The sequence below is a fragment of the Catalinimonas locisalis genome, assembly GCF_038039535.1.
Classification (GTDB): Bacteria; Bacteroidota; Bacteroidia; order Cytophagales; family Cyclobacteriaceae; genus Catalinimonas.
Window position 1 is genome coordinate 1 of record NZ_JBBPHP010000038.1, and the last position, 57,671, is coordinate 57,671.

At 41.1% G+C, this 57,671-nt stretch carries 47 protein-coding genes and 1 pseudogene (1 of these 48 running past the window's edge); 28 read left to right on the forward strand and 20 right to left on the reverse strand.

The genetic code is table 11. The features are described 5' to 3' along the window. A partial coding sequence (locus WJR50_RS27240) for a GAF domain-containing protein (protein ID WP_341296479.1) occupies nucleotides 1-893 on the reverse strand: 893 nt, incomplete at its 3' end. 191 nt (nucleotides 894-1,084) lie between these two features. Here WJR50_RS27240 and WJR50_RS27245 point away from each other — a divergent pair. From WJR50_RS27245 to WJR50_RS27255, 3 genes and pseudogenes are all read left to right on the forward strand, one after another. Continuing rightward, nucleotides 1,085-1,441 carry a SpoIIAA family protein gene (locus WJR50_RS27245; RefSeq protein WP_341296480.1) on the forward strand — a complete coding sequence of 119 codons (357 nt, stop codon included), beginning with the start codon at nucleotides 1,085-1,087 and terminating at the stop codon, nucleotides 1,439-1,441. 309 nt (nucleotides 1,442-1,750) lie between these two features. Further along, a pseudogene (locus tag WJR50_RS27250) lies at nucleotides 1,751-2,926 on the forward strand (sulfite oxidase). Nucleotides 2,927-2,938: 12 nt separating this feature from the next. Beyond that, on the forward strand, nucleotides 2,939-3,457 hold the full coding sequence (locus WJR50_RS27255) for a hypothetical protein (protein ID WP_341296481.1): 519 nt from the start codon (nucleotides 2,939-2,941) through the stop codon (nucleotides 3,455-3,457). Nucleotides 3,458-3,496: 39 nt separating this feature from the next. Here WJR50_RS27255 and WJR50_RS27260 read toward each other — a convergent pair whose 3' ends face one another. Continuing rightward, on the reverse strand, nucleotides 3,497-4,249 hold the full coding sequence (locus WJR50_RS27260; RefSeq protein ID WP_341296482.1) for a phosphatase PAP2 family protein: 753 nt from the start codon (nucleotides 4,247-4,249) through the stop codon (nucleotides 3,497-3,499). A 396-nt stretch (nucleotides 4,250-4,645) separates the two neighbouring features. Between WJR50_RS27260 and WJR50_RS27265 the strand changes: the two genes are divergently transcribed. The 3 genes from WJR50_RS27265 to WJR50_RS27275 all read left to right on the forward strand — a co-directional run bounded on the left by WJR50_RS27265 (nucleotide 4,646) and on the right by WJR50_RS27275 (nucleotide 7,308). Beyond that, complete coding sequence (locus tag WJR50_RS27265) at nucleotides 4,646-5,413, forward strand: glucose 1-dehydrogenase (RefSeq protein WP_341296483.1); 768 nt, start codon at nucleotides 4,646-4,648, stop codon at nucleotides 5,411-5,413. Nucleotides 5,414-5,423: 10 nt separating this feature from the next. Further along, nucleotides 5,424-6,758 carry a serine hydrolase domain-containing protein gene (locus WJR50_RS27270; protein WP_341296484.1) on the forward strand — a complete coding sequence of 445 codons (1,335 nt, stop codon included), beginning with the start codon at nucleotides 5,424-5,426 and terminating at the stop codon, nucleotides 6,756-6,758. Nucleotides 6,759-6,822: 64 nt separating this feature from the next. Further along, nucleotides 6,823-7,308 (forward strand): hypothetical protein, encoded by a 486-nt coding sequence (locus tag WJR50_RS27275; protein WP_341296485.1) that lies wholly within the window; start codon nucleotides 6,823-6,825, stop codon nucleotides 7,306-7,308. A 709-nt stretch (nucleotides 7,309-8,017) separates the two neighbouring features. On the opposite strand, the gene WJR50_RS27280 is transcribed toward WJR50_RS27275, so the two are convergent. From WJR50_RS27280 to WJR50_RS27295, 4 genes are all read right to left on the reverse strand, one after another. Continuing rightward, nucleotides 8,018-9,232, reverse strand: a complete 1,215-nt coding sequence (locus WJR50_RS27280) for an OprO/OprP family phosphate-selective porin (protein WP_341296486.1) — start codon at nucleotides 9,230-9,232, stop codon at nucleotides 8,018-8,020. 181 nt (nucleotides 9,233-9,413) lie between these two features. Continuing rightward, entirely contained in the window at nucleotides 9,414-9,860 is a 447-nt protein-coding gene (locus WJR50_RS27285) for a PepSY-like domain-containing protein (protein WP_341296487.1), read from the reverse strand. Nucleotides 9,861-9,962: 102 nt separating this feature from the next. Then, on the reverse strand, nucleotides 9,963-11,228 hold the full coding sequence (locus WJR50_RS27290) for a sensor histidine kinase (RefSeq protein WP_341296488.1): 1,266 nt from the start codon (nucleotides 11,226-11,228) through the stop codon (nucleotides 9,963-9,965). Then, on the reverse strand, nucleotides 11,225-11,902 hold the full coding sequence (locus WJR50_RS27295; RefSeq protein ID WP_341296489.1) for a response regulator transcription factor: 678 nt from the start codon (nucleotides 11,900-11,902) through the stop codon (nucleotides 11,225-11,227). Before WJR50_RS27295 ends, WJR50_RS27290 begins: the two co-directional genes overlap by 4 nt. Nucleotides 11,903-12,088: 186 nt before the next feature. On the opposite strand from WJR50_RS27295, the gene WJR50_RS27300 reads away from it, so the two are divergent. The 3 genes from WJR50_RS27300 to WJR50_RS27310 all read left to right on the forward strand — a co-directional run bounded on the left by WJR50_RS27300 (nucleotide 12,089) and on the right by WJR50_RS27310 (nucleotide 14,181). Next, nucleotides 12,089-12,232, forward strand: coding sequence for a hypothetical protein (locus WJR50_RS27300; protein WP_341296490.1), 144 nt, complete (start codon nucleotides 12,089-12,091; stop codon nucleotides 12,230-12,232). Nucleotides 12,233-12,405: 173 nt separating this feature from the next. After that, nucleotides 12,406-13,635, forward strand: a complete 1,230-nt coding sequence (hmpA, locus tag WJR50_RS27305; protein WP_341296491.1) for an NO-inducible flavohemoprotein — start codon at nucleotides 12,406-12,408, stop codon at nucleotides 13,633-13,635. A 147-nt stretch (nucleotides 13,636-13,782) separates the two neighbouring features. Continuing rightward, nucleotides 13,783-14,181 carry a cupin domain-containing protein gene (locus tag WJR50_RS27310; RefSeq protein ID WP_341296492.1) on the forward strand — a complete coding sequence of 133 codons (399 nt, stop codon included), beginning with the start codon at nucleotides 13,783-13,785 and terminating at the stop codon, nucleotides 14,179-14,181. A gap of 59 nt (nucleotides 14,182-14,240) precedes the next feature. On the opposite strand, the gene WJR50_RS27315 is transcribed toward WJR50_RS27310, so the two are convergent. From WJR50_RS27315 to WJR50_RS27335, 5 genes are read right to left on the reverse strand one after another with little or no spacing between them, the layout of a single operon-like run. Next, nucleotides 14,241-14,522: a DUF6755 family protein gene (locus WJR50_RS27315; RefSeq protein WP_341296493.1), complete on the reverse strand. Its 282-nt coding sequence runs from the start codon at nucleotides 14,520-14,522 to the stop codon at nucleotides 14,241-14,243. Between the two features lie 8 nt (nucleotides 14,523-14,530). After that, the gene (locus WJR50_RS27320; protein ID WP_341296494.1) at nucleotides 14,531-15,049 is read right to left on the reverse strand and encodes a QcrA and Rieske domain-containing protein; all 519 of its coding nucleotides are present in this window, start codon (nucleotides 15,047-15,049) and stop codon (nucleotides 14,531-14,533) included. Nucleotides 15,050-15,061: 12 nt separating this feature from the next. Further along, complete coding sequence (locus WJR50_RS27325) at nucleotides 15,062-15,637, reverse strand: 4Fe-4S dicluster domain-containing protein (RefSeq protein ID WP_341296495.1); 576 nt, start codon at nucleotides 15,635-15,637, stop codon at nucleotides 15,062-15,064. A 30-nt stretch (nucleotides 15,638-15,667) separates the two neighbouring features. Next, nucleotides 15,668-17,884 (reverse strand): molybdopterin oxidoreductase family protein, encoded by a 2,217-nt coding sequence (locus WJR50_RS27330; RefSeq protein WP_341296496.1) that lies wholly within the window; start codon nucleotides 17,882-17,884, stop codon nucleotides 15,668-15,670. Between the two features lie 20 nt (nucleotides 17,885-17,904). Further along, nucleotides 17,905-18,960, reverse strand: coding sequence for an MFS transporter (locus WJR50_RS27335; RefSeq protein WP_341296497.1), 1,056 nt, complete (start codon nucleotides 18,958-18,960; stop codon nucleotides 17,905-17,907). Nucleotides 18,961-19,299: 339 nt separating this feature from the next. Between WJR50_RS27335 and WJR50_RS27340 the strand changes: the two genes are divergently transcribed. Continuing rightward, nucleotides 19,300-20,349 carry a tellurite resistance/C4-dicarboxylate transporter family protein gene (locus tag WJR50_RS27340; protein WP_341296498.1) on the forward strand — a complete coding sequence of 350 codons (1,050 nt, stop codon included), beginning with the start codon at nucleotides 19,300-19,302 and terminating at the stop codon, nucleotides 20,347-20,349. Between the two features lie 153 nt (nucleotides 20,350-20,502). On the opposite strand, the gene WJR50_RS27345 is transcribed toward WJR50_RS27340, so the two are convergent. Beyond that, nucleotides 20,503-21,777, reverse strand: a complete 1,275-nt coding sequence (locus tag WJR50_RS27345; RefSeq protein ID WP_341296499.1) for a chloride channel protein — start codon at nucleotides 21,775-21,777, stop codon at nucleotides 20,503-20,505. Between the two features lie 223 nt (nucleotides 21,778-22,000). Between WJR50_RS27345 and ric the strand changes: the two genes are divergently transcribed. From ric to trhA, 5 genes are all read left to right on the forward strand, one after another. Then, on the forward strand, nucleotides 22,001-22,738 hold the full coding sequence (gene ric, locus WJR50_RS27350) for an iron-sulfur cluster repair di-iron protein (protein ID WP_341296500.1): 738 nt from the start codon (nucleotides 22,001-22,003) through the stop codon (nucleotides 22,736-22,738). Nucleotides 22,739-22,933: 195 nt separating this feature from the next. Then, nucleotides 22,934-23,461 carry a hypothetical protein gene (locus tag WJR50_RS27355; RefSeq protein ID WP_341296501.1) on the forward strand — a complete coding sequence of 176 codons (528 nt, stop codon included), beginning with the start codon at nucleotides 22,934-22,936 and terminating at the stop codon, nucleotides 23,459-23,461. Nucleotides 23,462-23,479: 18 nt separating this feature from the next. Further along, on the forward strand, nucleotides 23,480-26,038 hold the full coding sequence (locus WJR50_RS27360; RefSeq protein ID WP_341296502.1) for an adenosylcobalamin-dependent ribonucleoside-diphosphate reductase: 2,559 nt from the start codon (nucleotides 23,480-23,482) through the stop codon (nucleotides 26,036-26,038). A gap of 34 nt (nucleotides 26,039-26,072) precedes the next feature. Next, nucleotides 26,073-27,869 carry a hypothetical protein gene (locus tag WJR50_RS27365; RefSeq protein WP_341296503.1) on the forward strand — a complete coding sequence of 599 codons (1,797 nt, stop codon included), beginning with the start codon at nucleotides 26,073-26,075 and terminating at the stop codon, nucleotides 27,867-27,869. Nucleotides 27,870-27,907: 38 nt separating this feature from the next. Further along, the gene (gene trhA / locus WJR50_RS27370) at nucleotides 27,908-28,558 is read left to right on the forward strand and encodes a PAQR family membrane homeostasis protein TrhA (RefSeq protein WP_341296504.1); all 651 of its coding nucleotides are present in this window, start codon (nucleotides 27,908-27,910) and stop codon (nucleotides 28,556-28,558) included. A gap of 502 nt (nucleotides 28,559-29,060) precedes the next feature. On the opposite strand, the gene WJR50_RS27375 is transcribed toward trhA, so the two are convergent. The 4 genes from WJR50_RS27375 to WJR50_RS27390 form a co-directional block, all read right to left on the reverse strand. Beyond that, on the reverse strand, nucleotides 29,061-31,319 hold the full coding sequence (locus WJR50_RS27375; protein WP_341296505.1) for a xanthine dehydrogenase family protein molybdopterin-binding subunit: 2,259 nt from the start codon (nucleotides 31,317-31,319) through the stop codon (nucleotides 29,061-29,063). A gap of 21 nt (nucleotides 31,320-31,340) precedes the next feature. Continuing rightward, nucleotides 31,341-31,796, reverse strand: a complete 456-nt coding sequence (locus WJR50_RS27380; RefSeq protein ID WP_341296506.1) for a (2Fe-2S)-binding protein — start codon at nucleotides 31,794-31,796, stop codon at nucleotides 31,341-31,343. A gap of 148 nt (nucleotides 31,797-31,944) precedes the next feature. Next, nucleotides 31,945-33,099, reverse strand: a complete 1,155-nt coding sequence (locus tag WJR50_RS27385) for an XdhC family protein (RefSeq protein WP_341296507.1) — start codon at nucleotides 33,097-33,099, stop codon at nucleotides 31,945-31,947. Between the two features lie 90 nt (nucleotides 33,100-33,189). Next, on the reverse strand, nucleotides 33,190-34,089 hold the full coding sequence (locus WJR50_RS27390; RefSeq protein WP_341296508.1) for a helix-turn-helix domain-containing protein: 900 nt from the start codon (nucleotides 34,087-34,089) through the stop codon (nucleotides 33,190-33,192). 155 nt (nucleotides 34,090-34,244) lie between these two features. Between WJR50_RS27390 and WJR50_RS27395 the strand changes: the two genes are divergently transcribed. The 8 genes from WJR50_RS27395 to WJR50_RS27430 all read left to right on the forward strand — a co-directional run bounded on the left by WJR50_RS27395 (nucleotide 34,245) and on the right by WJR50_RS27430 (nucleotide 41,026). After that, entirely contained in the window at nucleotides 34,245-35,243 is a 999-nt protein-coding gene (locus WJR50_RS27395) for an aldo/keto reductase (RefSeq protein ID WP_341296534.1), read from the forward strand. Between the two features lie 118 nt (nucleotides 35,244-35,361). Beyond that, nucleotides 35,362-35,814 carry a nuclear transport factor 2 family protein gene (locus WJR50_RS27400; protein WP_341296509.1) on the forward strand — a complete coding sequence of 151 codons (453 nt, stop codon included), beginning with the start codon at nucleotides 35,362-35,364 and terminating at the stop codon, nucleotides 35,812-35,814. A 122-nt stretch (nucleotides 35,815-35,936) separates the two neighbouring features. Further along, nucleotides 35,937-36,383 carry a nuclear transport factor 2 family protein gene (locus tag WJR50_RS27405; RefSeq protein WP_341296510.1) on the forward strand — a complete coding sequence of 149 codons (447 nt, stop codon included), beginning with the start codon at nucleotides 35,937-35,939 and terminating at the stop codon, nucleotides 36,381-36,383. 22 nt (nucleotides 36,384-36,405) lie between these two features. Beyond that, complete coding sequence (locus tag WJR50_RS27410; protein WP_341296511.1) at nucleotides 36,406-37,020, forward strand: flavodoxin family protein; 615 nt, start codon at nucleotides 36,406-36,408, stop codon at nucleotides 37,018-37,020. A gap of 20 nt (nucleotides 37,021-37,040) precedes the next feature. Then, nucleotides 37,041-37,499, forward strand: coding sequence for a putative quinol monooxygenase (locus WJR50_RS27415; RefSeq protein WP_341296512.1), 459 nt, complete (start codon nucleotides 37,041-37,043; stop codon nucleotides 37,497-37,499). Further along, nucleotides 37,496-39,646, forward strand: coding sequence for an outer membrane protein assembly factor BamB family protein (locus tag WJR50_RS27420; RefSeq protein ID WP_341296513.1), 2,151 nt, complete (start codon nucleotides 37,496-37,498; stop codon nucleotides 39,644-39,646). The genes WJR50_RS27415 and WJR50_RS27420 overlap by 4 nt, the downstream gene beginning before the upstream one ends. 112 nt (nucleotides 39,647-39,758) lie before the next feature. Then, entirely contained in the window at nucleotides 39,759-40,508 is a 750-nt protein-coding gene (locus tag WJR50_RS27425; RefSeq protein WP_341296514.1) for a carboxymuconolactone decarboxylase family protein, read from the forward strand. A gap of 32 nt (nucleotides 40,509-40,540) precedes the next feature. Next, the gene (locus tag WJR50_RS27430; RefSeq protein ID WP_341296515.1) at nucleotides 40,541-41,026 is read left to right on the forward strand and encodes a cupin domain-containing protein; all 486 of its coding nucleotides are present in this window, start codon (nucleotides 40,541-40,543) and stop codon (nucleotides 41,024-41,026) included. Between the two features lie 109 nt (nucleotides 41,027-41,135). Here the strand turns inward: WJR50_RS27430 and WJR50_RS27435 are convergent, their stop codons facing one another. After that, a complete protein-coding gene (locus WJR50_RS27435) occupies nucleotides 41,136-41,708 on the reverse strand; it encodes a recombinase family protein (protein WP_341296516.1) in 573 nt (190 codons plus the stop codon). Nucleotides 41,709-42,334: 626 nt separating this feature from the next. Here WJR50_RS27435 and WJR50_RS27440 point away from each other — a divergent pair. The 5 genes from WJR50_RS27440 to WJR50_RS27460 all read left to right on the forward strand — a co-directional run bounded on the left by WJR50_RS27440 (nucleotide 42,335) and on the right by WJR50_RS27460 (nucleotide 50,803). Beyond that, the gene (locus tag WJR50_RS27440) at nucleotides 42,335-42,943 is read left to right on the forward strand and encodes an RNA polymerase sigma factor (RefSeq protein ID WP_341296517.1); all 609 of its coding nucleotides are present in this window, start codon (nucleotides 42,335-42,337) and stop codon (nucleotides 42,941-42,943) included. 127 nt (nucleotides 42,944-43,070) lie between these two features. Continuing rightward, nucleotides 43,071-44,048, forward strand: a complete 978-nt coding sequence (locus WJR50_RS27445; protein WP_341296518.1) for a FecR family protein — start codon at nucleotides 43,071-43,073, stop codon at nucleotides 44,046-44,048. Nucleotides 44,049-44,133: 85 nt separating this feature from the next. Continuing rightward, nucleotides 44,134-47,706, forward strand: coding sequence for a SusC/RagA family TonB-linked outer membrane protein (locus WJR50_RS27450; protein WP_341296519.1), 3,573 nt, complete (start codon nucleotides 44,134-44,136; stop codon nucleotides 47,704-47,706). 12 nt (nucleotides 47,707-47,718) lie between these two features. Continuing rightward, the gene (locus WJR50_RS27455; protein ID WP_341296520.1) at nucleotides 47,719-49,143 is read left to right on the forward strand and encodes a RagB/SusD family nutrient uptake outer membrane protein; all 1,425 of its coding nucleotides are present in this window, start codon (nucleotides 47,719-47,721) and stop codon (nucleotides 49,141-49,143) included. A gap of 16 nt (nucleotides 49,144-49,159) precedes the next feature. Further along, nucleotides 49,160-50,803: an FAD-dependent oxidoreductase gene (locus WJR50_RS27460; protein WP_341296521.1), complete on the forward strand. Its 1,644-nt coding sequence runs from the start codon at nucleotides 49,160-49,162 to the stop codon at nucleotides 50,801-50,803. 232 nt (nucleotides 50,804-51,035) lie between these two features. Here the strand turns inward: WJR50_RS27460 and WJR50_RS27465 are convergent, their stop codons facing one another. The 3 genes from WJR50_RS27465 to WJR50_RS27475 form a co-directional block, all read right to left on the reverse strand. Next, the gene (locus tag WJR50_RS27465) at nucleotides 51,036-53,438 is read right to left on the reverse strand and encodes a glycoside hydrolase family 95 protein (RefSeq protein WP_341296522.1); all 2,403 of its coding nucleotides are present in this window, start codon (nucleotides 53,436-53,438) and stop codon (nucleotides 51,036-51,038) included. A gap of 107 nt (nucleotides 53,439-53,545) precedes the next feature. Continuing rightward, entirely contained in the window at nucleotides 53,546-55,075 is a 1,530-nt protein-coding gene (locus tag WJR50_RS27470) for a RagB/SusD family nutrient uptake outer membrane protein (RefSeq protein WP_341296523.1), read from the reverse strand. 10 nt (nucleotides 55,076-55,085) lie between these two features. Further along, nucleotides 55,086-57,671: the 3' portion of a SusC/RagA family TonB-linked outer membrane protein gene (locus WJR50_RS27475; protein WP_341296524.1), read on the reverse strand. Its footprint extends 825 nt past the window's final position; only the last 2,586 of its 3,411 coding nucleotides appear in the window; the start codon falls outside the window, past its right edge; its stop codon occupies nucleotides 55,086-55,088.

The window sequence follows — 57,671 nt, forward strand, 5'->3', positions numbered from 1 at the left end:
TCGTAGGAATGATGTCCTCCCTGAAAGGTTTTTTGAGCGTGGGTGATCATTTGCTTTTTCCATTCAGTAGAGAAGTTCTTAACTTCTTTTACAGAAAGCCCTTCCTCATTCTCTTTATTTAACCCTATCTTTCGTAATTCTTCTCCATCCAGAAATACGATCTGATAATCACGGTTGATGACTACAATCATCACCTTAGGAAAGTAGCGTGCAATCGCAACATATAAGGCGTAGTTTTTCTTCGCCTGCGCATCTGCCTGCCGGGTTTCGCGAATCTGGTACTCCAGGGATAAGTTCGTTTCTACCAGCTTTTTAACCATAGCAGTTAATTCTCTGGTTCTTTCCTTTACCTTTTGTTCCAGTTCTTCGGTATACGATTGCTGTTTGATTTCTGGGCTGAGCAGGGATTCTACTGACATGTTTTGCTCTATCACGGTGGCTGCCCAGTCTACACCATTGATGATTAATGATATCTCATTTTTTCTGGGTGATCTGAAGTCCTTGAAAAAAAAGATGAGTGCGCCTAATAGTTTTCCATTCATTCTGGAATGAATAGGCGTAATCCACCAGCCATTGGGGGAGAGGTGCTTACCGTCTTTCCAGATAATTTTTTTGCTTATCGGTTCAAAAGATGTATTGCTGCTGACATCAGGCAGATGTTTGAACACAACAAGTTTGATAAGTTCTAGCAAATCAGGGGATAAGGAAGGAGCGGCAGCAATTTGCCATTGATGGGAAGTATGATTGGCCACAAGTATGGAAACCAGAAACTCATCAGACTGCTTTTCTACCCATGTAATAATCTGCGACAGTAAATCCTTTACGGGTGCTTGCTGAGCGATACTTTTCTGTAGTTGGTTTTTCACAATATCAAAGTCAGAGCTTGAAAACATTCATTTGCTTTTTAAAGTGGTAGAATAGCTATAGGCATATGAGAATGAAATGATTTTAATCATCAAAAATGAGCGACTTACATCATTGTGTCCTGGTTTTCATTTTGTTTAACTTTGTAATAACAATTTCAGTTTATGTTCTAAATGTAGTTTAACCATAATGCAACTACTTTGATATAGTAATTTCTAATATGATGGAAACAATCACAACCCGGCGAGATGACATTGTAGGTTTTCGCATAGATGGAACAACCAGTGAAGCAGATTTGAAGCCTGTGCTAATCCAACTAAGAGAAAAACTTAAGTCCCATGCTAAGGTGAGGTTGTATGTGGAATACGTGGATACTCACGGCTTTTCCATGGATACACTGATAGAAGATCTTAAGTACAATTTTGGGCATCTTGGTCACTTTGAAAAGGCAGCAGTAATTACCATGAAAGACTGGCTAAAACAAGCTGCTCAACTGACAAATATGATCGGGGACATCAAACTAAGAAGTTTCCATTTCTCTGAGAAAGATAAGGCTGGCAGATGGATAGAGGAGTAGTAATTTTTTTATCATTGTTTAGTTAAGTTTAGGTGGTGAGAATCCATAAGTATTTTTTTAAGGCTTCTCCTCCAAGGCTGGCTGTAAAACCCGAAGTAAAATTCGGGTTTTTTTCTTATAAATTAGTTTTCTCATGGTTAATACATGCTACTAAGCATAAACATTTTAAAGTGTAGTTAGCTACCCTACTCAGATATTTCAATTTTTTATTCATTAGATATGAAAAGCAGAAAGCACAATCATCCCACCATTATACGGGGGGCTCTATGGAATCGGAGATCATTTTTGAGAAGCAGTGCGCTGTCGGCTATGTCGGCTGCTTTGGGAACTGAAATAGTACATGCTGCCCATCTGCCTGCATCTTATGTGCCCTTGGCTTTTACCTTACAGAATAGCCCCCTTAAAGGAAAAAATGAGGAGATGATCGTTAGAAACGATAAACCGTGGAATGTGGAAGCACCTCCGCATTTGCTGGACGATGTTGTACCCCCTTTTCCAAACATATTTATTCGCAATAATGGTCTCATGCCAGAGAATATTGATGTAAGTACATGGACTCTTACTTTTGGCGGAGAGTCTGTGAAAGCTGAAAAAACCTATAGCCTGGATGAACTCAAAAATCGTTTCAAAGCTTATACGTATCAGTTGGTATTGGAATGCGGAGGCAACGGACGTTCCGGTTTTTATCCTCCTGCTTCTGGCAACCAGTGGGAAGAAGGGGCGATATACAACGCTGAATGGACAGGCACCCGTCTCAGGGATATATTAGAAGATGTGGGCATCAAAGAGGATGCAATATACATTGGGTATTATGGTAAAGATAAACATCTCAGCGGCGATCCTACCAAAGTGCCGATCTCGCGTGGAGTTCCTATTTCTAAAGCATTACAGGATGAAACGCTGGTTGCCTGGGCTATGAATGGAAAAGACATTCCTATTGAGCATGGATATCCCCTTCGTCTGGTGTGTGGTGGCTGGCCGGCCTCTGTTTCCGGTAAATGGTTGCACAAAATTGTAGTGCGCAATCAGGTACACGATGGTCCCAAAATGTTGGGTGACTCCTACAGAGTGCCCAAACATCCTGTTCAACCTGGCGCCGAGGTACCTGAAGAAGATATGGTGATCATTGAATCAATGCCGGTAAAATCAATAATTACCTACCCTAAAACAGGAGCAATGTTCGATTTGTCAAAAAAACTATCAGTACGCGGACATGCCTGGGCAGGGGAAAATGAAGTATCTAAAATGGAAGTTTCAACTGATTTTGGGGCCACCTGGATAAACTGCTCATTGAAGTAACCTGCCAACCGTTTGGCATGGCAGCAATGGAATGCAGAAGTGAGCTTTCCTTTGAAGGGTTATTACGAGATATGGGCCAAGGCAACAGACGATCAGGGAGTAGCCCAGCCTATGGTAATGCCTGGCTGGAATCCCAAAGGCTACCTTAACAACGCCTGTCATAGAATTGCTGTAAAAGTAAATTAAGCTGTTCCGCTAATGGAAAAGAAGATCAATATCAAAAAAGAAGAGCAACGTTTGATCAGTGGTCTGCTCAATATTATTAAAATGTTGGTTGGGATTGTTATTTTGTTGATAGCTGGTAGCTTATTTTTTGCTTACCAGGTCGGTTCAGTGGATAAAGGGTCGCAATCTTCTACAAAGTCAGGTGTTGTACAAAAAGACATCTCTGAGGAAGAGTCGCCAGCACCACCTTCTGATTTACAAATTAAAGATGGTAAAGATGTGCAGACGGGTCTGCTGGCTGGAGAGGGGCTACAGCTTGTCAAAGGTAACTGTACAGCATGTCATTCCAGTGCGCTGATACTACAAAATCGTTTCACGCGTGAAGGATGGCATGAGAAGATCGTGTGGATGCAGGAAACACAAGGCTTGTGGGACCTGGGGAAGAATGAAGATATTATTTTAGATTATCTGGCAACCCATTACGCACCGGAAGAGTTTGTAGGGAGACGTCGTCCCCTAAATGATATTGATTGGTACGAATTAAATAATTAAAAAATATACCATAGGTAGTTGCTCTACATCAAATAGAAATTACTCGGCAAGCTCATGGCGGGCTTTTTTACGCTTTCTCATTATAGACAACACATTGAAAACAACAATGCAAAATGCTACCCAACACAGCCCTCCCAGGTATCCGGCTATAATATCGCTTGGATAATGCACCCCCAGGTAAATCCGACTGATACCGATCCCTAAGATCATAAAAATCCACAGGAGTGTTAAAGCAACCTTCAAACCCAGATGCCTGGCATAACGCCAGGTGAGATAGACCAAAAATCCATAGAAAGCCATTGCGCTCATCGCATGGCCACTTGGGAAGCTCAGGGTGAATACTTCTACCATATGCTCTCCCGAAGGTCTTTGACGATTGATCCAGCGTTTTAGCACCAGATTTACTAATGAAGATAAAGCCAGCACAACAGTGACCTGTAGAGAAAATTTCCAGTTCTTATACCGGAAATAGAAAAAGCCTGCAAGTAAGATAACCAAAGTGAGATAACCATAGCGATCTCCTATTTCAGTAAGAGCTCCAAAAAATGGAGTAAGACTTGACGATCGATAACTCTGCACATACTCAGCTACGGTATCATCAAAACCGGTCAGCCCATCATCTTTAAGTTCCTCTAATATTTCTATAAATCCATTTAGGGTCAGTACTGCCAGTATCAGCCCAACAGCCAGTGATATAATGTAAGGAAGGTATTCATTATCATTGTTTAAATATTTTTTCAGGTAAGTCCTGATATAACGAATTCCTGTCCTCAATTGCTCTTCCAGCGCCATAGGTAAATTTTTTTAATAAACGTTTTGGATGAAGGGTAATTCATCTTGACAATTTAAGACTACTGCCAGATAAGTTTTTCATCATTTGAAACTTCCTGATAATCATCAATTATTGGACAAAGTTCGTCTACGCTCATTCCAACTATATCTTTTATGTTAATCTAGCGAATTTTTCTTCCGATTTAAATGGCTACTCGCTGCTGGAGATATTGCCCGGTCGTTTTGCGGTTTTTATTACTAGCTAAACCTTTCCTTACCTCGCTTGTTATAAACAGTTCAATCTAATGAAGTAAGCTCAATGCACTGTTTTTAAATATCTCATGATCTGCGAACCGGCTTTTTTTTCGCAATGCAGCTTTTACTGGGAGTATTTTACAATCTTAAACCCATCTTACCATGAATAAACTATTTGACCTGACTGGTAAAACCGCTATCGTGACCGGCGGAGCCAATGGCATTGGTAAAGCTTGCGCTATTCAACTGGCACAAGCCGGAGCCAAGATAGCCATTGGCGACCTGAAAATAGATGATGCCCAACGAGTTGTTGAAGAAATTGAGCAAGCCGGAGGAAAAGCTATTGCCCTGGAATGTAACATCCTCAAGGATGAGCAGATGGTCAAGCTGGTGGAAGACACTGTGCAGCAACTCGGCGGAGTGCATATCCTGGTCAACAACGCCGGAGGGGGCGGGGGCGGACGCGAAAACCCTTTCAAAATTTCGGTAGATGATTTTGAGCGCGACTTCAAACTCAACGTCTTTAGTGCATGGCGAATGGCGCAGTTGTGTGTGCCGCATATGAAAGGTGCTGGATACGGCTCTATCATTAATATTACCTCTATGAGCAGCGTTAACAAAAGCCCCAACATGAGCGGCTACGCAGCTTCTAAAGCTGCTCTCAATCACATGGGTGCTAACTTGGCGCATGACTTTGGTCCCGAAGTGCGCATCAACTCCGTAGGACCCGGAGCCACCCAGACTGCCGCTCTTAAGTCGGTTCTTACTCCGGAAATTGAAGAAAAAATGCTGGCGCATACCCCAATCAAGCGCTTAGGTAAGCCTGAAGATATCGCAGGAGCCGTGCTTTACTTTGCCTGTCCCATTTCCGAATGGGTAAGCGGCCAGGTGCTATTCGTCAACGGCGGTGGCGTTCAAACCCTGGATTAAATCACGTATTATGGATTTACTACTTTCTCGTCACGTTTATTTTCTTTTGTCAATCACTTTATTGTTCACACTCAATGAGAGCATTGCCCAGCCTCATGAAAAATATCTTTCGGCAAAAGAAAGCGAACCCGGCAACTTCGGTTGGATGCAGGGCTTTCCCCCACCCCCTGACAAAATACTGAAGGTCTCGGACGGTTCTTTCTTTGGGTTTCCGGCCATACGCTGGAGTGGGGTGCACATGCGGGAACTACTGCCCACAGTAAACGTATCAGGCGGTTTGGATGCTTCAGTGCCTTTTGACTATGAACTTGACAAGACTACTGACTCCATAACCTTTCTACCGTGGGGTGCACAAGATTCCATGACCTGGGAGGAGTCGTTGTGGGAAAATTATACCGATGGTATCATTATTATACATCAAGGTAAAGTGGTCTACGAACGTTACTTTAGCGAGCTGACTGAAACCGATGTCCACGCTGTGATGTCGCTCACCAAATCATTTACTGGCACCCTTGCAGCCACCCTGGTTGCCGAAGGAGTAATTGACGAAAATAAACTGGTGGCGGAATACGTGCCGGAGCTCAAAAACTCGGCCTTTGGTGACGCTACTGTCCGACAGGTGATGGACATGACCACCGCACTGGAATACAGCGAAAACTATGCTGATCCTAATGCCGAAGTCTGGAGTTTCTCTGCTGCTGGAAGCCCACTGCCCAAGCCCGAAGACTATGACGGTCCGGTAGGCTACTATGAGTACCTGGAAACCGTGAAAAAAAATGGACAGCACGGGGAAGTTTTTAGTTACCGCACCATCAACGCTGATGCACTGGGCTGGATTATGGCGAAAGCCACAGGTAAGTCGGTTGACGAGTTATTATCCGACAAAATATGGAGCCAGTTAGGAGTGGAGCAAGACAGCTATTACCAGGTGGATGGCCTGGGAACTCCCTTTGCCGGAGGGGGCTTTAACGCAGGGCTGCGCGATCTGGCTCGCTTCGGAGAGATGATTCGCAACAAGGGAAAATGGCAAGGCAGGCAGATCATTCCGCAAGATGCTGTAGAAGATATTGAAGAAGGGGGAAGTCAGGAAGCCTTCGCGAAATCAGATCACCCTGAGCTCAAAGACTGGTCGTACCACAATATGTGGTGGATGACTGAAAATGAACATGGTGCCTTTAGTGCTCGTGGGGTGCACGGACAGGCTATCTACATTGACCCAAAAGCTGAAATGGTGATTGTACGGCTGGCTTCGCACCCGGTAGCAGCTAATGCCGCCAACGATGCTTACTCACTGCCCGCCTATCAGGCTGTGGCCGAGTATCTGATGAAAAAGTATAAAAAATAACCATGAAGAGGAAAGAATTATGATCATAACCGATATAGGATACTGAAAAACAACATTCTTACTGATGATGATAGAGAAAATTTTTAGTAAAGCATTTATTTCAAAAGCACTCTATGGATCTATTACCATATTAGCGGTATTGCTATCTTTCAAGGATCATCAACTATCGGCTTGGCACGGAGTGATGCTTTTGTTTGGGACTTCACTTTCGGTAGCCCTTGCCGAAGCATTCAGCGAAACAATCAGTCAGGTAATCGCTGGAAAGAAAAAGCTGGATCAAAAAGAGCTTGTTGAAATTTGGCATGAAACCAGGCCAGTCCTGTCTGCTTCTTACTTACCCATACTGATGTTATTACTAGCGACAGTAGATTTATTTTCAGTGTCAACCGCGGTAATACTGACAGAATACTTAATCTATGCTACACTTTTCGTATATGGGCTGCGCATAGGATACTTACTGCATGGCCCAAAACTACGGATGTTTTTAGCAGGTTTATTTACTTTAGCAATTGGTGGATTGCTTGGCATTAGCAAATTGTTATTTCATTAGAATTAGGTCACCGCTTAGAAAATTACTATGGTTATGAAAGTCACGATAAAATTTTCAAATGATCAAAAATAACTTACCTCCGCGGTTTTCTAGATAAAAATAAAAGGAGATATGTTGAGGTTAGTACTCCTAATATGGGTTTATCAAAATACATACACAATCCTAATATGAAAAGTACCACCATTCCATGAACTGTCCACACTTTTTCTTGCAAAAACCTTATTATTCTCATCATAGCTTAAAAAATGTCAATACCTTTTACACATGAGCTATTTTTTCAAAGCAGCCTTACACCTTCAATCAGAAGGTAAATAAAAACATAAAGTAAAAGAAGCCCGGTGTAAAAAGTGCGTGTCTTCTTCTTGGTTTTGCCGAATAATAGGCGCTGAAGCCCATATTTAAATGTCTTTTCGTATGGAGTTTTCATAATGCTTTGTGTTTTCAGTAAATGCTAGCGCTCGCTAAATTCTTCCCATCAATCAAAAGTAGCTCATGTTCAAACGATAAAATTAATCAGGCTGGCCGATAGAAAAGCAAATAATTAGCAGAACACTACTATAAATAGTACCAATAAAATTAACATAAACTTAACACAAAGTTAACATATTATATTTTGATATTAAAAATTATAAACTTTCAAATTACTTTTATTAATACATAAGTTCAATGAAAAACCTTTTTCGGTTTTTAAGTGACTTAAAGTTAGCTGTTAAAAGGAGACTTCATACTGCACCCTGAATCTCCAGCTTTGATGCGGGATATCCACATCACTTTTCTCAAATTCAAAATAGGATACATCGGCAGTTAACTTATTGGCATGTCCGTTAAAGAAACAATTGAAGGCCAAAGAAAACTCTTCTCTGGCATACTGGGGAAACCCAAGAGAGGGTTGGAATACTGCGTAACGAAACGCTGGCTCAAATAATGGCTGTGTGGTATCCAAATCATTATTCAGCACATAGCCTGCCTGCCAGAAACCTCCTCTCAGGCGAGTGAGAGTTTGGTTTATATGATCATCAATGTCTTTCAGGTGCATCTCGCTATGCCAGCTGAATGAGCGATACATGAAAGCAGTCTCCAGCAACCATTGGTTAACCGTAAACTGTCCTGCCTCCCCTATTTCAAAATTTGCCAGACTACCTCCTCCTGAAGAAGAAAACCTGGTGTAACGACTCCTGTTGGTTGCCCCTGCCAAGGCCACCGAAGCCAGAGGTTCTTCCCGGTCTTCCAGGTCTGAACCTGTCATAGGTACGGCTTCCCCTAAAAAATTCCATTGTACACGGGCGGTGTACATCAGGTTTTTATCATCATTTTCACGTGCGTTGATGCCCGTACCGGTTAGTACAGCCAGATGATAGTTAAAGTCAGCTATTTTAGACTTTTGGATATGTCCGTATACTGTGATGCCTTGCTGCCGGTCTAAAGTGAATGGACGATTGATGATAGAACGTTCCATCATTTGTTGATTGCCACTGGAAATTACCCTTTCCCGGGTATACTCTGTCTTCCATTGTCCTAGTTTAAAACTCAGCCAGGGCCATTTCTCAATCATTACCCTAAAATCCAATAATCTTGAAGCACCCAGTTCGTACTCAAAATAATACTTTAACCAGGGTTGAAAGGTATGTCCTCCTACCTTGAGACGGGCGCGATTGATTTTAAATACTGTCTCCTGCTCAGGTGCAAAATCCTCAAACGTGATGGGGTCTTGATCATTGGGCGTGGCAAACCTGAACTGAAGCCTGCCACCGATCTGCAACTGAAACTTATTGTCTGGGGCGGTAAATTGAAAGCCCCTTGAAGTATATTCAATTTGTGTGGTTAAGGAATCTTTTGCTTTACCATCATTTTGCTGAGCAAATGTATTATGGAACAGACACACTAAAGAGATAAAAAGTAGGACAGTACTTAATTTGACATTCATGTTATGGACTTTCTGTAATGACTTATGCTATTCAGGAAAAAATATAGCTAGGTATAGGAGCTAGAGACTTTGGAGCGATAGAGGTAATAGACTAAAGTGGATCAATAAGCCCGACCAACTAACCCGACAAATAAATGAAGAAGCTGCCCTTACCTTGGGGCAGCCTCTTTTCAATTGATGATCAATCAATAAAGGAATAAGCATTTTCTGTCACCTGACCATCTTGTGTAAAGACCACCTGACGATCAGTGATATTACTTTCCAATTCTACTTCATAGAGCTTTTCCCCGTCTTTTTCCACGAGTTCCGCGTCATCAATCTGATAATCTTTGAAATCTACCTGTATGGTATTTTTTACCGCTTCAGGAAGTTCACTTGGCTTGATGTCGTATTTGTAAAGAATAAGCTCGCCCATAGCATCAATGTAAGCATTATGATCTATTAGGTTGTGGTCAAATTCCACCTCGTAATCATCTCCATGTTTTTCCCATTCTACATCCCGTGCATCCGGAAAATTAGTCTTAAAAGTATTCAATACTACTGAGGGTATGTCATTGGGATTAATATCCTGTGCGCAAGACATCAACGTACCACTAAATATGAAAAGTGAAATAATAATGATTCTCATGTTATTCGTTTTTGGATTTAAAATAATTATAACCCAAAGGTCAATAACAAAACTGGAAAGAATTGGGAATAGCGGAAAGCTTCTGTTTTTTTTAATATTGGTCTAAAACCGAATGCTGAAATGATGCTGTTGCTGTCGGTAGCTATATTGTATAGTAATATCGTATAAACTGGCTATGGATTTTACAATTGCCATACCCAAACCTGTAGAGTGAGCTCTGGTATTGTTTTTATAGAAACGCTCAAATATTTGCCCTGAATCCAATGGCTCCTCTATACCGGTATTAGAGATGGTAAGGCTGTCGTAGTTGACATTTATGGAGATTAAGCCTCCTCGGATATTATGAACAATAGCATTCTTGACTAAATTTGAGATCATGATGCGCGCCAGCTCCGGGTTCATAAGTTTCTCACAAGATGAGTCTATCTGTAAATTGAACTCAATCTCTCTAAAGTCAGACTGATCTTTAAAATCATCGTATAAATTTTTTACCAGCTTATCAATCGACACTTTTTCAACATCCTGAAACTGCCTGTTTTCAATTTTGGAAAGTAATAGCAGGGATTTATTCATCCGGGTAAGTCGTTCCAGATTGTTCATGACAGTCATTAAGCCGGTGACTTGTGTTTCAGTCAGATCATTTTTCCCTATAAGTAGCTCTAGTTTATTTAGGCTAATGGCAAGGGGTGTTTGCAACTCATGAGAAGCGTTTTCAATAAATTGTTTTTGTTGATTGTAAACATTGATATTACTCTGTAAAAGCTTACTGATCGTATCATTCAAGATGTTAAATTCTTCTACTTGTGTCTTTTGCATACGTACTGACTCTGGTCGGTCCAGCCGAAATTGTTCTAAATATCTGAGTAACTTATAAAAAGGCTGCCAGATACGTTGCAATAGAAGGTTGTTGAGCACAATCATACTTGCGACTAGTCCCAGATAAAGCCACAAAATAGCGTATAGCAGGTCTTCAATCAGGTCATCTTCCTCTACCATAGAGGTAATGATGCTCAACTCATAGTATTGTTGCCCAAGGATAAAAACTGATCTCAGCATTCTTACCGGTTCATAATCTTCTTCATTAAGCATGTATAAGGTAGTGTCTTGATATGTGTCTTCATGCGTGATAGCCTCTTTGGGCGAAATTTTCCTGATCGCATAATTGCCTTCCTGAAAGCTACTTTGATATAGAACCGTACTATCATAAGCTGCTTTCTGAATAATCAGTATTTTGGAGTTCTGTAGCCCATCATCAATACTATCATAAATCTCATCCAGCATAACAAAGTAAAAGATGATAGCCCAAACCGATATAATGATCAGCAGAAGTCCTATAAAGTAGGATGAGGTATAATTCAGTAACTTCACGGCAACACCAGTTTATAACCCACACCGTAAACAGCCTGAATCTCTATGTCTGCCTGTTGGTCTTTTAGTTTTTTTCTAAGATTCTTGATTTGTGAATATACAAACTCAAAACTATCCGACTCATCAATCTGATCTCCCCACACATGTTCCGCAAGTGCTGACTTGCTCAACAGACGGTTTTTGTTGGAAACAAAGTATAATAAAATGTCAAACTCTTTACGGTTAAGTTGTATCTCTTCTCCATTTACTGTTACCCTGCGTTCATCCGGATCTATGATCACATTTCGCACGTTAATTTTGTTTGAACCATCAAATTTTTTCCTGCGTAGCACAGATTTCAGGCGGGCATGCAGTTCTGCCATATGAAAAGGTTTAGATAAATAATCGTCAGCCCCCAGGTTAAGCCCCTTGATCCGGTCATCCAGCGAGTTTTTAGCAGAAACAATGATTACTCCCTCTGCTTTATTGCTTTTTTTTAACTCATTTAATATATCCAAACCACTACCATCAGGTAAAGATATATCCAGAAGGATACAGTCATATTCATAAAGGTGTACTTTCTCAAGCGCTGTATCATAATCTATGGCTGTTTCTATCAAATAATTTTCTGCCTGCAGCGATTCTATGATATTATTACGCATATCAGCTTCATCTTCTATTACTAATACTTTCATTTTTTGGAGATTAAGGTAATATGCAATTAAGCGAAAAGAATATGGAAAGATTTAGGAATTGAAATCTTCTCTTCAAACAAATCGTGATAAATAACATGAGTTTACTAAAATTCCTAAGAGTCTGATCATTTATGATTGAGAGTCCGGTCTATAGTGAATCAATATTGTACTAGATAAATGTATGCTATGCCAAAGAAAAATAGAACCAAAGAAAAAGCTGATACTTCCGTGAGAAATGCTAGTCCGGTATGTTATATCAATTCGGATGAGTTGCGCCCTGAATATAAAGAGAATCCGAATGAGAGGAAATATAAGAAGGAGAATAAATAATGCGGTTGGTTTAGCATTATAAAATACTAATATATGCTGATTCTTATTTTAGAAAACCTATTGCCCGTTTTTTGTAAAAAACTTCGGTTAACTTTGAAACTTTATACTCTATTTTAAGGTATTAAAAGACTAAAATATCTTTTTATCTTTTAAATTTTTAACCAGCATTATTTATGCTCTCATCAGAAACTATACAAGTCGTAAAAGCTACTACTCCCGCATTGAAAGAACATGGGAATGCCATTACCATCAGAATGTATGAACTGCTTTTTAAACATCACCCTGAGTTAAAAAATATATTTAACATGAGTCATCAGGCTACGGGGATGCAGTCTAGAAGCCTGGCAGATGCCATTTATCAGTATGCCTTACACATAGAAAACCTGGAAGCGGTGATTCCTTTGGTAGAACGTGTGGCTCAGAAACATGCCGGGCTTGACATTCGCCCGGAACATTACCCTATTGTAGGCAAGTATCTTTTACGGGCCATAGAAGATGTGCTTGGTGATGCTGCTACGGATGAGGTGATAGAAGCCTGGGGAGAAGCATATCAGTTGCTAGCCAATGTATTTATTAAGCGGGAACAGGAAATATACCATGCCGGTGCGACACAAGAGGGAGGATGGGAAGGATTCCGAAACTTTGTTATCACACGCAGAGTGAAAGAAAGTAGCATGATTACCTCTTTTTATCTAAAACCTGAGGATGGAAAAGCTATTTTAAGTTTTAAGCCCGGACAATACATTACTTTCAAACTGAGAATACCCGGGCTGGAGCATACTGTGTTGCGTAACTATAGCCTTTCAGATTCACCGGACAAAGATTACTATAGGGTCAGTATCAAAAGGGAGCCGGGTGTAATTGATCCTGAGGAGTATCCGATGGGAGTGGCCTCCAACTATTTTCATGATCATCTGCAGGAAGGCTCAGTGGTACCAGTTCATATACCTACTGGAAACTTCTTTCTAAATAAAGAATTAGCTCTGCCAGTAATACTGATCAGCGGTGGAGTAGGGCAAACTCCTCTGATGAGCATGTTGAATACATTGGTTGCAGAAGATTCAAAACGCCCTCTATGGTACATTCATGGAGCAAGAAATGGTAAAGAACACGCTTTTAAGGACCATGTTAAAAGCATAAAACAGCAGTATGATCACATCAATACCTACATCTGTTATGAGAGGCCAGGGCCTAATGATGTCTTGGGGAAAGATTATGATGCGAAAGGCCTAATCAACCTGGATCTGATCCAAAAATTACTGCCAGAGAAGGAAGCTGACTTTTACTTCTGTGGCCCTAAGGAATTTATGAGAATGTTATATCAATCTCTTACAGCTTGGGGAGTGTCGGAGGAGCGAATTCATTTTGAGTTCTTTGGGCCTACTACTGAAATTACGGAGTAAGCACTAATATATCATCAAAATAATAAAGCTTTCCGGTATTGAGAAAAGTGCTTTATTCCGGTAAGCTTTGATGAACAGACACTACTTCTATGCTTCAGTTAGCAAATAGAAAAGGTGTATTCCTAATCCTGTCAAACTGTAACTATCATGAATAAAGAAACTCAAAATAGAGAGCATGATTCATCTCAAAAACCAGATAGTCCAATGCTTAGCTTTAATTTTCCTTCGTTAATTCGGCAGCTTAAGCATGAAGAAAGCTGGGCAAAAAATGGGCGCGGTGCCAAAACGCTTCACAAAACTGAGACTATGCGCATTATACTGAATACAATGAAGCCGGGAACCGAAATTAAACCACATCAGGCCAGTGGTCCAATTAGTGTACATGTACTTGAAGGGCAAATAAAGTTCTCTACAGAAAAAGAAGCACGAATACTCCACCAAGGAGAAATGCTAACATTGGAGCAGCATATCCGGCATAGTGTGGATGCCATAGAAGAGACAAGTTTTCTGCTAACTGTATCTCTTCCGAAAAGCCCTCATAGTTAACCCTACTCAAATTTTAAATTTTGAGTATATAAGAGTAAGGATCATATATCTTATACTAATTATTTGTATTTATTTTCTGATAACTCTTTTTTATTTAGTCTTCCTCTGGCTTCTGGCAGATATTTCAGTAGCCAGAGGCATGTAAAGAAAAGCATCAGTGAGCCAATGAATGCGGCTATGGCGATATCCTGATTTTCATCCAGCGCGTTGTTGAGAGCACTGTAAAGTAACCATATTTGTATGCTGAGAATGCCGATTAACAGCATGATAATACCCAGCATCAGGGTATTGGTTTTATTGGGATGGGCCTGGTTTTGAGCATCTCTAAAACTACTCATCATTTTCCTGTTTAGCTTATGGTATCTTTAAACGAAGTTACATACACTTTTTCCTCCCGTACTACCACACTTAACTGCGGAAGGTCGCGTGGGGGAGGGCCTTGTAGTACTTCACCGGTATCAGCACTGAACCAACCATTGTGGCAGGGGCATTCAATTTTTTTTACCTCATCGCGATACACCACGGCACAGGAAAGATGAGTGCATTTTTGCTCAAAGGCACGCCACTCTCCTTCTGCCAGATGGATTAGGATATAGGGGATTTCTTTGGTACCCTTGATGGCAAACATCGTCATACCACCAACCGGCACATCAGAAGTGTTGCATACAAAATGCTCTCCTTCCAGTTCCTTATCAGGGTAGGCAAAGGAACTCAGTACTACATAACCATTGCCCAGCGCCAGCCCCCCTGAAAGGAGACAAAGGAACTTGGCAAATTCACGGCGCGTGATATGCGTTGCTTCATCCTGCCGTATGGGAAAGTCTCCTTTCCAGTTTGGCGGATTCTTTTCTTTAGGTTTGTAGGCCATCGGTAAATTAGCTTAATGTACTTTTAGTTCTTTACTTCCTTTTGGCATCATCACATTCACTTTGGTATGCACTGTTTGCGCACCAAATTTAAAGGTATTGACAGGATCACTATTCGGACGTTTTTTACGCATCTCTTCCCGCGTTCCATAATACAAGGCACCACTGGGGCAGACAGTCGCACACATAGGTTTTTTTCCTACACTGGTGCGGTCATAGCAAAGGTTACACTTCATCATGAGCTCGGCTGCTTCCATCTTTTTAGGAACACCAAAAGGACACGCCATTACGCAATTGGAACAACCAATACAGCGGGAAGTATTGGCTGAATGAACTACTCCGCTACTGTCTTTTGAAATGGCGTCAGCAGGACACACATTAGCACAGGCAGGATCTTCACAATGCATACAGACTTGCACAGTGGTTTGCACAGAATGTGCTCTATCCACATAGTTTACATGGATCATGGTTTCCTGCCCGTTAGTTTCACATTCGGCACAAGCTGTTTCACAGGCATGGCAACCGATGCAGCGCTGCATATCTACAAAAAATTCCATGTCCTGATCAAAATTCTCTTCTGGTTCTGGCATAGGTTTCTCTTTTATATAATTGAAAAAATATTAAACACTCTGGTAAGCATCAGATTCAGATACTGGTGGCGCTTTTCGTCCCAAAGGAACCAGCTTACAGGCACACACCTTAAATTCCGGAATCTTTGATATCGGATCAAGATTTCCTATGGTTAGCTGATTTGCTGATTTTTTTCCACCCCAGTGATAGGGGATAAAAACAGTGTCGGACCGTATGGTGGTTACTACTTGTGCCGGAAACTCCGCTTCCCCTCTTCTGGTGACTACCTTTACCAGGTCACGATCTTGTATGCCAAATTGTTGAGCAAGGCTTGGGTGAATTTCCAGTAAAGGTTCCGGGTATTGATCCAGCAGTTTTCCGATGCGGCGTGTTTGGGTACCACTCAGGTACTGCGAGACCACCCTTCCTGTAGTAAGCACTACTGGATACTCTTTATCTGTAGGTTCGCCCGGATCACGATAAGGGGCCGGATTAAAATGTGCTTTACCGTCAGGAGTAGCGAATTTTCTATCTTCCCACAGTCTAGGCGTGCCAGGATGGTCCAGGCTAGGGCAGGGCCAGAAAACACCATAATTTTTTAATATTTTCTCATAAGTGATACCATAGTAATCAGCGGTACCGCCTTTGGAAGCTACTCTGAGTTCATTAAAAATCGCTTCACTATTTTCAAAGGCGAATTTGTCGCCAGCGCCCAGTCTTGTGGCTAATTCCTTAAGAATAGAGGCATCAGTACGTGCCTCTCCAGGAGGAGTTACTGCTGCATTGATTTTTATCACCCGGCCTTCTGCCGAAGTAACAGTTCCTTCTTCCTCTTCATGCAGGGCACCCGACAGTACTACATTGGCATGACGTGCAGTTTCATTTAAAAAGAAATCAATGGCTACATAATACTCCAGCTTTTCCAGTGCCTCACGAACCATATTATTATTTGGTAAAGAAACTACCGGATTAAAACAAATTGATATTAAACCCTTGATTTCACCTCTGTGAATGGCCTCCAGAATTTCATAAGCGGTAAGACCTTTGCCGGGCATATCTTTCTCATCAATGCCCCAAACGTCCGCGATATATTTACGATGTTCCGGGTTGGTAATATCGCGGTTACCAGGTAGTTGGTCACACTTATGTCCGTGTTCACGCCCTCCCTGTCCATTTCCCTGGCCGGTGATGGTGCCATAACCGCAATAAGGTTTACCAATTCTACCAGTAGCCAATACCAGATTAATACACCCCAATACATTATCAACACCTTTGGAATGGTGCTCTATTCCTCGGGCATGCATCATAAAGCTGGTTTTAGCCTGCCCCCACATAGCTGCGGCTTGCTTAATGCTTTCTGCGGGTATGCCTGTTACTACTTCAGCCCATTCCAGACTATAATCTTTTACAGCAGCAATGGTATCTTCAAACCCACTGGTATGTTGATCAATAAAATCATGATCCAGCCAGTCATTTTCTACAAGTTGCTGTAACATAGCGCCGTATAAAGCCGAGTCAGTACCCGGACGTACAGGTAGGTGCAGATCCGCAGTGCGGGCCACAGGTGTTACCCGAGGATCTACGACGATGAGTTTGGCGCCATTGTCACGGGCTTCCCAGATATAATGGATCAGGGTAGGAAAAGTTTCACTGACGTTTGACCCACAGATCATGATCACCTCCGCATGTTTTAAATCAGCCCAACTGTTAGAGATGCGATCCAGACCGAAGGCTTTTTTGTTGCCTGCCCCAGCGCTTACCATACACAGTCGGCCGTTATAATCAAGGTTTGCTGTCTTGAGTGCTACTCTCGCAAACTTACCGACCATATAACTCAACTCATTGGTGAGCGACACACCGGAGAGCATAGCAAAAGCGTCATTTCCATAGGTGCTTTGAATACGCTTGATTTCAGAAACCGTTCTGCTCATGGCCGTTTCCCAATCCACCGCTTTAAAACCTTCACCTTCCACTCGCTCAAGAGGAGAAAGCAGGCGGTCGGGGTGGTTATTCTGTAGGTAGCGTGCGACTCCCTTAGGACACATGCGGCCTTCGTTGAAAGGGAACTCCATCCAGGGTTCAAAGCCTACCACCGTATTGTCTTTTACTTTTAACTGTAAGCCGCACTGCATTCCGCAAAAACAGCAATGCGTTTTTACCAGCTTATCAGGGTCGGCGTGGCCATGGAAGCCCTGTTTGGGAGCATAGGCCTTATGGGGGCCATAGTTTTCTATTATTTTATCAACCGAAGTCGGTAGTTTTGCCATACTCTTAGTTTTTTGAAGTATTATCCAAAGAATCTCCCTTGCTGATTACGAGCTGCCAAATGAGCTTTTGCAAGCGCTGATCTCTTCCCTTCTGGGCTGTAATCAAGGTGGTTTTCTCCATTCTCCAAATCAAAATTGAAGTCTAATTCTTTGGTTACTTTTTTAAGATCGTTGATATGAAGTTGCGTTGCGAACTCCTCACCGGTATGAGGGCATACTGCCATACCCTGTTTTTCTCCTTCTCTTCGGTATACATTGGTCCCTAACTGAGCTGGGCGCTGGAAAATGTGAAAAAATTTACCAAAAGGAATCCACACCAGAAATAAAATTACTGTAATAGCATGCGTAACAGACATAAACTCAAAGGTCTTACCCTGCATGAAGGAGTAATCAAATGTTAATCCCAAACCTGTAACAGAAATTGCCAGCAGTAAAACCAGTGGTAACCAGTCATCCTGGAAAGATTGCGTAGCAATAAGCCCTCCATGCGTTAAGCGGCGACGCATCATCATAATAGCTCCGACAATAACCAATAGTGAGCACCAGTTAAGGATGTGAAAAGCATTAAAAGCAACAAAGCCGCCCAATGTAAATTCTGAAACAGGGAAGCCAAACACATGCGCTTCATAGATATTGATAGTATCTGGCTTGAGTGTAAAATGTATCCATCCGAAGGTGAGTGGAATGGTCACAAGAAAGGCCAGCATACAGCCGGTGGCAAGCATAAAGTGTCCCATCCATCGGGTTCTTCCTCTCGGGTAGATAAAGCGCTGAAACAGAATGTTTTTGATAAACTGACTGACGACAAATCCGGTATAAGGAATAAACCTTTTGCTAAACACAAACTGCCAGGTCCTTCGCCAGTAAAGCCTGGTTGGAGGGCGCTGTAGCCATACAGAATAGCGATAGACAATCCCAAAAACGGCAAATATGGTCCCAAACAGGTAAGCGATAAGAGCCGCATCAAAGTTTTGCAGGTCCCGTGAGCCGACATACACCAGCACAATGACCATAATCATCGCGATGGTAGCATTGAGTAGGGCTTTTCTGTTTAGTGTTGCAAATATTTTGAACATATTACCAGCCTATTAAAGTAGTCATTGCTATAAAAAAAATCCCTGTTCGTTTAGGAGCTGTTATCATCACGCAGGAAAAATTTAAAAAAGTAATAATTTTACTTGCCTGTTACAGATTATTATTGCGAATTTTTAAATTAAGTAATATAAACTGAATCACAAAATTCGTGAGCTGTGAATCAGAAACAGTTGCAATAACTCTTTTTAAACTTTCCTTTCAAATGACTAATATCATCTTTTTAGCTGATCAATATTAAATAAATTCGCTTCATGAGGAGTTTTATTGTGTCAAACTATTCTATAAAAAATTAATCAACATAAATAGCATAAATTATTATCATGAATATATTTTCTCTACTCAAAGCTGAAGTAAAAAGCCTGTTTCCTGCTTACTTTGCTTTGGTGATGTCAACCGGTATTGTGTCTATTGCAGCTTTTCTTTTAGACTTTCCAACCATCAGCGATATGCTTTTCTGGATCAATAATATAGCTTTTGCTGTGTTGTTGTGCATGTTGTTTTTACGTGTATTATTTTTCTTTTCTTCCTTTATGGAAGACTTTGATTCGCACGCCAAAGGAGCCGGTTTTTTTACGCTGGTGGCTGCTTCCTGCATTTTAGGAGTACAGTACGTTCTTTTAAAAGGTATGTATAAACCGGCTATCGTCCTCTGGTTTTTTGCTTTGATTATCTGGGTGATATTAATCTATGCTTTTTTTGTACTTGTGACTATAAAAAAAGAAAAACCTACTCTGGAAAAAGGCATCAATGGGATTTGGTTAGTCATTGTAGTCGCCACACAAGCTGTTTCAATATTAGGTACATTACTCTCTGACCAACTACCTTTTCCAGAGGAAAGGGTGCTGTTCTTAACCCTTTCCGGTTTTTTACTAGGCTGCATGTTGTATATCATCCTGATCACGCTGATTTTTTACAGGCTTACTTTCTTTCCAATGCGGGCAGAGGAATTTGCTCCTCCCTTCTGGATTAATATGGGAGCCGTAGCTATTAGTACTTTGTCAGGGGCAACGCTTATTCTTACCATTGAAGAGGCCACAGGTCTTATAGAATTTATTCCTTTTATTAAAGGTTTTAGCCTGTTTTTTTGGGCTACTGGTACCTGGTGGATACCTATTATTGTCATATTAGGCATATGGAGACACATCTACAATAAGATTCCACTTTTCTATCATCCGCAATATTGGGGTATGGTATTCCCCTTAGGCATGTATACAGTTTGTACATGGCGACTGAGTCAGGCGCTGGAGTTACCTTATCTACAACTCATTCCTACTGGTTTTATTTATTTTGCGCTGGTTGCCTGGTTTATTACTTTTTTGGGCTTATGTATTACTTTAATAAAAGGACTAGGGCATTTGAAACCCCAGTAAGAAGATGGGCAGATTAATCATGCATAATTTCTGTTATCATTTTATGTTTGAATTTAAATGGCAGCTGGTGCCAAAAAGATACTTTTTTTTCAGCTATTTATAACTCACCTAATTGCCGCTTGGGTTGACAACCTTTTGATCGTATTTCATTACTCATGATTGTTCACTTCTCAACTGTGAGGCAATCAACGGCGCCTTGGGAGCCAGAAAGAAACCGGTCAGGCTGGCAAACATAATAGGCATGAGACCATGAAAACCAGTCATGGTACTGAGCAGTATGATGGTACTGATGGGAGTTCTGGTCACGCAGGCATTGATGGCCGCCATACACCCTACAATGACCAGGCCATCATTAAGTTCAGGAAGGAAAAGCAACACCATCTGTCCCAGACAGGCTCCCAGAAAGAATAAAGGGATGATAAACCCACCCCGCCAGCCTGAAGTAGCCGAAACCACAATAGCAATAATCTTAAAGACTAAAAGGATCAATAGATAGCCTAAAGTATGCTCTTCTACAAGGACGTCTGTAATTTCATAATGACCGAAAAAGCGGGTGAGGGGAAGGAAGCAGGCAATGCTGCCCAGGATGAAACCACCCAGTGTGGTCTTGACATAGATCTTTTGGATTTTGGAGAACAAAGCTTTGGAAAAGCGAAAGGTAATAATGAAAAGCCATCCGACGATAGAACCCAGCACTCCCACGCCTACTGCTAACAAGAAATCGGAAGGACCACCATACGCATACTCCTGCAGTATCCAGATAGGGCCATAACCTATATGTGTTAATAAAATAAAGATGACAAAAGCGGCACAACTGGATACGAATGCTGGAATCAGCGCCTGATAAAACTCTACCATATGTCTATGGTGCAGGATTTCCAGCGCAAAAAAGCCTGACCCGAGGGGGGCTCCAAACAAAGCTGTAAAACCTGATGCCATACCCGCTATGGTCAGCGAGCGTAAGTCCTCTCCCTTCAGGCGAAGCTTTCTGGCCAGCCAGGTACCGGTAGAGCCAGTCACCTGAACAAGAGGAGCTTCTGGACCTATACTGCTTCCGGCAGCAATACCAATAAAGGAAGATAGGATCATAGAAGAGTTATTTTTGGGGTCTAGCCTTCCTCCCTTAAAGCGAATGTTATTAACGATCAGATCCATTTCACCGGGATCACCTATTCGGTGAATGATTAGTCCCACCAAAAAACCTGCTATGGTCATCAGAGGGATGAGTACCCAGCCGGAAAGCTGCATGCTTTCATGCAAAACAAACTCAAGAGCAATCCAATAAATGGCTGCTATGGTTCCTCCAATCAGGCCAATGATCAGCCAGTACAAAAACTGTTTACTCAGCACAAATGGGTTGAGTTCCAGCTTCTCATTTACCCTGTTGCGTATCCTGAGGTATTGCCTTTTCTGTTTGTATTCTAGCATTTTCTTTTACTCAAGTCTCAAAGGTATACAGCCATCTTATATGACACAAAGAAAAGTCTTAGAGGATGAATTTCTTTTCGGTGTTATTGAATAGAGAAGTACCTGATGATATCTGTGGAAAAAATTATCTCAAATTTTTTGCAATATGATTCAAATCATAAACCCCTTGAAGGTTGGCTTTTACCTTAGCAGAAAACAAAATAATCATTTAAATAATAAAGCCATGAATACACTTATGCAAGAACCCGTAGGGCAGATTGTCAACCGTGATTATCGTACCGCTGATATCTTCAAAAAGTTTAATATTGATTTTTGCTGTGGGGGCAAAAAGCCATTAATCAAGGCTTGTGAGAAAAAAAATATTAATCTGGAAGAGCTTGAGCAAGCTTTGTTAAGTGTGATCAACCAACCTCAAGAAGAAGTGGTGAATTATGCCACATGGCCACTGGATCTTTTAGCCGATTATATTGAAAAGAAACACCACCGCTATGTAGAAGAGAATATACCGCTCCTCCAGCAGTACCTTCACAAAGTGGCTTCAGTACACGGCGATCGCCATCCAGAACTGATAGAAGTATATCAGCTTTTTAACCAGTGTGCAGATGAGTTGGGGCAGCACATGCAAAAAGAAGAGCAGATTTTATTTCCATTCATACGTAAAATGGTAAATGCTCAGCTCAGTGGCAGAGTGTTAGAAACTCCGCATTTTGGTACAGTAGAAAATCCCATCGCTATGATGGAGCATGAGCATGATACCGAAGGAGAAAGGTTTAGAAAAATAGCTGCTTTGTGCGATCAGTATACTCCTCCTGTAGATGCCTGCAATACGTACAAAGTTACATTTGCCAAGCTTCGGGAGTTTGAGGCAGACCTCCATACCCATATACATTTAGAGAACAACATTCTATTCCCTAAAGCTGCTGAACTGGAGAAGAAACTCGCTGTGGCTGCATTAAACTAATCCAGTTAAGTCATTTTAGTGTGGTTGATTAATAATGGTTGTAAAGAGGCAGGTTCAGAAGATAAAATCATTTCTGACTGCCTTTTTATCTGCTCCTTTTAAATCAATCACAAGGAAGGGCTTTGTATGTAGAAAACTCCTTCTTTCAATAGAACATTCACAAAGGAAATCCTAGAACAACGAGCAATCTAAAAAATGAAAGAAGAATATTATTACTGGCCGGCAGATTTGCTTGTCCAATATCTTGTCAAAGATTACCATAAGCGCATTCTTCAAATGCTGCATGAAGTTAGAGTAGATTTTAGACAATTGCTATCTATCTATGGGGTATCCTATCCCTTGTTATATGAAGTGCAGCGTCAGTATCTGCAATGTGCTGAAGAGATAATGTCACACCTTTCCAAAGAAGCTATAGCGGTCTTACCTTATGCAAATAGGTATACTAAGGAACTAAAAAAACAAAATTTCCTAAGAAAGCCGGGGCAATATTCTGTCTGCCACTCTATTGATGCAATGTATACCGAACATAAATTTGGAAAGAGATATTTTGACAGTTTGATAGATCATATGGATTATGTTGAGATGCCAGAGAATGAGCTTTACCAAAAGATCTACTGGACTTTACAAGAAATGAGCTTTCGTTGGCAGGAACTGGTACACCTGGAGGACGATATTCTTTTTCCTAAGCTTGTTGAGATGGAGTCTTTTTTGAAACCCATGTAAACCAAACCAATATTCACTGTGATTGCTAAACTAACCACACCAAACGAAACACTGCCGGTTTTTACTGGAGATGAAGTCCGGGAGCAAAGTACTGCTTACTTTTGCGGCGATACCCTGGCTGCAGAGGTATGGATGAGCAAATATGCTTTGAAGGATAGCCAGGGCAACTTCTATGAGAAGTCTCCGGATGATATGCATAAAAGGCTCGCCAGGGAGTTTGCTCGTATAGAGGCTCAATATCCTATGCCCTTGTTAGAAGATGAAATATATGAGCTTCTTAAAAATTTTTCTTATATCATTCCGCAGGGTAGTCCTATGGCTGGGATTGGTAACGAGTTTCAGCAGGCTTCTTTGTCCAACTGTTTTGTCATTGGTGTGGAAGAAGAGGCTGATTCCTATGGGTCAGTACTCAATCTGGACGAAGAACTTGTGCAGCTTATGAAAAGAAGAGGAGGCGTGGGCGTAGATTTATCTCACATCAGGCCGGAGGGTAGTAAAGTAAATAATTCTGCACTGACAGCTACTGGCATAGTCCCTTTCATGCATCGTTTTTCCAACTCCACCCGCGAAGTGGCGCAGGGAGGTAGAAGAGGTGCCCTTATGCTCACCCTGTCGGTAAAGCACCCGGAAGCAGTTTCTTTTGCCAAAGCCAAAAAGAATACCACTGCTGTTACGGGAGCCAATATATCATTAAAACTAGATGATGCCTTTATGCTGGCCGTTCAGAATGACGGTTTGTATCAGCAGCAGTTCCCGGTCAATAGTTCCGTTCCTTTAGTTAGCAAAGAGACGAAAGCCTGGGATATCTGGCATGAGATAATTGAAGGTGCCTGGAAGTCAGCAGAACCGGGTGTCATCTTCTGGGATACCATCACCCGTGAGTCTTTACCGGATTGCTATGCTGAAGAGGGTTTCCAGACAGTCTCTACCAATCCTTGTGGAGAGATTCCTCTTTGCCCCTATGATAGCTGTCGCCTCATGGCAATGAATCTGACCAGTTATGTGAAGGAGCCCTTTCATTCTGAAGCTTATTTTGATTTTGATCTTTTCAAACAGCATGTCAGAATCGCTCTTCGCTTGATGGATGATTTGGTGGATTTGGAGCTTGAAAAGATCAACAGAATCATAGAGAAAATAGAAAACGACCCTGAACCTGAGCATTATAAGCGGGTAGAGCATAAACTGTGGCTTAAAATCAAAGAAAAGTGTGAGAAAGGAAGGAGGACAGGTTTGGGCATCACCGGTTTAGGAGATATGCTGGCTGCTTTGGGAATTAAATATGGGTCTGAAGAGTCTATTTCTTTGGCAGAAAAAGTGCAAAGCACCTTGCTGGTTGAAGCATATAGAAGCTCCGTTCAACTAGGCAAGGAAAGAGGAGTATTTCCTGAGTTTGATGCGGAAAAAGAAAAAGACCATCCTCTGATCAACAGAATCAAAAGCATAGACCCGGAGTTAGTAGAAGATATGGCACTAAATGGAAGAAGAAACATATCTATGCTTACTATTGCCCCTACCGGAAGCACAAGCCTGCTTAGCCAGACTACTTCAGGCATAGAACCAGCCTTCAGGCTCTACTATTCCAGGCGAAAAAAGGTAAATGACGCAAAATCCGGAAAATCAAATCAGCATTATTTTATAGATGATAATGGTGATACCTATGAAGAATATGCTGTATTTCATCATGGTTTTAAAAAGTGGTTAGAACATCAGGGATATCAAACTGAAGAGATCAAAACCTTCAATGATAAAGCTCTGCAGCAGTTGATAACAGAGTCTCCCTATGCCGGAGCCAGCAGCGATCAGATTGACTGGAGGGCTAAGGTGAAGCTACAGAGTGTATTACAGAAATGGGTAGACCACTCAATAAGTGTCACAGTGAATTTGCCGGAAGATACCCATCAGTCTATGATCTCACAAATCTATATTGATGCCTGGAAGCAAGGCTGTAAAGGAATCACGGTATACAGGGAAGGCAGTCGGGCTGGCATTTTAGTAAGTGAAAAGAAAAAAGATCAACAGGATTTTGTGGAAACGAACCCTCCTAAAAGACCCGATGAGTTGGAAGCAGCTGTATTACAGTTTAAAAACAATGAAGAAAACTGGGTAGCTGTGGTTGGCTTATATCATGGAAAGCCCTATGAGATCTTTACAGGGCGGGCTAAGGACTCTTTCTCTATTCTGGAAAGTGTAGATAAGGGAAAAGTGATTAAAAGTAAGGGAGAAAATGGTAAAAACAGATATGACTTTCAGTATTTGGATAATGATGGCTATAAGGTGACGATTGAAGGATTATCACGTACTTTCAATGAAGAGTACTGGAATTACGCCAAACTTATCAGCGGAGTACTAAGGCATGGAATGCCACTAAAGTATGTTATTGAAATGATAGAAGATCTGTACCTGGATAGGCACACATTGAATACCTGGAGAAACGGTGTAAAAAGGGCTTTATTACAATTTATTCCCGATGGTACGGTGCCTACTGATAATGCCTGCCCTCACTGTAAACAAGCTTCATTAGTCTATCAGGAATCCTGCCTGCAATGTAGCCAATGTGGATACAGTAGATGTGGTTAACATATTAAAAGAACAGGTCCATCTATCAAACAATATGAAAAATAAAATCAGGCCTCATACCTTCCATATTCCTGTAATGGGTACAGGATATACCATTGATACTCCTATAAAAGTAGCTCCGTATGGAATTACTTCAGTCATATCCATTATAGACCACAGGCTCGTAGAACAAATGCGTGAATACCATTGCAGACTACATAATTATGCTTATGTCCCTATTCATGAAAAAGAGGAGGATAGCAGGGCAAGAAGTATCACCGCATACTTAAATCTGGTCAATGATATTGTCTCTGAGAAGCTTAACAAGCTCAAAAAATCTTCCTTTGAAGCGGAAAGTGAAATCACAAAATATTTTGAAATGCTTCCCGAGTCTTCTCCGCTCAAGCAGGAATACAGAGAGATGCTTCAGTCCGGAGAAGAAAACCGAAAAAGAAAGCAAGAGCGTTTAAGGGTTAAGGTTACACCCGGAGCCATAGATGTGAATATTATGACCAAGCTTGATAAAGTTAACTACTCCGGAAATGAAGCTTTACCGGTAGAATATAATGACGCGCATGCTGCGTTACGTGGATTCGCAAATAGTAGACTTTCATCATCAGTAGTGCTCTCTGCAGGTTTAAACCCAAGGTTATATGGCTACATGGCAACTTTTGATGATTTCTTTCCTGATCATTCAGGTCCAGCAAGAAAGAAAATAATATTAAAAGTCAGCGATTACCGTTCTGCTTTGATACAGGGTAAGTTTCTGGCAAAAAAGGGATTGTGGGTATCAGAATTCAGGATAGAATCAGGCTTAAATTGCGGGGGGCACGCGTTTGCCACAGATGGTTATTTGCTGGGACCTATCCTACAAGAATTTAAAGAAAACAGAAATGAACTTATATCTTCTCTTTTTCAGATTTATGCAGAAGTACTCAATAATGATAGAGGAAAAGTGGTGCAGGAGCCACCTCCCGTTTTCATTACTGTGCAGGGGGGAGTAGGCACATACAATGAGCACAACTTCCTGCTTGACTTTTATAACATTGACTCTGTAGGATGGGGATCTCCATTTCTGCTGGTTCCGGAGGCTGTAAATATAGACAAAGATACTATTGAACTCATAAGCCACGCTGAAGAAGAAGAACTCTATTTGAGTGATGTGTCACCTTTAGGAGTACCGTTTAATACGGTGAAAGGAAGTACAGCCGAGCTTGAAAGGCAAGAAAGAATAGAAGCAGGTAAACCTGGCGCTCCCTGTCTAAAGGAACACCTGGTATTTAACACAGACTTTACCAAAAAGCCGATTTGTACCGCTTCCCGGCAATACCAAAAACGCAAGATTAAAGAGCTTAATGATAAAAAGACAGAACTTGACCGTGAAGTTTTCAAAAAATCATTCAACAAAATTGTGGAGAAAACATGCTTATGCGTAGGGTTGAGTAATTCTGTTTTATTAGAAAATCAAATAGAAATGTATCGTGGCTCAAAAGGTATCGCCGTATGCCCAGGACCCAACATGGCTTATTTCTCAAAAACGGCTACCCTAAAAGAAATGGTGGACCATATATATGGTAAAACCAACATCGTCCAAAAAGAAAATCGCCCCCACATGTTCATTAAAGAACTTAAAATGTATATCGATTATCTTCAAACAAAGGTAGAGGAATGTCACGGGCAATTGAGCGATTCACAACTTAAATATTTTCAATTGTTTGAAGCGAACCTGGAGGAGGGAATCTGCTACTATAAAGAACTGTTTTCAAGCCTTACTTCACAGTTTGAGGATATTAAATCCAGGCTGCTGCAGGAGTTAAACCTACTTCAAAAAGAGTTGAATAATTTTAAATGAAGTATTTGTTCAGATGTCAAAGTAGCTTCAATGAACTAATGAATATCAATCAGATAGAGAAAAAAATGTATTCTAAAAAAGAAGAGATATTTAATGCGGTAACCCATGGAGTGGGTGCCTGCCTTGCTATTGCAGCTTTAGTAATATTAGTTGTTTTGGCAGCATTGAATGGTACAACAATGCATGTGGTAAGCTTTTCCGTATTTGGCACTATGCTGGTAGTGCTTTACATTGTATCAACACTATATCATAGTTTAACGCACAAAAAAGCAAAAAAACTATTCAGGAAATTTGATCATATGTCAATTTTCCTGCTGATAGCAGGTACCTATACACCATTTTGTTTAGCTACATTACACAACTCATTAGGGTGGACCATTTTTGGCATTGTATGGGGAATAGCGATTGCAGGTATCTTGATGAAAGTTTTTTATGTAGGTAAAAAGGAGGTGCTTTCAATAGTGCTGTATATCGCGCTGGGATGGATTGTCATCATAGCTATCCAGCCATTATACATGCTCATGCCATTTCGGGGTTTCTTGTTTCTGATATTGGGAGGCATATTCTATACCTTGGGTACATTTTTTTACGCTCAGCACAAGATTAAGTATAATCATGGGATTTGGCATCTATTTGTATTGGCAGGAAGCACTCTCCATTTTTTTTCGGTATTAAGTTTATTACCCTGAAAGAATTTTTGGCGTTTCATAAAAATTATAAGCTTTTATTTATGAATGTTCTGATACCATTTTCAATAACAAAGGCAGGTTTATTTGGAAAGAGGAAAAGGATATGCAGATTAACTATCCAAAAGTTATAGATAAGCTCTATTGAAGTATTTCAGCAAAAGGAAAACAACTACGAAATGCCTGAAAGAAAAAAGCGTAAATGCTAAGCAGAAATTTGCTCAGCATTCTAAAGTGAAAAAGCTTTGAGGTGGAAAGCTGGGGACGAGTGGTTACTATGCCAATACTGTAAGTAAATATGCCACTCCTGAACGAAAGGTTAATACATAAAACCGTTAAGTTTAATTAACATTAACGCTTCAAGGGGTAGGAGAGGAGTTGGTTAACATATAAGCGATTATTGAACCTTTGAGTGAAAGTTCTAGAATATCAGTATTCTCTATTTAAAAAAATAACCGCATCCTGCTCATTCAGATACGGTTATAATGTTTAACTCTTTTATTTATCACATCTTTAATTCAGAGGTCTGTAAGTCTTGTACAAAAGGCTGGTTGTAAAAACGCTTGCCTGTGGCTTTGTACAAAGCATTGGCTACTGCAGCAAAGACCGGCGGAAATAAAGGCTCTCCCAGACCAGTAGGATCATGCTCGTTTTGCACGAAATGTACTTCAATGGAGTTTGGAGCCTCTTTCTGGCGGATCATGCGATACTGGTCAAAGTTCTTCTTCTGAGGTACGCCATCTATAAAAGTCAACTCACCAAAGAAAGCGTTGCCAATACCATCCACGATAGCACCTTCGCCCATGTTTTTAGCAGCATCAGGGTTGACGACGATACCGCAGTCTACCGCTGCATATACTTTATCCACCTTGGGCATGTTGTCGTCCATCTTCAGATCCAGCACTTCAGCTACGTAGCTGTTGTGGCAGAAGTAAGCCGATACGCCACGGTGTACACCAGCAGGCTTTTCATCCCATTTAGACTTTTCCTTCACCAGTTTCAAGACTCCGGCATAGCGTTCAGGATCATAGTCATTGTTCTCACCCACCGGATTGTTCTTGGCTCTCTCTAAAAGCTCAAGCCGGAAGTCTATGGGGTCTTTGCCCATAGCTTCTGCCAATTCATCCATAAAAGATTGCTCGGCTCCGGCAATGAAATTGGAACGAGGAGCGCGGAAGGCTCCAATGGTAATATTTGAGTTGAGTGCCCATCCTTCTGCCAGATAATTGTCTAGCGCGCCTGCCGGAAAGCGATTGGCATGCACGGCATGTTCGGGTATCCCTCCGCCTTTGACGTGGAAGGCTATCAGATTGTTATTTTCATCCAAAGCTGCCCGGTAGGTAGCTGTGTAGGTAGGTCGGTAGATGCCATAGCTCATGTCATCTTCTCGGGTATAGATCATCTTGACAGGGGCCTTTACTTTTTGGGAAATGAGCGCTGCCTCTACCATATGATGCCCGTATGCTCGCTGACCAAATCCTCCTCCCATCCTGGCCAGGTTGATCTGTATATTTTCCCGGGGCATTTTCAAACAGGCGGAGATGGCCTGCATGGTAAATTCCGGTGCCTGGGTAGGACCGTAGACCTCTGCCTTGTCAGCAGTAACATTTGCGAAGCAGTTCATCGGCTCCATACAGTTGTGCGCCAGGTAAGGGGCATTGTAGGTGCGTTCAATGACTTTGGCAGCCTTTTGAAAAGCTCCCTCCGGATCGCCATCCCTTCTAAGTTCCTGTGCTTTCTTCTTGGCCATTTCTTCCATTTGTGCTTTATGCCCGTCGGTACTTTCTATACCGCCGGGAATCAGGATGGTCTCTTTACCACGCCATCCGGCTACTACAACCTCTTTGTCAGGAGCTTCTTCCCACTCTGCTTTCAAGGCTTTCTTGGCATTCATCACTTCCCAGGTAGTATTGCCTACAATGGCCACCAGTTCGGTGAATGATGTGGTATCAAAACCGTTTCTCTCGTAATCATCGGGAAGGGTTTCAAAGACAAACACATCGCGGATTCCGGGCATGGATTTGACCGCTTCAGTATCTGCAGATTTTACTTTCAGACCAAAGGCAGGCGGATGGGTAATCATGGCAATGAGCATGCCTTCCTCATCACGATCCATAGCAAACATGGGCTTGCCGGTGACAATGTTTTGCCCTTCTACATTTTTCTTGGAATGACCTATGATGTTAAAATGCTTAATATCTTTTAATTCAACTTCTTCGGGTACATCCAGTGTTGCTGCCAAAGAGGCTACTTCACCATAGCCTGCTTCTTTACCACTTGCTTTATGCTGTAATGTACCTGCTTGGGTAGTGATTTCTTCAGCAGGCACCTTCCAGTTCTGGGCAGCAGCCATCACCAGCATTTGTCGGGCAGTAGCTCCTGCGGTGCGTAATGGTGTCCACCCCTGACGAATGCCCTGGCTACCTCCGGTAAACTGACGGTCAAAGCGTTCGGGATAAAAATTGGCTTGTTCCACAATGACATTTTTCCAGTCAATGTCCAGTTCATCGGCCAGGATCATGGGCATGGAAGTTTTGACATTGGAGCCAAATTCAGGGTTAGGTGACATTAAAGTTACCACGCCATTATCTCCGATTTTGATATAGCTGTTGAGTTCAAACCATTCTTCGGGCATGGCCAAGGTCTCTTCCTCCGTAGGATTACATCCGGCCAGCCAGCTAAAGCTCAGCATCATGCCTCCACCTGCCAGGGCTGAAGCCTTCATGAAAGATCTTCTATTCATATTTGTATTTACGCGTGTCATGAGCTAAAAGGGTTAAGTAGTTTAAGATTTTGCCGCAGTTTTCACTGCAGCTTTGATGCGCAGGTAAGTACCGCAGCGACAGATATTGCCATTCATGGCCGACTCTATTTCCTCATCGCTGGGATTAGCGTTCTTTTCCAAAAGGGCAGCGGCTGTCATGATTTGACCGGCCTGGCAATAGCCACACTGAGGGACATCATGCTCCAGCCATGCCTTCTGTACCGGATGATCTCCTTTTTCAGAAAGCCCTTCTATGGTAGTCACTTTCTGTTCGCCTACTGCTGAAACCGGGAGTTGGCAGGAGCGAACGGCTGTTCCGTTGAGGTGAATGGTACAGGCTCCACATTGTGCGATACCACAGCCATATTTGGTGCCTACCAGCTTGAGATGGTCTCTTAGCACCCACAGCATAGGAGTGGCTGGGTCAGCATCTATCTGCTGTTGTTTTCCGTTGATAGTGAGTTTAAAAGTCGCCATGGTGATAAATCAGATTTAAAGAGTTATATCAAAAATTATTATGTCAAATATAAAAGCCTTGTGATTTTTAAGAATATATGAACTAAACCACCCTAATGTATAATAGAGAAGAAAGCCTCTTTTATCTAGCCCTGGATGTTTTGATTACTTACAGTAGAGCCTCCTTAAAAACCTGGTCACTTGTATTATCCCGATGATGAATAGGGCCTGGTCGGAATTTTAAATATCCGGCTTCTCTTCGCGTAAACCTTCCCATAATTTCAGCGATGATGGCAATGGCTATTTCTTCAGGAGTTTCTGCCCCTATGTCTAGTCCAATGGGAGCATGAATCCGATCCCAATCCTTTTCTGATAGTTGAAGATTTTGATCGGCAAAGTCCTTCAATATTTTGTCAAAGCGCTTTCTAGGGCCAAGTATACCAATGTAGGGCGTTTCAGAGGGTAGTATTTTCTTCAACACATCCCTGTCGTATTCATAGTTATGTGACATGAGTACGCAAGCAGTGTTAGCGCTGATCTGAAAATCTCGATCAATGAATTCCCTGTTGCATAAGGATAGGTTATCCGCGTCAGGAAAGAATAAGGGTGCAATATGTGCTACACATTCATCGGTAACCGTAACTGACCAACCTAGTTTCTTACCCATTTCACTAAGCGGTCTGGCATCAAAGCCCCCTCCAAAGATCATCAGCTGGATAGGGGGTTGTATCAGTTCAATAAACACTTCACAGGGTTCTCCCTCAACTTCATATGTTTTTGCACTAGATCGCTTATTTTCCATGGATTCCCATAAATCCTGTTCAATTATCTCTGACAGGACTTCATGATGAATCGTCTGGGTATTCAATAAAGCTTTTTGCAAGTATATTTTTTTCCCAATCATATCTGGACTCCCGTTGAAAATAGTAGCCAGAGAAGCTGCTTCATTCTCTTGCAGTATTCGCTCAAAAAGAAATACAGGATTGTTTTTATCAACCGGGTCAATCGCTTCAAACAAAACATCTATTACTCCATTACAACCCAGATTAATCTTGAAAATGCTATTTTCATCATCTCTGGTATCATAGGTAACCGTAATTGCTTGTTTATCCGCCATCACTTTACGCGCTTTACGCAGAGCATCTCCTTCCAGACAACCGCCGCTGATGGAGCCTGTCCATCTGCCATCATCAGTAATCAGCATGCGTGCTCCCGGGCTACGATAGGATGAACCCTTTACCCTTACTACAGTGGCTAGAGCAGCTTTATGTTTACTAAAGTCTACTTTTTTATATGCTTCGCAGATGGCCTTAATCTCTTTCATACAAATTTTCTTTGTTAACCTTCAAGCTATCCATTTCTGCTCAGGGACCGGAAGCTAATGATCAGCTACAATTACCCTAATGTGTATCTCTCAATTATTATGGAGCATCCTGTATTTGTTGGGAGAGTGTCCCACTCGTTCTTTAAAGAAGCGCGTAAAGTGCTGAGGATATTTAAAGCCTAATTCATAAGCGATTTCATTGACTGTTTTGTTGGGGCCAAATATCTTTTCTTTGGCTACCTCAATCAACTTTGATTGTATGTAATCCTGGGCAGATTGGCCGGTTTCTTTTTTTACCAGGTCCCCAAAATAGTTAGGGGATAGGTTCAATTCTCCGGCACACCAGGCTACGGAAGGCAAGCCAAGTCTCTGGGCTTTATCTGTCTGAAAATAGTCGTTTAACAAATGCTCAAACCCTTCCAAAATGCCCGTATGAACATGATCACGCGTAGTAAACTGACGTTCATAAAAACGGACACAATAATTCAAAAACAACTCAATATTATCTACAATGAGTTTTTTACTGTGCTTATCTATGGCATGGTCTAACTCATACTCAATCTTGGAAAAACAATCCAATACAATTTTCCTTTCACGCTCGGATACATGAAGGGCTTCATTAGATTGGTAGCCGAAGAAGGTATACTCTTGTATATGCCGGCCAAGGGAAGTACCATGTATCAGATCAGGATGAAAGATCAGAGCGAGGCCTTTGGGCTGGTACGTCTCACCTTTGTTTTCAACAGTCACTACCTGTCCGGGTGCAATAAACACCAATGTGCCTTCCTGATAATCGTAGGTATGCCGGCCATAGCGCAGATTACCGCAGTTCACTTGTTTTAAAAAGACAGTATAAAACCCAAAATACATATTGGAGGCTTGTCTTGGACTTGCCTTGGACACATCCACTACGCTCACTAGAGGGTGCAGCGTTTCATTGTTATTGAATACGTTGTAGTCGTTTATGGTCTCAAAACGTCTTAATTCCATTTTATTGATTTTTTAGCTTATCCAAATTACGCATTTATACTCTTCTTAACAGATGTACACCTTCAAATCAGTAATGATGGTAGAAATATCAGTAATCCATATACCATAAAGGATAAAAAATGATAAGAGTTTTGCATAAACAACAAAGTTAAATGATGCAAAAGCGAGTATTAGGAAAAAGTCGTGGGGCTAAAAATAGCCTTGAAGTATCAGCCCTGGGCCTTGGCTGCATGGGGCTAAGCTTTGGCTATGGTCCTGCAACAGAAAAACAAGAGGCTATTAAACTCATTCGGTCTGCCTATGATCAAGGCATCACCTTCTTTGATACCGCTGAGGCTTACGGGCCATTTACGAATGAAGAATTGCTGGGCGAAGCCCTAGAGTCGTTTCGAAAGGAAGTAGTGATTGCCACCAAATTTGGATTCAAAGAAGGCAAGCCATCGCTAGGCCTGGATAGCCGACCTTCAACTATAAGAGCGGTTGCCGATGCATCGCTGAAACGCTTGAAAACCGATGTCATTGACTTGTTTTATCAGCATCGGGTAGATCCCAATGTGCCCATTGAAGAGGTAGCTGGCACGGTGAAAGAGTTGATCCAGGAGGGAAAAGTGAAACACTTTGGTCTATCAGAAGCGGGCGTTCAAACCATTCGTAAAGCCCATGCGGTGCAAGCTGTTACAGCCTTGCAAAGTGAATATTCACTGTGGTGGAAAGAACCTGAACAGAAAATACTACCCACGCTGGAAGAATTGGGAATTGGCTTTGTGCCATTCAGTCCATTAGGAAAAGGATTTTTGACTGGAGCTATCAAGCAGGATACCAAATTTGACCAATCAGACTTTCGCAATATTGTTCCTCGCTTTTCTGAAGAGAACCGAAAAGTCAATCAGGCTTTGGTTGGTTTACTGGGTAAGATGGCAGACGAAAGGAATGCTACTGCTGCTCAGATTGCGCTGGCTTGGCTATTAGCACAAAAGCCGTGGATTGTTCCGATTCCTGGTACTACCAAGTTGCACCGTCTGGAAGAGAATGTTGGCGCATCAGATATATTACTTGATGCTGATGAGCTGAAAGAAATCAATGAAGCCGTGGCAAAGGTTGAAATACAGGGGGCTCGTTATCCTGAACAGATGCAAAATATGGTGGAGCGTTAAAATACATCAGCTATGAAAAAGCACAAAAATCTTCAAGCTGGCTGAGTCAGCTCTAATTGACCAATGAGTATCAAAAAAATTAATCAATAGAAATAAACACAACATAACCATCATCAAAATGAAAAGATCAACGATCGGACTATTATTTATCATCATGAGTGCGCAAATGTCCTTCGCACAAAATGCTACCACCGAACAGGAACTTAAGGAGCTCTCAAAACAAAAGTGGCAGTGGATGGCAGACAAAAATGTGGATGCGCTGACAGACCTCTTCCATGATAAGTCAAAATTCGTTCATATGAGTGGAACCTGGAAAAAAGACAGAGAGCTTGAGATTATTGAAACAGGGAGTATTTGGTATAAGAATGCGGAAGTACATGATGTTGCTGTAGAATTTTTTGACGACACGGCCATCCTTTGGAACCGCATTACGCTACAGGCGGTGGTTAGGGGGAATGAAGTGTCAAATGAGTTTACGGTGACCGAAATTTACCAAAAACAGGATGAGGACTGGAAGTTGTTAGACCTCACATTTAGCAGTGTGCGAGATACCCATAGCATTGAAAAGTAGTAGTAGCTATACAATTTGTCGTTGTGCCATCACTTCTTCATTGACTCTAACCGGAGTCATGGCACAACGGCTAAGAAAAACCTATTTCTGATATAGGAATTCATTAATGAAAAATGATGAACATGAAATCTTCAATTTTAGGATTGATACTCACTCTTATAGGAGCGCAAATTTCCTTTGCACAAAATACTTCTGCCGAACAGGAAATCATTAATCTCTCCAAAGAAAAATGGCAGTGGATGGCTGATAAAGATGTAGATAAGCTGACTGATCTGTTTCATGAAAAGGCAGAGTTTGTCCATATGGGAGGTAGTTGGGGTACCGAGCAGGAACTTGGCATTATTGAGAATGGAGGAATCTGGTACAAGAAAGCGGACATCCATGAAGTATCCGTGAATATCATAGATAATACCGCCATCCTGTTAAACAGAATTGATCTGCTGGCCGAAGTGGGTGGCAATGAAGTCACGAATCCTTTTGAAGTTACGGAAGTCTATGTAAAACAAAATGGTAGCTGGAAATTAGGTTCGCTATCGTTTACCAGACTCATGAGCAGGCCCGAAGAATAATCATTTATAATCACCCATTTTTATGACTCAGCTATTGATAGCATTTTTTCTTTTGATTGGGGCTTGTTCTTCCGCCCAAACGGAGGATATAAACACCAAAACGGATACTGTTTTTGATCCCGACAAAGTATTGATTGTCTATTTATCCCGCACCAATAACACCAAGGCCATCGCTAAAATGATACATAAAAAGGTGGGTGGAACATTGGTAGCACTAGAATTAGAAACACCCTATCCCGAAGATTATGATGCCATTGTAACTCAGGTAGCTGAGGAAAATGAAAGCGGGTTCTTGCCGCCTTTGAAAACTAGGGTTGAGATAGGCAGATACGATACCATCTTCCTAGGTTTTCCCACCTGGGGAATGCAGTTACCTCCGCCCATGAAAAGTTTTTTGCATCAGTATGATCTGAGTGGAAAAACTGTCATTCCCTTCAACACCAATGCCGGATATGGTGTAGGAAGTAGCTTTGAAACGGTAGAGGAATTGTGCCCTGATGCTAATCTTCTGGAAGGCTTTTCCATCAAAGGAGGCATAGAGCGAGATGGCATTTTATTCGTGATGGAAGGCGAAAAAGCAGAAGAAGCAGAACAGGAATTGACGGAATGGTTGCAAGAAATTGAAATGATCCAATAGTAGAATTCAACTCCAATAAAATGATACATCAAAGCCCCGCTATTAAGACTAAAGCACCTATACTTATTTCTCTTTTGAGCTTAGTATTCATGATGTTTGGGGCTTTTTCCGCTTCAGCGCAGCAGGAAAATTTAGCTGAGAGCCGCCCCATGATACGTATTGCAGAAATTGAAATAGATCCTGCTTATCTGGAAGAATATAAAGCTATACTGGCAGAAGAAGCGGCTGCATCTGTCAAACTGGAACCAGGCGTCATTACCATCTTCCCGATGTACCAGAAAGAAAATCCAACGCAGATAAGAATTCTAGAAATCTATGCCAGCAAAGCAGCTTACGAGCTACACTTAAAAACACCCCACTTTCAAAAGTACAAAACCACTACGCTGGACATGGTAAAGTCATTAAAGCTGGTAGATATGGAAGCCATAGATAGAACAACAATGCCCATGATATTCAAAAAATTAGAAGAAAATCAATGATGCACACAGAAAACAAACATATTTCAAAAGTCTTCGCGGCAATCATTTTATTGTTTGTGGGCTGTCAGTCTGGTGGCGAATCCAACATGTATCGTACATGGTCGGCCTATAAAGGAGACGCGCACAGTAGTAGCTACATATCTTTAGACCAGATCAATCTCTCTAATGTGAGCACTTTAGAAAACGCCTGGACATTTCAAATGAGCGATTTGGCAGATGGGGAGGAGCCTACATCAAGTCAAAGTAACCCAATCATCGTTGATGGTATCATGTATGCCAACTCTGGTAAACAGACTGTATATGCGATTGATGCACTTACTGGCGAAGGAATCTGGTCATGTAAGACATTAGAAGAAGGTCAGCCCAGTGCTGCCAGCAGAGGAGTGACTTATTGGGAAAATGGAGAGGATAAAAGAATCTTGTACACTGCTGGTAATTCATTGATTGCCATTGATGCAAAAACGGGGAAGATAATTCCTTCCTTTGGAACTAATGGTAGGGTAAGCCTTAATGAAGGCGTAAGAGATGAGCCCGAAGAAATTTCGGTTACCAACACTACTCCCGGAAGAATATTCAAAGACTTAATCATTCTGGGCTCCAGACTGCCGGATTTTTACGGAGCTCCTCCGGGATATATCAGGGCTTACAACTGCAAAACAGGGGAGTTGGTATGGACCTTTCATACCATCCCTCATCCAGGTGAGCCTGGTTATGAAACCTGGCCACCAGATGCTTATACATATGCAGGGGGCGTTAACTGCTGGGCAGGGATGAGTATTGACAAGGAGAGAGGTATGGTCTTTCTGGCTCTGGGGTCTCCCTCTTATGATTTTTATGGAGCAGATAGATTAGGAGAAAACCTTTATGGTAATTGTGTCTTAGCATTAGATGCAGCTACCGGCCAGTACAAATGGCACTATCAGACAGTGCACCATGATGTATGGGATTATGACTTACCTGCTCCACCTAATTTGGTAACCCTCAAAAAAGATGGGAAGGCCATTGAAGCAGTAGCACAAATAACCAAACATGGTTTTGTTTTTATACTTGACCGTGACACGGGTGAACCTGTCTATCCGATTGAAGAGCGACAAGTGCCTGCTTCAAATCTACCGGGTGAAGAGACCTGGCCTACACAACCTTTTCCCACGAAGCCCAAAGCCTTTGTAAAACAGTTTATGACTGAGGAGGATTTGAACCGTTATTCTGATGAAGACTACAACCCCATTCTGGAGCAATTCAGATCAGTAAGGTATGAAGGACTATATACTCCACCAGACTTAAAAGGGACGTTATCTCTCCCAGCTACCCGGGGAGGAGGGAATTGGGGAGGAGCGGCTTTTGACCCCAGCACTAGCTACCTCTACATCAGAGGTAATAATTTACCAGAAATTCAAACCATTGTAGATATAGACAAGCATTTTGCTGCCAGGGATAATTCTGTTTTTGAAAGAGGAAGAGTGGTTTACCAACAACACTGTGCATCATGTCATGGGCCTGAAAAAGAAGGAAACACGCCTGACTTTCCTTCACTGGCAAACCTGAAAGACAAAATGGATGAAGAGGAAGCACTAGAAAAAGTAAGGATGGGTGGGGGAAAGATGCCCGGCTATAAAGGTGTCTTATCTGACTCCGAAGAAGGAGCAATCATAGCGTTTCTATATGACAAAACCGGCCAGGAAGCCCAAGCTTCTGAAGAAAGTAAGGATACTACGAAAGCTGTGCGGTATGGAAATATCACGCCTTACAGAACTTGGTCTGGTCCGAGCGGAAACCCGGCGATGAAACCTCCGTGGGGAACATTGAATGCACTGAATCTTTCTACCGGAGAATATGAATGGCAAATACCCTTAGGAAATGACGAAAAATTGCAAGCAATACTGGGTGAGCAAACCGGTCTGTTAGGTCGCTCAGGCCCCATGGTTACAGCCGGTGGACTGGTCTTTATCAGTGGAGCGGAGGATCAAAAATTATGGGCATTTGATAAGAAAACGGGCAATTTGGTTTGGGAGACTACCTTACCTGCTGCTAATAACGCCAATGTTTGTTCCTATTCCATAAACGGAAAACAGTTTGTTGCCCTATCAGTGGGTGGTACAGAAGAAAACCCTTCCGGTTCCATCATGGCCTTTGCCTTGCCACAGTAGCTTTTTTTATTGATTTTATAATAAAATGAATGAGCTGATATTATAGAATCTCAAGTAAATATCACAGAAAAAGTAATTGTCATTGGTAATTATAATTAAAATAGAAGATACTATGAGGCGTAAAAATTTAATAAGGTGGATGCTACTCTCTTTTTTAGTAGGAATATTCCATTTTTCAATTGCTCAAAACAGGAATATGCAGGATGCTTCAAGTAACAACCAAACCTTAGATGCGAAGCAACAAAGTATTGTAACCATCGCTGCATTTACAGCCCTGGGTGATCTGGAGCAACTACAAAATGCCTTAAACAATGGGTTGGATGCTGGCCTTACGATAAATGAAAGCAAAGAAGTACTGGTACATCTGTATGCCTATTGCGGCTTTCCCCGCAGTATTCGCGGATTGCAAACTATGATGACGGTGGTGGAAAACCGTCAGGCAAAGGGTATTCAAGATGAAGTAGGCAGAGAGGCATCTCCTCAGGATGAGGGTGAAGATAAGTATGAAAAAGGTAAAAAGGTTCTGGAAGAACTTGTCGGCAGGCAGCTAGACGGGCCAAAAACGGGTTATGCTGCTTTTAGCCCTATCATTGAGGTATTTTTAAAAGAACACTTATTCGCTGATATTTTTGGACGAGATATCCTTACTTACCAGCAGAGAGAGATCGCAACCCTATCTGCTCTGCTCAGTCTGGGAGGTGTGGAGCCTATGGCACAAGGTCATATGGGCATCGCACTCAACATTGGTATTTCCGAAAAGCAACTGGAGCAACTACTGTCCATCATAGAGTCAAATGTAGGTCAGGCACAAGCAGAGGCTGGCAGAGAGATTTTGTCCCAAGTACTGTCTTCCAGGGAATAATCTGCATTCAACTTTTCATTAAACACAAAATCATGAATAAGATAACGAATTTGGTATTGGTTGTTTTTTGCTGCACTCTTGTTTCCTGTGGAAATGCTGATGACCAGGATAACAATAGCATTAGTACCGAACAAGAAACATTGATTTTTCCTAGAGGTGAAAAAATCACCAACAGCAACTTTGTAGGTAATGCCTGGTTAACTTGGTTAGTTCAGGCAGATAGCATCAATGAAAATTCGGTGGGCAGTGTTACCTTTGAACCAGGGGCAAGAACAAACTGGCATTTACATCCAACAGGACAGATTATTTTAGCTACTGGAGGTGTAGGTTATTATCAGGAGGAGGGCAGCCCGAAGCGAATTCTTAAAAAAGGAGATGCGGTCAAATGTCCACCTAATGTTCCCCATTGGCATGGAGCAAGTCTGGATCAGGAGTTTATTCAAATTGCAATTACCAGCAGACAAAATGGGCCTACCGAGTGGCTGCAGGCAGTCACTGATGAGGAATATTCACAATGAATATTAATGTATTAATTTACAACACTCTATGCTAAATAGATTTTGGTTTAGGTAGCATAGCCTATATGTATGTTTTTCTCGTCATCATGTCGTTCCAGGTAAGCTATGATCATGGGGCTTTCTTTTCTGGTGGGTTTTCACGAACGATCTTGTAAAGGGTAGACTTAGAGATATGGAACATCTCCAGAATTTCTGCAATACTATGATCTTTATCGTGGTAAAGTTTAACAAGCAATTTCTGTTTCTTTTTATCCAGGGCAGGAGGGCGGCCACCCATTCTGCCGCGAGCTCTTGCTGACAATAAGCCAGCCTGAGTTCTTTCCCGGATCAAGTTACGCTCAAACTCCGCTAAAGCCCCGAACATGTGAAAGATGAGTTTTCCTCCGGAAGTAGCGGTATCAATAGATTCTTGCAAACTCTTAAAAGCAATACCTTCACTTTCCAACCAGGTTACCCATTCAATCAGATTCCGCAAGGTTCTTCCGAGACGATCTAGTCTCCAAACCACCAAAGTATCTCCTGATCTGAGCTGCTCTTTTAGTTTAGCTAGTCCAGGTCGTTCTGCTCGGGCTCCGGAGATCGTATCTTCAAAGATGCGTTCGCACCCCGCTTTTTGTAAAGCATCTTTTTGCAAGTTGAGATTCTGATCCACAGTGGAGACACGAGCATATCCAATAAGCATATAAAAATATGATCTTAAAGTTTAGTTCTTCATTAAAGCCGGCAAGTTACAAAGAAGATACTTCAAAAGTACGAAAAGCCTGATCTATAACCAGCTTATCATACTTTGATTTACTAACCGAGTTGTTGCACAATGGGGTAAAAGCAAAAATCGGCTTTGAAGAGCATATGAGCACTTTTAGAAAAACGGGAAAAAGGGTAGGGGAGGTAGTGCGAAAAAGGGACCTTTTTAGCACAACAGACAGATACTTCGTGGTTGGATCATCCGGTAGTATCTTCTCCAAACGCATGATGTGTTGCCAGCCTTATAATGTAATTCGAGAATGGTCGCATCTGCTGAAACTATGAGTCTACGCTAGATCATTTGACTGATACCCCTGTGATAAATTTTGAATTGATAAAGGGCTTCTGGTTGAGCCGGCATAGGGGTTAGCAGGCTTTCTATCAAGATACGAACTGCCAGTTTGATGAGCAAATACCCAATTGCCCCACGGTTTTTTATGCTCTCCTTTACTGTAAATTAATAATGAATATTTAAAAAGTTTTATATATTTCTATTTAAAGTTAAATTTTTTTAAAATCATCTGTTTTTTTTATTACAATTGCAACAATGAATAAAGCTTCACTATGTCAGTAATTACAAAAAACATTGATCAGACTCTCATTAAACAGATGATAGAAGGGGATGAAAATGCTTTTAAAAAAGTATATGATCTTTATTATAGTAAGCTTTTTTTCTATTGTCTTCAATTTGTCAAATCTGAAGACCTTGCCCGAGAATTACTTCAGGACGTTTTTGTAAAACTGTGGACCCGGAGAGAAAACATTAATCCTGAATTATCTTTGAATGCCTATCTATATACCATTACAAGAAATCATACCCTGGATTTTCTGAAAAACGCAGCTCGAGATCAACAACTGAAAGAGGAAATTATATATTCCGTAGCAACCACTCATAACCAAGTGGAAGATCAAATGAGCTATGCCGAATACATTGCCCTAGCGAATCAGGTAATTCAAAAGCTTCCTGCACAAAGAAAGCTTATCTTCCAATTAAGTAGGCACGATGGCATGAGTTATGAAGAAATTGCCACTACATTAAGTATTTCCAAAAATACGGTAAAAGTACAGATGTTACGAGCTCTGAATACCATACGTAAATATCTTAAAATTCATACAGACCTCACTGTCGGAATAGTAATCTGTCTTACTTACTTGTTTCACGACTTAATCTGATTGCATCTTCTATGCTACGCTGGTTCATGCTTTTCTGATTTGAAAAAAAACAAATTTTTTTGTGTGTAATGTAATACCGCTCTGCTCATTTACAGTACTATAGGTACAAAAGCAAAAATTAACGAGCGTGGACCCCAAAAAAACCTTATTTCAGAAATTTATCAAAGGTGAATGCACCCCTGAAGAAGTGGAGCAACTTTTGAATCAATTACAAAACCAGAAAGATGACAGTTATTATGATATGATGGATGAAGTGTGGGCCAAACTAGAATCCTATCCTTCTATTGAGCAGAAAGAAAAGGATCTACAGTTTAAAATAATTCTTGAGCGCAGCAGAGCACGTAACCTTAAAAAAAGAAAGCTGTTTAGCGGATTTGGGATAAAAATAGCCGCTGCTTTTATTGGTTTTCTTATAATCAGCAGTCTCGTTTACCTTTTGTTTCAGCAGACTGGGGCAGTTACCTATCAGACGGGATATGGTGAAACGCTAGAGGTTACCTTGCCGGATGGTTCTGAGGTACTTTTGAACAATAATTCTGTCCTGAGCTATGATCCAAATTGGAGAGAGGGGGGAGCCAGAGAAGTGAATCTAGAGGGTGAGGCTTTTTTCTCAGTAATACACACCCTGGATCACCAGAAATTTAGGGTCATGACCTCAGAAGAGGTAAATGTAGAAGTGTTAGGCACTCGCTTTAATGTAAATAATCGACGCAATACAACTGAGGTAGTGCTGAATGAAGGGAAGGTAAAAGTAAACATCCAAGCAGAGCAGGAAAAACAGGAGATACTGATGGAACCTGGAGAATTAGTGGCTTATTCTCGCACTACCCAGCAGTACCGGAAGAAATTGGTTGATACTAAAACCCGTACTTCCTGGAAGGACAGGTTGCTCACATTTGATAGTCAATCATTGAAACAAATAGCACAAATTCTGGAAGATAATTACGGTTATAAGATAGTATTTGTCAGTGAGGAGATAAGCAGTTATACGTTTACTGGTACCCTGCCTACCGATAAAGTAGAGGCACTTTTCACCATGCTAAGCAAGTCCTTTGATCTGGAGATACAGAAAGAAGGAAAGAAAGTATGGATTAAACCTAATTAAAAAAAGATTGCCAGTGGCCTGACTGTTGGAACCGGTAAGGCATACTGACAATCTAATGTTCAATCAAAATACCAATTTACAATTTATGAGAAACATTGTACGCCAATTTAGAAAAATACTGCTTTTGATAGTAGTTACTTGTGTACAGCTGTCGGTAATGGCTCAAGAAATAGCAGCGATCGGGAGCAGTGTAGACAAAGAGAAAACAACCAATTTGTTAGAAAGTCAACAAGACTCAAAGGCATTGGCTTCCGTACTAAATCAACTGGAATTTAAGTATAATGTCCATTTCAATTATGCCAGTGAGCTGGTAAGTAACAGATTAGTAGACCTCACAAAAAAAATAAATGATTCAAGTAACCTTGAGGAGTTACTTGATCAATTACTTTCACCTTTAGGGCTACAGTATGAACGAATAGAAAAGGATTTATACCTAATTTTTGAAGAAAAAAATAAACTTCCTAACAGGTTGCAAAATAATTTAGCGCCTGATGGTGAGCAAAATCATTCCTCAAAAGGCTTCATTGATAAGCTGGTAAACTCAAGAAACGCATCCCTGGAAAAAACGATTAGTGGCAAGGTAAGTGACGGAGAGAGTGGGGAACCTCTTCCGGGAGTAAATATCCTTGCAAAGGAGACAACAAATGGTACTGTAACAGATGTCAATGGAAACTATAGGCTAACCGTTAGTGATGGCACAAATATTTTAATTTTTTCTTCTATAGGATATCTAACTAAGGAGGTTGAAATCAACTCCCAAAATACTATCAACGTTAGTTTAATGCCAGATATTAAATCTCTGTCTGAGGTTGTAGTGGTTGGCTATGGAACGGTAAAGAAAGAAGACCTTACCGGATCAGTGGCCTCAGTGAGTTCTGAGGAAATTAAGGAAGTCCAGACTTTATCTATTGATAATGCTCTACAAGGAAGGGTTTCCGGAGTAGATGTAACGCAGACCTCAGGTCAGCCTGGAGCTGTAAATAGAGTTAGAATTCGTGGAGGAAATTCTATTTCAGCAGGAAATGAGCCTCTCTACGTAATTGACGGTTTTCCGGTATATAATGACAATAGTGCCGCTAACTCAGGTGCCGCACGCTCTCCAGGTATCAATGCGCTATCTACCATCAATCCTGCTGACATTGCTTCTATTGAAGTGTTAAAAGATGCTTCAGCTACTGCAATATACGGTTCTAGAGGGGCAAATGGAGTAATTATCATTACTACCAAAAGGGGTAAAGCAGGTAGGAATAATATTGCATTAGAAACAAATTTTGGCCTTCAAAATGTTCGCAATACTATTCCCGTACTCAATGCTCAGGAGTATGCTTTATTTGAAAATGAGATTTTTGAATATCAAAGAGATGTATTAGGACAAGATCAAGTTCCAGTATATACTAACGAACAAATCGCAAATTTAGGCGAAGGAACAAATTGGCAGGATGAAATATTTCGTATAGCACCCATTCAAAATTATCAATTATCTTTTTCTGGAGGCAATCAGGATATGCAATATGCCATCACAGGAGGGTACACTAATCAACAAGGCATTATTACCAACTCTGATTTTGAAAGGTATTCACTGCGATTAAATTTGGATAGGAAAATTGGGGCTAAAATTAGAATAGGAAATAGTTCTACAGTAAGCCAGGTTCAATCGGATTTAGCCTATACGGGTGCTGCGGGAGGTATTCAGGGTGCAAGTTCATCCATTACCGCAGTAGCATTACATTTTAATCCTATCACTCCTGTACGTGACCCACAAACCGGTGATTTTTCGTTTCAGGATGTTAATGTTGGTGAAGTGCCTGGAGCAATTAACCGAAGTGTTCCTTATTATAATCCGGTAGCATTAGCCACTTTAGCTACAAATAATAGCACAACAACACGTTTATTGAACAATGTGTTTGGAGAAATTGATATTTTGGAAAATCTGACATTTCGCACCAGTGTAGGAGCTGATTACATGTTCAATAAACAAAATAGCTATTTCCCTAGTAATGTACGTTTAGCTTCAGACATAGGAGGCGATGCTCGTATTGGAAGCAATCAAAACTTGACCTGGCTCAATGAAAATACAATCAGATATAGATATTCAAATGAATTACATTCCCTAGACCTACTTGGAGGTTTTACTTTCCAGAGCTCACGACAGGAACAGTTTCAGATTCAGGATAGAGGATTTGTCAATGATAATTTAGCAGTAAACAACATAGGCACCGGAAGCAATACACCTCCTTTAAGTCGGCCTTATACAGGAGAATGGGGTCTGATTTCATATTTGACGAGGGCTAATTATATTCTGGATAACCGTTATTTATTTACCGCCACTGCCCGATATGATGGGTCTTCAAGATTTGGACAAGAGAGAAGATGGGGATTCTTTCCTTCAGCAGCATTTTCTTGGAAGCTTTCAGAAGAAACATTTATTCAAGATTTAAAACTATTCTCCAACCTTAAGCTAAGAACCAGCTATGGACTGACAGGTAATCAGGAAATAGGGCTATATCAATCTCTCTCAGGATTAGGTAGCGTAATTTATACTTTTGATGGCGTTCCTACTACTGGTTTTGCTCCTAACCGTATAGCAAACCCTGACTTAAGGTGGGAAACTACTGCACAGTTTAATGTGGGACTTGACATTGGCTTGCTAAAAGGGAGAGTAAACATGACTGCTGATTATTATCGCAAGAAAACAGATGATTTGTTATTAAATGTTCAAATACCATCCACAAGTGGATTTACTAATTCACTACAAAATATAGGGGGAGTTTTGAATAGAGGAGTAGAACTTGGTATAAACGCTATTCTTTTAGAAGGAGATTTCAGTTGGGATGTTTCTTTTAACATTGCTGCGAATCGTAATGAAATCACGAGTCTAGGAGACGAAAATCAAAGACTTGTTTATTCTGGTTGGAACGTATTGAAAGGACAACCTGCATCCATACTTCAAGTAGGAGAACCCACAGGTAATTTTTATGGATGGCAAACCAATGGGATATTTTTAACAGATGAAGAAGCAATGGCTGCTCCTGATCAAACTCCTGCAGATGGGGTAGAACGACAATTGGGAGGAAACATTAGATATGTTGACTTGAATAATGATGATATTGTGAATGATGAAGACAGAGGAATTATTGGCAATGCACTTCCAGATTTCACAGGAGGTTTTTCTACCAAAATTTCTTATAAAGGATTAGAGTTGAGTTCAGTCTGGGCATACTCTTATGGCAATGAAGTTATGAATTTTAACAAACTGGAGTTTTACTTTGGAATAGGTCGTTATAATGCGGCTAAAGAGTGGAATAATCGTTGGTCATATCAGAATACTATAGAAGAAAACAGAAATGCCACTGCTCCAACAGTTTTGGATGGGCGCAATCTTTTTTCTGCAATAGATAAATGGGTTGAAGATGCTTCTTTTCTTAGAATGCGTAATATCAGTTTATCTTACAATCTTCCTTTTGAAAAAATGGGAATGGGTTTGTTTAAGGCATCCCAAGTATATATAAGTGCTCAAAATCTGATCACTTTTACTAAATATAGCGGCTTTGATCCTGAAGTTAATCTGGCAGGTCAAGATAATTTATTGTTAGGTTATGATTATGGAGCATACCCAACAGCGAAGACTTACAACATTGGACTAAAGTTGAATTTTTAAAAGCAAATGATCATGAAGTATTTATATATAGTTTTTTTTCTCAGCCTTTTTTCTTGCAAAAGCCTATTAGAAGAAGACCCTGAAATCTTTATAAGTCCGGATAATTTCTACAATAACATTGAAGAAGCGCGGGCAGCTACAAACTCAATATATGATGTGTTACCGAGTTTGTATGGTAATTCAGCGCTAGTGGCATTTGCTGATGTTTCAACAAATAATATTATTGTCCCTTCTGGTGCGTCAGCAGAGCTTGAACCTTTTGATATCCATAATGTAAGTCCATCCAATTCAAGTATTACTAATTTTTGGATAAATGCTTATGAAGGTATTAACAGAGCTAATACTTTAATAGATCGCGTTTCAGATATGGATGGAAATGCATCAGAAAAAAATCAATTAATCGGTGAAGCTAAATTTTTAAGAGCTTTAATTTATTTTCACCTCACCAGATTATTTGGTGATGTTCCTTTAACACTCAATGAAACTCTTTCATTAGAAGATTTAAAGTTATCCAGGGCTTCATCAGAAGATGTGTATAATCAAATAATCAACGATTTAGAGGAGGCACGACTTAATCTCCCTGTCGTTGCAGAAGTGGCAGGTAGTGCCTCAGCAAGTGCGGCAAACGCTTTATTAGCTAAAGTTTATTTGACTGTGCAGGACTTTACGCAAGCGAGAGAAAAAGCTTTAGAAGTAATAAATACCGGGCAGTACTCGCTCTGGGAAAATTATGCTGAAATATTTATGCAGGATAATGAAAATGGAAAGGAATCTATTTTTGATGTACAGTTTGAGCCTAATATTGATGCAAATAGCCTGAACATATATGCACTTCCCAGAGAATTGAATGATTATATCTCTGGTAGTCCTGTATATGCTTTATATGAAGTATCAGAAGAATTATCTAATAGTTACGAAACGGGTGATTTGCGGGCAGAAATTAATGTTGTTGATTCATTTAAAGTAAGTGACAGCGTAACCATAAATTTCAATCCTCTAATATTTAAATATAGTGATGGGGTTTTTACTACTAAGGGGCAGGTTTTTAATCAAGCTGGAAATTCAGGCATTAACTTTCCAATTTTACGCTATGCTGAAGTTCTGCTTATCTTTGCAGAAGCTGAAAATGAACTTTCTGGTCCCAACGCAGAGGTATATGAAGCCCTCAACCAAATCAGGAGGAGAGCTTATGGACAAAATTTGATGGAAGAATCATCTGTAGATTTAACTACCGGAATGTCTAAAGAAGCATTCAGAGAGGCGGTATGGATGGAACGTTTTAGAGAATTTCCTTTAGAGGCTAAGCATTGGTTCGACCTTCTTCGGACTGACAGGGCAGAAGAAATACTGGACATAGATGCAACACGTACTCTATATCCCATACCTCAAAGGGAACTGGATGTCAATAGCATGCTCACGCAGAATGATGGCTATTAATAATTATTTCATAGATATGAATCACCCAAGACTATTGCAGATAATACTAATTACATGTATCAGTTGTGTATCTCTGATTGTTAATGTTTTTGCACAAAATTACCAGGATACTGTCCGTACAGATATTTGTATACTTGGAGGAAGTGAGGCAGGTTTTACGGCTGCTATTCAGGCAGCCCGCATGGGCCAACAGGTGGTTTTGATAGAACCCACGGGGCATCCGGGAGGCATGATGGTGGAAGGCATTGTCAAAGATATCCGATTTGGTAGCTCAGTAGTCATCGGAGGTATTGCCCGAGAACTCTACACTTCTATTGAGGCCCACTATGGACGTGAGCCAAAATTTGATTCTGCTGGTTGGTACTCTCCCTATGAACCTCATGTAGCAGAAGAGATTATTGAAACTTTTTTAGTCAAGGAAAAAAATATTACCCTCATTAGGAATACCCGTATTCGGGAAAAGGATGGCGTACAAAAAGAAGGCGAGCACATTCAATCAATATTCCTTGAAAATGGTAGCACAATCCAGGCAGAAGTCTTTGTTGATGCTTCTATAGAAGGACACTTGTTAAACTTTGCTGGGGTAAAAACAGCTACAATTCGAGAAGGTAAAAATAAATACGGTGAAAGCAAAAATGGTATTCAGCGCAAGAATACTTATCGTCAATTTTTAGTTGAAGTAGATCCATATATAATTCCTGGGGATGCATCCAGTGGGTTAATATCCACTATACAAGAGGGTGAATTGGGTGAATACGGAGCACCTAGCAAATACATACAGGGGTTTTGCTTTAGGATGGTGTTGACTAAAGAGAAAGATAACCGAATCTTGATTGAAAAACCTGAAAATTATGATCCTGATAGTTACGAAATCTATAGAAGATACCTCAAGGCTGGGGGTAGCCTTTTTAGCCCTCATGTCAATCGGGAGGGAGGTAAGACTGATTTGGGAAGCTGGCACGATTTGTCTGCCAATTTATATGGAGAAAACTGGATGTATCCTGAAGGAGATTATGCCACTCAGGATTCGGTGGTGCAATATCATCGTGATTTTACTCAAGGACTCATATGGTTTCTGCAAAATGACAGTACTGTAGATGAGCAAACCCGAAAGAATTGGGAAGGCTGGGGGTTATGTAAGGATGAGTTTACTGATAATGACGGCTGGCCACGCAGGTTATACATACGCTCAGCAAGGCGTATGCTCGGTGACTATATCATTACTCAGCATCATACCAGCCGGTTAAATACTGAAAAAATAGAAGATCCGGTGGCCATAGCATGGTGGCCTCCGGATACCCACCATGCCCGTAGGATCGTAAAAGATGGATATGCGTACAATGAAGGGTTTGTGTTTGGGGGAGATGACTGGAAACCTTTTGGTATATCCTGGAGAGCCCTTATTCCTAAAGCTGAGCAGTGCGATAATTTGATTACCCCTACCTGTCTTTCATCTTCTTATGTGGCCTATGGAGCTATTCGCATATTGCCCACATTTATGATATTGGGGCAAAGTGCAGGAACCGCTGCTGCATTGGCCGTTCAGAATAAATGTAAAGTCTATGATCTAAAATATGATCAAATTAAGTCTGCACTAATTAAGGATAAGCAGATACTTAGCATTCCTGATAACTGGTTAGAATATGTGAATTCTGAATAGTAGTGACTTATCCTATCCCGAAATGAGTCAACAAAGAAAATGATTGTTATTAATTTGTACTAGGAGCAACTATAAACTCAAGTTTAAAATACAAAAAATTATAAAAAAACTAACTAAAAACATAAAAATTTCAAGTCAAATAATTATTCTTATGTTAAACTGTAAAAGACCACTCTCTAGAGAGAGTTACTTGCATATAACATTTACAAGGCATTTTTGCTTGACCTAAGATTCACAAATTAAAAATTTCTTCAAGTAGATATGTTTTATTCTTTTCAGTGTCAATCTCTACTTCTTGACCCTCGTATTTGAGAATGCACTTACTACCATTATTAGATATGAGCTTTCCATTTACTAACTGTTGGTTTTTCCATTCCATTTGTATTTCGAAATTTCCTCTAGCTTTAAGTCCTTTAACACTGCCATCTTTCCATGCAAAAGGTAAAGCTGGCAAAAGCTCAATCTCATTGGTATGAGATTGGATCAACATTTCGGCTATACCTGCGGTGCTACCCATATTTCCATCAAGTTGAAAAGGAGGATGCGCACATAACAGATTGCTGTAAGAACCACCACCATCGCTCATATTGTAACCTTTGTCAGTAACCGGGGTAAGCACTTTCTTTAAGAGTTTGTAAGCTCTGTCACCATCTTTGAGTCTAGCCCAGAAAGATACTTTCCAGGCCAGTGACCAACCTGTACCTTCATCGCCACGGGCATTGAGGCTTACTTTTGCTGCTTCAGCCAAATCAGGGGTTTTAGTTACTGTAATTTGTTTTCCCGGATGGAGGGCAAAAAGATGAGAAACGTGCCTATGATGATTCTCGGGATCATCTACATCCTCCTTCCATTCCTGCAATTGCCCCCAATGTCCAATTTGCGGAGATAGAATTTGATCACGTACAGTTTTAACTTGATTTTTAAAATCACTTTCAATATTTAAAACTTCACAGGCAAGTACACAATTATTTAGAAGATCCCAGGCCATTTGATGGTCCATAGAAGCCCCGGTGGAAATGCCTCCATGCTCAGGAGAGTAGGAAGGACTTGAAACCAGGTATCCATCTTCATCTTCTGTCAGATAATCTATCCAGAATAGTGCTGCTTCTTTCATAATGGGAAAGGCCTGCTCTTGTAGATAAGTGGTATCTTGTGTAAATGCATAGTGCTCCCACAAATGCTGACAGAGCCAAGCTGCACCACCCGGATAAAAACCCCAGGGAAAATCCCAGCCAGGTGCAGTAAACCCAAAAGGATTATTCATAGTGTTAACAATCCAACCTCTGGTCCCAAAATGTTCTTTAGCAGCCAGTTGACCAGGCTCTACCAGTGTCTCAATATAATTTAGCAGGGGTTCATGACATTCAGATAAATTGGTGACTTCCGCTGGCCAGTACAGCATTTGCTCATTGATATCAAAGTGGTAATCATTGGCCCAGGGAGGATTAGTGCTGTTATTCCACTTACCCTGAAGGTTGAGGGGCATGGTTCCTGGACGAGACCCTGAAATCATGAGATATCTTCCGTACTGGAAATAAAGAGCCTCTAATCCGGTATCATCATTCCCTTCAGCATAAGCGATTTGTCTTTCATCTGTAGGAAGGCTATCATAAGATATGTCACCCAGCTTTAGCTTTACCGAATGGAACAGGGGTTGATAATCAGACAAATGTTCTCTTGCTAATGCCTCAAAACTTAAACCTTCAACCATTTCAAGAACATTAGAATTCTGAACCTGATAGTTATTGCCCTTATAATTGGGAAATTCAGGAAGGTAATCAGTGGCTGCTGTATGGATAATTGTCATGGATTTAGCCTTATTGACAATAATTTCTCCATCGCTAAATTTAACTTCGCCTTCAGGAGTTACAACATGATAACTGGTAGCAAAGCGCATCCCGTTGTCTTTGACTTCCCCCTCAAATGAATAGGTATGCTCAACGAATTTGTCGTTAATTTTTTGGTGAGGAGTTTCATAGCGAATGCGATACGTTCTCCCCTCAGCATGAGTATTAGAAAAATGATAAACCATGATCCTTTTAGGATAATTACCAAAGAATACACGCTTATGCTGTACGTCACCAGATTGGTAACTTACTTTTCCCACTCCTTCATTTAAATCAAGTTCACGAAAGTAGTTTTTTACTTCACCTTCATTATCAACTGTGATGAAAAGATCACCCATAGTTTGCTGTGAGCCAAAATCACCAAAAGCTTGCTCAGAACCTTCTTTTTTATGAATTTCACCGGTCATTTTCTGATTGGCCAACTGATGGGCCTCCTCCATTTTTCCATCCTTCAACAAAGCTCTCACTTCAGGAAGGTACTGTGCTGCTCCTTCACGGATACCAAAATGATAATCCTTATGGGCACCAGGTCCTCCTGCCCAAAGTGATTCCTCAGTAAACTGTATATGTTCTTCGGCAGGATTACCAAAAAACATAGCACCCATATAACCATTACCAATCGGTAATGCCTCAAGCATCCAGTCCTCAGCAGGTTCATCATACCATAATCTAAGAGGTGAAGGAGCATCTGAAGAGTCGGGGATTTGATTTTCAGTAGTGGGTTGACAGGACAGCAAGCTATAGATAAGAATGATATAGGTATAAGAAAATGATCTGGAAATGTACATTAGAGAAAAGAAGATAGGAGTTTAAAGAAATGATAACAGATTTGAGAAATTTGGAAGGCTTCACCGCCCAAAAGAGATGGGTAGCGAAGCCTCAGATGATATTTTGTTTACTGATAGGCAGGATTCTGCTCTAATTCCCCCTGGCTTTTATCAATTTCTGTTTGGGGAAGTGGCCATTGGTAAAACCTTTCTTCAAAGGTATAGGAAAGAACTCCATCTTCTACGTTATTCAGCACCTCATCAGCAATTCTCCAACGTTTCAAATCATAAAATCGTAGCCCCTCAAATGCCAGTTCCACTCTACGCTCATGCCTGATCCTTTCTCTCATTTCTTCCTGACTTAATCCTTGTGGGAGATCAGGCATGTCTACTCTGCTTCTGACAGTGTTGATGGCATCATATACAGACTCATCAGGACCGTTTAATTCGTTTTGTGCTTCAGCATACATCAGTAAAACATCCGCATACCTGAGCATTACCCAATCCTGCTGGCTTTGGGTAGAGTAGCCATAAGGCATCAGTCCCGGACTTAAAAACTTCTTAACACCATAGCCTGTAGGCAGGTTATTTGAAGGGTTATGAATATTGCCATCGATATTGACTTCATCCACAAAAATAGTTTTTTCCAATCTGGGATCACGATTTGCTATTGGATCATCAGGATTGGTAAGTGGAGATTCGCCATAGGGCAGTCCATCTTCATATTCATAAGCATCCACCAGGTTTTGCAACGGGCTTACTACAAGCCAGTCGCCATACCACTGATCCATTGGAGTGGCATTGTCAGGAGCCAGGAATTTGATGGAAAAAATGATTTCTTCATTTCCTTCCTGAGTACCATCTCTGAATACATTTTCAAAAACCGGGTTCAGTTCATAACCTGCATTCATGACTTCCAGGGCCAAATCTCTGGCTTGGGCAAGTAATTCCAGATCGGGATTTCCATTTTCATCATAAGCAGCATACATTAAAACTCTTGCCTTTAAGGCTTGTGCAGATGACGCTACGGCATGCCCGGTATTTTGAGCAAAAGTTTCATCCGGAAGATTGGTAATGGCGAAATCCAAGTCTGTGATAATTTGAGCTAAGACTTCTGTTTCTGCAGATTTAGGCTGGATCTGGTTTTCAAGCGTAAGAGGCTCTGTCACAATTGGGACTTCGCCATAACTAAAGTAAAGCTGAAAATAATAGTATGCTCTGATGAATTTGGCCTCCGCCTCGTATTGAGCTTTGGTATTTGCGTCAATATCAGAACCTTCATAAGAAGAAAGTTGTGATAAGAAAATATTGACTCGGGCAATGCCACTGTAGCTACTGTTGTATACATCCGTGATGTATCCGCCTGTAGAGGGAGAAATATCTCCCTGCACAATTGCCTGACTTCCCCAGTAATTATGCTGTCCATAACCATTATCTGTTAGGGCATCCCAGTTAGGCATACCGTAGGAGTAAATACCGCCACCACCCTGTAGGCTTCCATAGCTAGAGGTAAGGGCCATGTCAAAATCTGCTTTACTTTGCCAGAAATTGGCAGAAGAAATTTGATCTTGTGGATTTTTATCCAGAAAGTCTTCCTGACATGCACTGAAAGTCAAAGCAGAGCATGCAAGTAATATATATATAATATAATTTTTCATGACTTGAGTTTTAGAATTGTACATTTAGCCCGACAGAAAAGATCTTGTTTTGTGGATAATTCACGAACGAACCACTTCCTCCTCTTTCTGGATCAAGTCCTGGATAGTTTGTGACGGTGAGTAAATTATCACCGGATACATAAACTCTAAGTTTCTGCAAGCTGATTCTTTCTATAATTTCAGATGGTAGAGAATATCCAATCGTAAGATTCTTCAGCCTCAAATAAGAAGCATCCTGGAGAAAGTAGCTGGAAGTCCTGCTGATTTTGGCAGGAGCATTGAAACCCCAGTAAATTTTGGGCATGGTGGTAGAAGGGTTTTCTTCTGTCCAGCGATCTCTCCACTCCGTAGTTGGAGGGGAGCCCTGCACAAAAGGAATCGTTCCCCAATTGTTAACATAAATTTGTCTACCCTCCACACCCTGGAAGAAGAAGGAGAGGTCAAATCCTTTCCAGGAAGAGTTGAAGTTCATTGCATATTCAAAATTAGGGTACTGTCCGTCTATGGGAATGCGATCATCATCGTTTACCACACCATCTCCATTCTGATCTTTAAATATCAAATCTCCGGGCTCAGTATTGTCGTTATATTGAGGTGGCGCAGCATCAACTTCCGCCTCATTCTGGAAAATACCGACCCATTCTAGCATATAAAAAGTATCCCAGGGTCTGCCCTCTTCTTTAATTACATTGCCACTGATCTCTCTTTCTCCAAATTGGGTAAGCTCATTTTTGAATCTGTCAATAAAGAAGTTAACATCATACCTAAGTCCGCTGAATGTTCCATCCTGTACACTATTCCGGTAATTGAGGTTTAGTTCAATACCGGTATTTTCCATCGTACCATTATTGACTGTCGGAGGCGTTAGCCCTACTACTCCTGTCACCTGAGAGCTTCTCAAAATATCAGTAGTACGTTTCTTGTACCAGTCAAAGGTCAGCGATAGCCCTTTGAAGACGGTCAGATCGAGGCCAATATCCGTGATCTGAGTGGTTTCCCACTGGATATCCTGGTTAGCAAGCGCTACCTGAGCGGCTCCTGAAGATAAGTTAGCATTGTCAAAAGGATAATTCCCGGTAAGCGATAGCAGACTCTGATATGGATAAGGATAATCGAAACCATTTCTTGTTAACCCTATATTCTGATTACCTAATTCTCCGTATGAAGCTCTGATTTTGAGATCGTCCAGCCAGTTTAATCCGGCATTCTGTACAAAATCTTCTTCACTCACACGCCATCCGGCTGAGACAGAAGGAAATGCACCCCAGCGGGTATCTTGATATAAGCGGGAGCTGCCATCGTATCTCATATTAAACTCCAAGAGATAACGTTCGTCAAAATTATAACCCAAACGACTGAAGAAAGACCGGATCGCCCATTCGGTAGTCGTACCATTGGCATTTTGTACAGCAGGGCTGCCTGCATTCAGTTCTCTCAACAGATTCCCGGTAAAGTCTCTTCTGAAACCATAGAGATACTGAAACTCGTTGAACTCCTGGCTATAACCCACCTGGGCATTCAGCGCATGGGGTCCGAATTGTTTCTGATATTGTAGATAGGAGAAAATATTGGTATAGATGTTTTGTTCATCCTGAGTGATCAATCCTCTGCCTCCTACATCCAGATCAGTAGCAAACTCTCCTGTTCTATAATTGTAAAGGGGAACGGAGGGCCTCCAGTCTTTCCATTTGTCAAAACTTCCTACAATAGCCGCTTTGGTATACCAGTTGAGTGATTCGGTAAAATTGATATCCGCCCACCCCTGGGCATTGATGGTGTAATCTACTGTTTTTCTTAATACATCGTTCTCAACAATGGCTACTGGGTTTTTATTATTATACTCAAAATCATAAGCTTTATAGGTATAACGTCCATCAGGTAACTGAGGTAGATAAGTAGGAGCCTGTGACATAGTGGCCAGAAATAGGTCAGTAGAACCCTGCCTTGGGCCATTTCTATCTCCTTTTTTCAATGCTAGATTAGCCCCGAATTTTACATTGTCGTTGATACGAGAGGTTATATTTAGACGAGCATTATAGCGTTTGTAATTAAAGCCTTTCATCACCCCTTGCTGGTCCACTATGCCCAGAGCCAGATTATAGGTGGTCCCTTCCTTACCTCCATTAAAGCTGAGATGATGGGTTTGGGTAGGTGCTGGATTAAATACAATGTCCAGCCAGTCGGCATTGGGATAAAGTGTTCTGTCAGTAGCATTACTGTATAAATCAATCTCTTCTTGAGTATACAACCCATCACTGATGCCATTATTGAGTTTGGCTTCATTCCAAAGCTCCATATACTCCGCAGAATTAGTAATCAAATCAAATAATTTGGTCGGTGTATGTACAGCATAATTACCATTATATTCCACATTAAAACGACCTTCTTTACCTTTTTTGGTAGTCACCAAAATAACTCCATTTGCTGCTCTTGAACCGTAAATGGAAGCGGAAGCAGCATCTTTGAGCACCGATACATTTTCAATATTATTGGGATCAAGATCAGCCAGGTTTCCCTCCACACCATCTATCAATACCAGAGGGTTAGATCCGGCACCGCTGAATGTTCCCTGGCCTCTTATTCTTACATTCAGTCC

What these genes read in the sequence shown, in the direction of transcription:
- WJR50_RS27355 (WP_341296501.1), top strand. Translation starts at nt 22,934, where the DNA reads ATGAAAGAAGAATATTATTACTGGCCGGCAGATTTGCTTGTCCAATAT.
- WJR50_RS27340 (WP_341296498.1), top strand. Translation starts at nt 19,300, where the DNA reads ATGAATATATTTTCTCTACTCAAAGCTGAAGTAAAAAGCCTGTTTCCT.
- WJR50_RS27420 (WP_341296513.1), top strand. Translation starts at nt 37,496, where the DNA reads ATGATGCACACAGAAAACAAACATATTTCAAAAGTCTTCGCGGCAATC.
- WJR50_RS27400 (WP_341296509.1), top strand. Translation starts at nt 35,362, where the DNA reads ATGAAAAGATCAACGATCGGACTATTATTTATCATCATGAGTGCGCAA.
- WJR50_RS27280 (WP_341296486.1), bottom strand. Translation starts at nt 9,232, where the DNA reads ATGAATGTCAAATTAAGTACTGTCCTACTTTTTATCTCTTTAGTGTGT.
- WJR50_RS27345 (WP_341296499.1), bottom strand. Translation starts at nt 21,777, where the DNA reads ATGCTAGAATACAAACAGAAAAGGCAATACCTCAGGATACGCAACAGG.
- WJR50_RS27300 (WP_341296490.1), top strand. Translation starts at nt 12,089, where the DNA reads ATGCCAAAGAAAAATAGAACCAAAGAAAAAGCTGATACTTCCGTGAGA.
- WJR50_RS27425 (WP_341296514.1), top strand. Translation starts at nt 39,759, where the DNA reads ATGAGGCGTAAAAATTTAATAAGGTGGATGCTACTCTCTTTTTTAGTA.
- WJR50_RS27255 (WP_341296481.1), top strand. Translation starts at nt 2,939, where the DNA reads ATGGAAAAGAAGATCAATATCAAAAAAGAAGAGCAACGTTTGATCAGT.
- WJR50_RS27440 (WP_341296517.1), top strand. Translation starts at nt 42,335, where the DNA reads ATGTCAGTAATTACAAAAAACATTGATCAGACTCTCATTAAACAGATG.
- WJR50_RS27295 (WP_341296489.1), bottom strand. Translation starts at nt 11,902, where the DNA reads ATGAAAGTATTAGTAATAGAAGATGAAGCTGATATGCGTAATAATATC.
- WJR50_RS27330 (WP_341296496.1), bottom strand. Translation starts at nt 17,884, where the DNA reads ATGGCAAAACTACCGACTTCGGTTGATAAAATAATAGAAAACTATGGC.
- WJR50_RS27275 (WP_341296485.1), top strand. Translation starts at nt 6,823, where the DNA reads ATGATGATAGAGAAAATTTTTAGTAAAGCATTTATTTCAAAAGCACTC.
- WJR50_RS27285 (WP_341296487.1), bottom strand. Translation starts at nt 9,860, where the DNA reads ATGAGAATCATTATTATTTCACTTTTCATATTTAGTGGTACGTTGATG.
- WJR50_RS27410 (WP_341296511.1), top strand. Translation starts at nt 36,406, where the DNA reads ATGACTCAGCTATTGATAGCATTTTTTCTTTTGATTGGGGCTTGTTCT.
- WJR50_RS27335 (WP_341296497.1), bottom strand. Translation starts at nt 18,960, where the DNA reads ATGTTCAAAATATTTGCAACACTAAACAGAAAAGCCCTACTCAATGCT.
- WJR50_RS27315 (WP_341296493.1), bottom strand. Translation starts at nt 14,522, where the DNA reads ATGATGAGTAGTTTTAGAGATGCTCAAAACCAGGCCCATCCCAATAAA.
- hmpA (WP_341296491.1), top strand. Translation starts at nt 12,406, where the DNA reads ATGCTCTCATCAGAAACTATACAAGTCGTAAAAGCTACTACTCCCGCA.
- WJR50_RS27415 (WP_341296512.1), top strand. Translation starts at nt 37,041, where the DNA reads ATGATACATCAAAGCCCCGCTATTAAGACTAAAGCACCTATACTTATT.
- WJR50_RS27310 (WP_341296492.1), top strand. Translation starts at nt 13,783, where the DNA reads ATGAATAAAGAAACTCAAAATAGAGAGCATGATTCATCTCAAAAACCA.
- WJR50_RS27460 (WP_341296521.1), top strand. Translation starts at nt 49,160, where the DNA reads ATGAATCACCCAAGACTATTGCAGATAATACTAATTACATGTATCAGT.
- WJR50_RS27450 (WP_341296519.1), top strand. Translation starts at nt 44,134, where the DNA reads ATGAGAAACATTGTACGCCAATTTAGAAAAATACTGCTTTTGATAGTA.
- WJR50_RS27470 (WP_341296523.1), bottom strand. Translation starts at nt 55,075, where the DNA reads ATGAAAAATTATATTATATATATATTACTTGCATGCTCTGCTTTGACT.
- WJR50_RS27405 (WP_341296510.1), top strand. Translation starts at nt 35,937, where the DNA reads ATGAAATCTTCAATTTTAGGATTGATACTCACTCTTATAGGAGCGCAA.
- WJR50_RS27465 (WP_341296522.1), bottom strand. Translation starts at nt 53,438, where the DNA reads ATGTACATTTCCAGATCATTTTCTTATACCTATATCATTCTTATCTAT.
- WJR50_RS27455 (WP_341296520.1), top strand. Translation starts at nt 47,719, where the DNA reads ATGAAGTATTTATATATAGTTTTTTTTCTCAGCCTTTTTTCTTGCAAA.
- WJR50_RS27325 (WP_341296495.1), bottom strand. Translation starts at nt 15,637, where the DNA reads ATGCCAGAACCAGAAGAGAATTTTGATCAGGACATGGAATTTTTTGTA.
- WJR50_RS27395 (WP_341296534.1), top strand. Translation starts at nt 34,245, where the DNA reads ATGCAAAAGCGAGTATTAGGAAAAAGTCGTGGGGCTAAAAATAGCCTT.
- WJR50_RS27390 (WP_341296508.1), bottom strand. Translation starts at nt 34,089, where the DNA reads ATGGAATTAAGACGTTTTGAGACCATAAACGACTACAACGTATTCAAT.
- WJR50_RS27265 (WP_341296483.1), top strand. Translation starts at nt 4,646, where the DNA reads ATGAATAAACTATTTGACCTGACTGGTAAAACCGCTATCGTGACCGGC.
- WJR50_RS27365 (WP_341296503.1), top strand. Translation starts at nt 26,073, where the DNA reads ATGAAAAATAAAATCAGGCCTCATACCTTCCATATTCCTGTAATGGGT.
- WJR50_RS27270 (WP_341296484.1), top strand. Translation starts at nt 5,424, where the DNA reads ATGGATTTACTACTTTCTCGTCACGTTTATTTTCTTTTGTCAATCACT.
- WJR50_RS27375 (WP_341296505.1), bottom strand. Translation starts at nt 31,319, where the DNA reads ATGACACGCGTAAATACAAATATGAATAGAAGATCTTTCATGAAGGCT.
- WJR50_RS27320 (WP_341296494.1), bottom strand. Translation starts at nt 15,049, where the DNA reads ATGGCCTACAAACCTAAAGAAAAGAATCCGCCAAACTGGAAAGGAGAC.
- trhA (WP_341296504.1), top strand. Translation starts at nt 27,908, where the DNA reads ATGAATATCAATCAGATAGAGAAAAAAATGTATTCTAAAAAAGAAGAG.
- WJR50_RS27245 (WP_341296480.1), top strand. Translation starts at nt 1,085, where the DNA reads ATGATGGAAACAATCACAACCCGGCGAGATGACATTGTAGGTTTTCGC.
- WJR50_RS27430 (WP_341296515.1), top strand. Translation starts at nt 40,541, where the DNA reads ATGAATAAGATAACGAATTTGGTATTGGTTGTTTTTTGCTGCACTCTT.
- WJR50_RS27260 (WP_341296482.1), bottom strand. Translation starts at nt 4,249, where the DNA reads ATGGCGCTGGAAGAGCAATTGAGGACAGGAATTCGTTATATCAGGACT.
- WJR50_RS27435 (WP_341296516.1), bottom strand. Translation starts at nt 41,708, where the DNA reads ATGCTTATTGGATATGCTCGTGTCTCCACTGTGGATCAGAATCTCAAC.
- WJR50_RS27385 (WP_341296507.1), bottom strand. Translation starts at nt 33,099, where the DNA reads ATGAAAGAGATTAAGGCCATCTGCGAAGCATATAAAAAAGTAGACTTT.
- WJR50_RS27380 (WP_341296506.1), bottom strand. Translation starts at nt 31,796, where the DNA reads ATGGCGACTTTTAAACTCACTATCAACGGAAAACAACAGCAGATAGAT.
- ric (WP_341296500.1), top strand. Translation starts at nt 22,001, where the DNA reads ATGAATACACTTATGCAAGAACCCGTAGGGCAGATTGTCAACCGTGAT.